The 55839-nt window shown below is 41.1% G+C and carries 43 protein-coding genes and 3 tRNA genes; 27 read left to right on the top strand and 19 right to left on the bottom strand.

The window, feature by feature from the left end; all coding sequences use genetic code 11:
- The first annotated feature begins 615 nt into the window (after positions 1–615).
- The 6 genes from betI to H5123_RS06515 all read left to right on the top strand — a co-directional run bounded on the left by betI (position 616) and on the right by H5123_RS06515 (position 7148).
- Positions 616–1224: a transcriptional regulator BetI gene (betI, locus tag H5123_RS06490; protein ID WP_124014923.1), complete on the top strand. Its 609-nt coding sequence runs from the start codon at positions 616–618 to the stop codon at positions 1222–1224.
- Positions 1212–2678 carry a betaine-aldehyde dehydrogenase gene (gene betB / locus H5123_RS06495; RefSeq protein WP_182697408.1) on the top strand — a complete coding sequence of 489 codons (1467 nt, stop codon included), beginning with the start codon at positions 1212–1214 and terminating at the stop codon, positions 2676–2678. Before betI ends, betB begins: the two co-directional genes overlap by 13 nt.
- Before the next feature lie 13 nt (positions 2679–2691).
- Positions 2692–4386, top strand: coding sequence for a choline dehydrogenase (gene betA / locus H5123_RS06500; protein ID WP_124014925.1), 1695 nt, complete (start codon positions 2692–2694; stop codon positions 4384–4386).
- A gap of 198 nt (positions 4387–4584) precedes the next feature.
- Positions 4585–5802 carry a BCCT family transporter gene (locus tag H5123_RS06505; RefSeq protein WP_124014926.1) on the top strand — a complete coding sequence of 406 codons (1218 nt, stop codon included), beginning with the start codon at positions 4585–4587 and terminating at the stop codon, positions 5800–5802.
- A gap of 27 nt (positions 5803–5829) precedes the next feature.
- On the top strand, positions 5830–6537 hold the full coding sequence (locus tag H5123_RS06510; RefSeq protein WP_182697409.1) for a TorF family putative porin: 708 nt from the start codon (positions 5830–5832) through the stop codon (positions 6535–6537).
- 125 nt (positions 6538–6662) lie between these two features.
- Entirely contained in the window at positions 6663–7148 is a 486-nt protein-coding gene (locus tag H5123_RS06515; protein ID WP_124014928.1) for a MarR family winged helix-turn-helix transcriptional regulator, read from the top strand.
- A 789-nt stretch (positions 7149–7937) separates the two neighbouring features.
- Here the strand turns inward: H5123_RS06515 and H5123_RS06520 are convergent.
- From H5123_RS06520 to H5123_RS06535, 4 genes are all read right to left on the bottom strand, one after another.
- Positions 7938–8023: transfer RNA gene (locus tag H5123_RS06520), tRNA-Leu, on the bottom strand.
- Positions 8024–8072: 49 nt separating this feature from the next.
- Positions 8073–8146, bottom strand: a tRNA-Cys gene (locus H5123_RS06525).
- A 42-nt stretch (positions 8147–8188) separates the two neighbouring features.
- Positions 8189–8264, bottom strand: a tRNA-Gly gene (locus H5123_RS06530).
- A 310-nt stretch (positions 8265–8574) separates the two neighbouring features.
- Positions 8575–10011, bottom strand: a complete 1437-nt coding sequence (locus H5123_RS06535; protein WP_182697410.1) for a glyceraldehyde-3-phosphate dehydrogenase — start codon at positions 10009–10011, stop codon at positions 8575–8577.
- Positions 10012–10212: 201 nt separating this feature from the next.
- On the opposite strand from H5123_RS06535, the gene H5123_RS06540 reads away from it, so the two are divergent.
- The 3 genes from H5123_RS06540 to H5123_RS06550 all read left to right on the top strand — a co-directional run bounded on the left by H5123_RS06540 (position 10213) and on the right by H5123_RS06550 (position 14679).
- The gene (locus H5123_RS06540; protein ID WP_182697411.1) at positions 10213–11043 is read left to right on the top strand and encodes a DUF2989 domain-containing protein; all 831 of its coding nucleotides are present in this window, start codon (positions 10213–10215) and stop codon (positions 11041–11043) included.
- Positions 11044–11272: 229 nt separating this feature from the next.
- On the top strand, positions 11273–12283 hold the full coding sequence (gene gap / locus H5123_RS06545) for a type I glyceraldehyde-3-phosphate dehydrogenase (protein ID WP_124014931.1): 1011 nt from the start codon (positions 11273–11275) through the stop codon (positions 12281–12283).
- 479 nt (positions 12284–12762) lie between these two features.
- Positions 12763–14679 (top strand): methyl-accepting chemotaxis protein, encoded by a 1917-nt coding sequence (locus tag H5123_RS06550; protein WP_182697412.1) that lies wholly within the window; start codon positions 12763–12765, stop codon positions 14677–14679.
- Between the two features lie 101 nt (positions 14680–14780).
- Here H5123_RS06550 and nadA read toward each other — a convergent pair whose 3' ends face one another.
- From nadA to astE, 5 genes are all read right to left on the bottom strand, one after another.
- Entirely contained in the window at positions 14781–15848 is a 1068-nt protein-coding gene (gene nadA / locus H5123_RS06555; RefSeq protein ID WP_182697413.1) for a quinolinate synthase NadA, read from the bottom strand.
- A 103-nt stretch (positions 15849–15951) separates the two neighbouring features.
- On the bottom strand, positions 15952–17589 hold the full coding sequence (locus H5123_RS06560; protein ID WP_182697414.1) for a dihydrolipoyllysine-residue acetyltransferase: 1638 nt from the start codon (positions 17587–17589) through the stop codon (positions 15952–15954).
- Positions 17590–17598: 9 nt separating this feature from the next.
- Positions 17599–18576 carry an alpha-ketoacid dehydrogenase subunit beta gene (locus H5123_RS06565; protein WP_124014935.1) on the bottom strand — a complete coding sequence of 326 codons (978 nt, stop codon included), beginning with the start codon at positions 18574–18576 and terminating at the stop codon, positions 17599–17601.
- Positions 18577–18579: 3 nt separating this feature from the next.
- Positions 18580–19758 (bottom strand): thiamine pyrophosphate-dependent dehydrogenase E1 component subunit alpha, encoded by a 1179-nt coding sequence (locus tag H5123_RS06570; RefSeq protein ID WP_124014936.1) that lies wholly within the window; start codon positions 19756–19758, stop codon positions 18580–18582.
- A 156-nt stretch (positions 19759–19914) separates the two neighbouring features.
- Positions 19915–20943: a succinylglutamate desuccinylase gene (gene astE / locus H5123_RS06575; RefSeq protein WP_182697415.1), complete on the bottom strand. Its 1029-nt coding sequence runs from the start codon at positions 20941–20943 to the stop codon at positions 19915–19917.
- A 220-nt stretch (positions 20944–21163) separates the two neighbouring features.
- Here astE and msrA point away from each other — a divergent pair, with 220 nt between their 5' ends.
- On the top strand, positions 21164–21643 hold the full coding sequence (gene msrA / locus H5123_RS06580) for a peptide-methionine (S)-S-oxide reductase MsrA (RefSeq protein WP_124014938.1): 480 nt from the start codon (positions 21164–21166) through the stop codon (positions 21641–21643).
- Between the two features lie 200 nt (positions 21644–21843).
- On the top strand, positions 21844–22797 hold the full coding sequence (gene trxB, locus H5123_RS06585; RefSeq protein WP_124014941.1) for a thioredoxin-disulfide reductase: 954 nt from the start codon (positions 21844–21846) through the stop codon (positions 22795–22797).
- 76 nt (positions 22798–22873) lie between these two features.
- Here trxB and H5123_RS06590 read toward each other — a convergent pair whose 3' ends face one another.
- A complete protein-coding gene (locus H5123_RS06590; protein ID WP_182697416.1) occupies positions 22874–23434 on the bottom strand; it encodes a GNAT family N-acetyltransferase in 561 nt (186 codons plus the stop codon).
- Positions 23435–23582: 148 nt separating this feature from the next.
- Between H5123_RS06590 and H5123_RS06595 the strand changes: the two genes are divergently transcribed.
- From H5123_RS06595 to H5123_RS06605, 3 genes are all read left to right on the top strand, one after another.
- Entirely contained in the window at positions 23583–24770 is a 1188-nt protein-coding gene (locus H5123_RS06595) for an efflux RND transporter periplasmic adaptor subunit (protein ID WP_182697417.1), read from the top strand.
- A gap of 5 nt (positions 24771–24775) precedes the next feature.
- On the top strand, positions 24776–27961 hold the full coding sequence (locus tag H5123_RS06600; protein WP_182697418.1) for an efflux RND transporter permease subunit: 3186 nt from the start codon (positions 24776–24778) through the stop codon (positions 27959–27961).
- Positions 27962–28268: 307 nt separating this feature from the next.
- Entirely contained in the window at positions 28269–30977 is a 2709-nt protein-coding gene (locus H5123_RS06605; RefSeq protein WP_124014945.1) for an acetate--CoA ligase family protein, read from the top strand.
- 138 nt (positions 30978–31115) lie between these two features.
- On the opposite strand, the gene H5123_RS06610 is transcribed toward H5123_RS06605, so the two are convergent.
- Positions 31116–32138, bottom strand: coding sequence for a GGDEF domain-containing protein (locus tag H5123_RS06610; protein ID WP_182697419.1), 1023 nt, complete (start codon positions 32136–32138; stop codon positions 31116–31118).
- A 222-nt stretch (positions 32139–32360) separates the two neighbouring features.
- Between H5123_RS06610 and eco the strand changes: the two genes are divergently transcribed.
- Positions 32361–32927: a serine protease inhibitor ecotin gene (eco, locus tag H5123_RS06615; protein ID WP_182697420.1), complete on the top strand. Its 567-nt coding sequence runs from the start codon at positions 32361–32363 to the stop codon at positions 32925–32927.
- A 200-nt stretch (positions 32928–33127) separates the two neighbouring features.
- Here the strand turns inward: eco and H5123_RS06620 are convergent, their stop codons facing one another.
- The 5 genes from H5123_RS06620 to pssA all read right to left on the bottom strand — a co-directional run bounded on the left by H5123_RS06620 (position 33128) and on the right by pssA (position 38233).
- Positions 33128–33403 carry a hypothetical protein gene (locus H5123_RS06620; RefSeq protein ID WP_124014948.1) on the bottom strand — a complete coding sequence of 92 codons (276 nt, stop codon included), beginning with the start codon at positions 33401–33403 and terminating at the stop codon, positions 33128–33130.
- Positions 33400–35403 carry an ATP-dependent DNA helicase RecQ gene (locus H5123_RS06625; RefSeq protein WP_182697421.1) on the bottom strand — a complete coding sequence of 668 codons (2004 nt, stop codon included), beginning with the start codon at positions 35401–35403 and terminating at the stop codon, positions 33400–33402. Before H5123_RS06625 ends, H5123_RS06620 begins: the two co-directional genes overlap by 4 nt.
- A 105-nt stretch (positions 35404–35508) precedes the next feature.
- A complete protein-coding gene (locus tag H5123_RS06630; RefSeq protein WP_124014950.1) occupies positions 35509–35862 on the bottom strand; it encodes a hypothetical protein in 354 nt (117 codons plus the stop codon).
- Positions 35863–36011: 149 nt separating this feature from the next.
- Entirely contained in the window at positions 36012–36821 is an 810-nt protein-coding gene (locus H5123_RS06635; protein ID WP_182697422.1) for a tRNA-uridine aminocarboxypropyltransferase, read from the bottom strand.
- 71 nt (positions 36822–36892) lie between these two features.
- On the bottom strand, positions 36893–38233 hold the full coding sequence (gene pssA, locus H5123_RS06640; RefSeq protein ID WP_124014952.1) for a CDP-diacylglycerol--serine O-phosphatidyltransferase: 1341 nt from the start codon (positions 38231–38233) through the stop codon (positions 36893–36895).
- A 722-nt stretch (positions 38234–38955) separates the two neighbouring features.
- Between pssA and dacB the strand changes: the two genes are divergently transcribed.
- From dacB to katG, 3 genes are all read left to right on the top strand, one after another.
- Complete coding sequence (gene dacB, locus H5123_RS06645) at positions 38956–40527, top strand: D-alanyl-D-alanine carboxypeptidase/D-alanyl-D-alanine-endopeptidase (protein WP_182697423.1); 1572 nt, start codon at positions 38956–38958, stop codon at positions 40525–40527.
- Positions 40528–40758: 231 nt separating this feature from the next.
- Complete coding sequence (locus tag H5123_RS06650; protein ID WP_124014954.1) at positions 40759–42171, top strand: TonB-dependent receptor; 1413 nt, start codon at positions 40759–40761, stop codon at positions 42169–42171.
- A 634-nt stretch (positions 42172–42805) separates the two neighbouring features.
- Positions 42806–44992: a catalase/peroxidase HPI gene (gene katG, locus H5123_RS06655; protein ID WP_182697424.1), complete on the top strand. Its 2187-nt coding sequence runs from the start codon at positions 42806–42808 to the stop codon at positions 44990–44992.
- A 145-nt stretch (positions 44993–45137) separates the two neighbouring features.
- On the opposite strand, the gene H5123_RS06660 is transcribed toward katG, so the two are convergent.
- From H5123_RS06660 to seqA, 3 genes are all read right to left on the bottom strand, one after another.
- Entirely contained in the window at positions 45138–45503 is a 366-nt protein-coding gene (locus H5123_RS06660) for a hypothetical protein (RefSeq protein WP_182697425.1), read from the bottom strand.
- 142 nt (positions 45504–45645) lie between these two features.
- The gene (gene pgm, locus H5123_RS06665; protein ID WP_182697426.1) at positions 45646–47301 is read right to left on the bottom strand and encodes a phosphoglucomutase (alpha-D-glucose-1,6-bisphosphate-dependent); all 1656 of its coding nucleotides are present in this window, start codon (positions 47299–47301) and stop codon (positions 45646–45648) included.
- Positions 47302–47354: 53 nt separating this feature from the next.
- A complete protein-coding gene (gene seqA, locus H5123_RS06670; RefSeq protein ID WP_182697427.1) occupies positions 47355–47981 on the bottom strand; it encodes a replication initiation negative regulator SeqA in 627 nt (208 codons plus the stop codon).
- 302 nt (positions 47982–48283) lie between these two features.
- Here seqA and H5123_RS06675 point away from each other — a divergent pair, with 302 nt between their 5' ends.
- From H5123_RS06675 to H5123_RS06715, 9 genes are all read left to right on the top strand, one after another.
- The gene (locus H5123_RS06675) at positions 48284–49057 is read left to right on the top strand and encodes an alpha/beta fold hydrolase (RefSeq protein ID WP_182697428.1); all 774 of its coding nucleotides are present in this window, start codon (positions 48284–48286) and stop codon (positions 49055–49057) included.
- 98 nt (positions 49058–49155) lie between these two features.
- Positions 49156–49377, top strand: coding sequence for a DUF2788 domain-containing protein (locus H5123_RS06680; protein WP_124014960.1), 222 nt, complete (start codon positions 49156–49158; stop codon positions 49375–49377).
- Between the two features lie 8 nt (positions 49378–49385).
- Entirely contained in the window at positions 49386–49658 is a 273-nt protein-coding gene (ybfE, locus tag H5123_RS06685; RefSeq protein ID WP_011637372.1) for a LexA regulated protein, read from the top strand.
- A 51-nt stretch (positions 49659–49709) separates the two neighbouring features.
- Positions 49710–50237: a flavodoxin FldA gene (fldA, locus tag H5123_RS06690; protein ID WP_124014961.1), complete on the top strand. Its 528-nt coding sequence runs from the start codon at positions 49710–49712 to the stop codon at positions 50235–50237.
- A gap of 94 nt (positions 50238–50331) precedes the next feature.
- Complete coding sequence (gene earP / locus H5123_RS06695; protein ID WP_182697429.1) at positions 50332–51519, top strand: elongation factor P maturation arginine rhamnosyltransferase EarP; 1188 nt, start codon at positions 50332–50334, stop codon at positions 51517–51519.
- A 49-nt stretch (positions 51520–51568) separates the two neighbouring features.
- Positions 51569–52129, top strand: a complete 561-nt coding sequence (gene efp, locus H5123_RS06700; protein WP_124014963.1) for an elongation factor P — start codon at positions 51569–51571, stop codon at positions 52127–52129.
- A 277-nt stretch (positions 52130–52406) separates the two neighbouring features.
- Positions 52407–53621, top strand: coding sequence for a pyridoxal phosphate-dependent aminotransferase (locus H5123_RS06705; protein ID WP_182697430.1), 1215 nt, complete (start codon positions 52407–52409; stop codon positions 53619–53621).
- A 105-nt stretch (positions 53622–53726) separates the two neighbouring features.
- Positions 53727–54314 (top strand): 5'-deoxynucleotidase, encoded by a 588-nt coding sequence (gene yfbR, locus H5123_RS06710; RefSeq protein ID WP_124014965.1) that lies wholly within the window; start codon positions 53727–53729, stop codon positions 54312–54314.
- Positions 54315–54323: 9 nt separating this feature from the next.
- The gene (locus tag H5123_RS06715) at positions 54324–55700 is read left to right on the top strand and encodes an anti-phage deoxyguanosine triphosphatase (RefSeq protein ID WP_220487560.1); all 1377 of its coding nucleotides are present in this window, start codon (positions 54324–54326) and stop codon (positions 55698–55700) included.
- Positions 55701–55839 lie beyond the last annotated feature (139 nt).

The raw sequence follows: 55839 nt of genomic DNA on the forward strand, positions 1-55839 counted from the left end.
CATAAGCTTGTATAAGGTTATAGCATGGAACTTGTTTACCTATCTATCGCCAGTTACTCACAAGCCACTCCCTTTCAATGATCAATCACTGACATCGATGCAGAATTATATTGAGCCTTACAGTTAATCTGGCTAATGACTTAAGTGCATCAGATAGGCATTTTCCTGTAAATGTTAACCCCCCATTAGTTCTAAATGTTACGTACTTAAAATGGTGACGATCGATAACTCATGATCACGATAGTGGGTTGCAGATTAACGTTTTCTTAGATGTTAACCATCAATAACGGTTCATCAATAAAGGATTATTGATGACAAATATCGACGTTACGATGATGTCGATTTTTTATAAAAAATCCAAAAATAACTGCAGCTGTAATGATTTCATGTAAAATTTTTTGTTTTTAACAACATAAGATCAACGTTAAGATCGCAACAATCAACCTATGTAAAACATAGATTTACAGAAAATAATCGCATTCCTACCCTATTTTACAACCACTTTGTTGTGACCTATATCAAATTATAGCTTGATAGTTACAGCACTAATCATTAGCATACTTATTAATTGAGCGTTCAATTAATAATTCTTAATACAGATAACGGACCCCTTTTATGTCAAGACCGATAATGAAAAACGTCAGACAACAACAGCTGATAAATGCCACGTTAATGTCAGTCGAACGTCATGGGTTGCAACACACTACGATTAATACCATTAGTGGCTTGGCGGGAATGTCATCGGGAATTATCAGTCACTATTTTGGTGGCAAGCAAGGGTTAATAGAAGCCACGCAGAAATTTCTGTTAGATGAATTAAAGCAGGCATTACTGACGAGAACATCAGGCAAAACATTAACTCCAGTAGCACGGCTTTCGATGATAGTGGAAGCAAACTTTACTGAATTACAACGTTCAAATGCCGCGACAAAAACATGGTTAAGCTTCTGGTCCCAAGCGATGCACGATCCAGGGCTGGCAAGATTACAAAATATTAATAGTCAGCGGTTATACAGCAATCTGCTTTTTTCGTTTAAGCAATTATTACCCAATACCGCAGCGATTAATGCAGCAAAGCAAACCGCTGCAGTGATTGATGGTTTTTGGTTACGCAGCGCGCTGAGCTCCACCCCTATAGAAGATTTTAAGCAAGCCCAAATTTTATCTAAAGCCTTTATTGAGGCTGCGATCGTGCAACACGGAGAAATTGAATGTCAGCGTTAATTACATACCAAAATTATGTTCACGGTAAATACATTTCAAATGGTAGCGGAGAAACCTTCGAGGTTATTAATCCTGCGACTGGTGATGTCAGTTATTTAGTTGAAGTGGCTACCGAAACAGTACAACAGGCGGCTATTGCGAGCGCGAAAGCAGGATTTGCAATTTGGTCGGCAATGACGCCAATCGAACGTAGCCGCATTTTATTAAAAGCCGTTGCCCTACTACGTGAACAAAATGATGAACTTGCTGCAGGTGAAGTATTGGATACCGGTAAGCCATGGCAAGAAGCATCGGTAGTTGATGTGGTTACTGGCGCCGACTCTATAGAGTTCTTTGCCGGACTTGCCCCAAGTATTGAAGGCAATCAACAACCTGTTGGAGCGGACTTTTATTACACTCGCCGCGAGCCATTAGGCATTTGTGCCGGTATTGGTGCTTGGAACTATCCGCTGCAAATAGCTTGTTGGAAAGCGGCCCCTGCTCTCGCTTGCGGTAATGTAATGATTTTTAAGCCATCAGAAGAAACACCACGTGGTGCGATGCGTTTGGCAGAAATATTCACACAAGCTGGCGTACCAGATGGCGTATTTAACGTTGTTCAAGGTGACGGTAAAGTGGGCGCATGGCTAACCAGTAATGAAGATATCGCTAAAGTGTCATTTACTGGCGAAGTCGGTACCGGTAAAAAAGTCATGGCCGCTGCGGCGGGAACACTTAAAGACGTAACCATGGAACTTGGTGGTAAGTCGCCATTGATAATCTTTAACGATGCCGATGTTGAAAATGCCGTTTCTGCAGCAATGTTAGCCAATTTTTATACGCAAGGCGAAGTGTGTACCAATGGTACGAGAGTCTTTGTGCAGCAAGATATTTATCCACGATTTATTCAACGTTTAAAAGAACGTACTGAGCAGAATATTGTTTGCGGCGACCCAATGGACCAAAACACTAATTTCGGCGCGTTGATTTCACGAGATCATCAACAAAAAGTGCTTGATTACATTGAGATTGGTAAACAAGAAGGGGCGACTTTGTTAACGGGCGGCAGTGCATTAAAACCTGCCAATGCGCCAAATGGTTTCTTTGTCGCGCCAACAATTTTTACTGATTGCACTGATGAAATGACGCTATCTAAAGAAGAAGTCTTTGGCCCAGTCATGTCGGTATTGACCTTTACTGATGAAGACGAAGTCGTTAAACGTGCCAATAGTACACATCTCGGCTTAGCGGCTGGGGTGTTTACCCAAGACATTACTCGCGCTCATCGGGTTATTCATCAAATTCAAGCTGGTATTTGTTGGATCAATGCTTATGGTGCCTCACCAGCAGAAATGCCGGTTGGTGGTTACAAAATGTCTGGTATTGGCCGCGAGAATGGCTCTGAAACCTTGAAAGCATACACCCAAATTAAAGCTGTTTACGTTGGTATGCAGTCACTTGAAAGCCCATTTTAGGAGTGACCAATTAATGTCTACGCAAATATCTCATGAATACGATTATATTATTGTCGGTGCCGGAAGCGCAGGTTGTGTATTAGCCAACCGCTTAACGGAAAACCCAGACAATAAAGTCCTCATACTTGAAACCGGAGGTAGCGACAAAAGCATTTTTATTCAGATGCCTACGGCGTTATCTATCCCGATGAATACCAAAAAGTATGCATGGCAGTTTGAAACAGAAGCAGAGCCCCATTTAGATAATCGTCGTATGCATTGCCCTCGAGGCAAGGTACTCGGCGGCTCATCATCCATTAATGGCATGGTTTATGTGCGTGGCCATGCGCGTGATTTTGACGAGTGGCAGCAACAAGGTGCAAAAGACTGGGATTATGCTCACTGTCTGCCTTACTTTAAAAAAGCTGAAACCTGGTCTTTTGGCGGTAATGTTTATCGCGGTGATAAAGGTCCATTAGCAGTTAATAACGGTAATGAGATGAAAAACCCGTTATATCAAGCTTTTGTTGATGCAGGTGTCGATGCCGGTTACCTAGCGACGAGTGATTACAATGCCAGTCAGCAAGAGGGCTTTGGCCCAATGCACATGACAGTTAAAAACGGCGTGCGTTGGTCTACAGCCAATGCGTACCTTCGCCCTGCGATGAAACGCTCGAATTTAACCGTGGTTACTCATGCGCTTGTACATAAAGTAATTATGCAAGGCAAAACGGCTGTTGGCGTTCGTTACGAACGTAAAGGCGAGTTAATTGATGTTAACTGCAATAAAGAAGTGATTTTATCAGCAGGTTCTATTGGTTCGCCGCATATTTTACAACTGTCGGGCATTGGCGATGCCAGTACATTAGCGAGTGCAGGTATTGAGCAAGTTCATCAATTGCCTGGTGTAGGCCAAAACTTGCAAGATCATTTAGAGTTTTACTTCCAATTTAAGTGCTTAAAACCGATTTCGCTTAATGGCAAGATAGATCCATTAAGCAAATTATTTATTGGTGCGCGATGGATTTTAAATAAATCGGGTTTAGGCGCAACTAACCATTTTGAGTCTTGTGGTTTTATCCGCTCAAAAGCCGGTTTAGAGTGGCCAGATCTGCAATATCATTTCCTACCTGCTGCAATGCGTTACGACGGTAAAGAAGCGTTTGCGGGCCATGGTTTCCAAGTGCATATTGGCCACAACAAACCTAAAAGCCGCGGTGCAGTCACGGTCGTATCAAATGATGCCAAGGTTGCCCCACAAATTCAGTTCAATTATTTGTCACATCAAGATGATATCGAAGGTTTTAGAGCGTGCGTTCGTTTGACCCGTGAAATTATTAATCAACCGGGTTTAGATGAATATCGTGGTGAAGAAATTCAGCCAGGCTTAGCGGTCAAAACCGATGAAGAAATTGACCGTTTTGTCAGAAGCTCAGTTGAAAGTGCCTATCACCCTTCTTGCTCGTGCAAAATGGGTGAGGATGATATGGCCGTGGTTGATTCAGAAACGAAAGTTCACGGTATTAACGGTTTAAGAGTCGTTGACTCATCTATTTTTCCAACCATTCCTAATGGGAATTTGAACTCACCGACCATCATGGTTGCCGAGCGTGCTGCCGACATTATTTTAGGTAACAAGCCACTGGCACCCAGTTTGGCAAAAGTGACTATTGCTAAGCATTGGCAAACATCACAACGCTTACAAGCTCCGAAACGACATTCCGATTAGCCCTCATTCATTGATGTGTATTCCTATATACACATCAATAGCAGGTTGTGGCCAACCTTCACAATTGTAAATGGCCAATTTAGCTGAGATCAATCTATCAGGGTTTAACTATCGTCAACACGATACTTAAGGCTTGAGGGCATTTTGCCTTTAAAAATTGTTCTATGGCATTAAAAACATACAACAAGGAGCCAAAAAATGACGACCTGGTTATCAATAGGTATTCTATTTACTTTTGCCGCAATCGCATTTGTGATTTATCGTTGGGGTAACATGCAGTGTATTGGTGTCACCCCAGTACGTAAGTTTACCTTTATTGCTATTTTGTTCACCTCCGGGCTTGATGTAGGTTTAATCATGTTCCCGTTGACCGAGTTTGCCGGTTATGCCGATTTAGCTGCCAGTCCAGAATATGGATTTACTAATCCACTGGCAATTGAGTTTGGCTTTTGGGCCTGCTTAATTTGGGCATTTTACTTTTTAACCTGCTTCTACTTCTGTGTCATTGAACCCAGAGTAAAGTATTTTGAAATTCCACTGATTAAGTTTATCAATAACATCGTCATCATTGGTACGTGTGCCTTCACCGCTTATTTATTATTAAGCAATTTACCTTGGTATTTACCACAGTTAGGTGATGGTGAAAGCATTGTCGGCAGCTTCTACCTCATTGTGTTTATGGTTATTGCTGCAGCAGTGTATTCAAGCACCAGTATTCGCTATGTTCGTTATCTCAGTTTAGGCAGTACTTGGCTATTCTTAGGCTTAATCGCCGTTATGTGGTCTGGTGCATTTTTATCAGATGACTCAAGTGTCGGTGAGTTTTTCACTACATTTGCATTAATTGGCGACTACTTTGCTAATATTCATAACTTTGTACTACCGATAAACGATTATCATGAGTTCTACCTGTTCTGGTGGTTTGCTTGGAGCATTATGATTGGTCAATTTACGGCACGCTTTGTGGGTGGTATGAAAACCTATCAAGTGTTACTGGCTATGATGGTATTCCCTTCAATCCCGATCGCGATTTGGTTTACAGTGTTGTATTACTACAGTGCAAACGCTCTCGATACCTCAGGGTTTTATAATCTTGCTATGGTAGTAGTAGGGATAACATTTGTAATTAACTCATTAGATTCACTCGTTCGTTTATATACTGACAATTTGAACATCACTGTTGAACGTTTTGGTAAAGTTCCTTATATCGTTGGTAATATTGTTGTACTGAGTGGCTTAACCTTATTATTTAAACTAGACTTTTTACAGATTCAATTAGTAGGCGCACTGGCTATAGGCTTGATATTAAGCTGTTTCATATACATTTTGAAATCGCACCATCGTACGGTCGGGGATATTGAACGCTCTCCAAAAGAAAATAAAATCGATTTTACTAAAATCGAATTAGCAGACTAAACAATAAAAACAATCCAAGGAATAATGATGAACACGACAATAAAAAAGTTAGCCTTATTAAGTTTATTTACCCTACCCACTTCTGTCATGGCAGGAGAACTGAGCACAACGGTTAATGCAACGTCTGATTACACTTTTAATGGTGTAAGCCAAACAGATAATAGCCCAGCACTACAAGCTAGCCTAGATTACGCGGCCGATGATGGTTGGTATGTCGGTGCTTGGGCATCAAACGTAGATTTTGGCAGCGGAGATGATACTTGGCTAGAGCTTGATTTTTATGCTGGTAAATATTTTGAGTTAACCGATCGAGTATCGCTCGATGCGGGTATTGCTTACTACACATATCACGGCGATGATGCCTCTGATGAGTATTACTATCCAGAGGTATACACCAAGTTTGGTTATGCTTCATCGCTTGGTCAAAGTGAATTAAACTTCTGGTACTCATGGGATTATTTTGGTGTTGATGCAGGTCATTACATCATGATGGCAGCCCATACCTTCACTGTTGCAGAAGGTCATGACATTCGCGTCAGCTTCGATCGTTCAACGTCGCAAGACGAAAATAAGTGGGCATGGGGTGACAGCGATTCTTACAACCATTATCGTGCAGAATACATGACGAGCTGGGAAGGGTTTGATTTCAACCTTGCAGTAGAAGATACCAGCCTAGATAGCGATATCAGTGATACTCGTGCTGTGGTATCTGTGGCGCGTACTTTTAGCTTATAATTTGCCATAATTGAAAAAATAACCAAGCAGAATAATGTCTATAGCATTATTCTGCTTTTTTTTGATATTGGACATGAGTCATAAGCTGAATTCTGTTATGGTGCGTGGTGAATTATGAGGGGATTATGGAAAAATACGAACAACTACTAATTTCATTACGGCGAGTGATCAGAGCTATTGATATTCACTCGCGTCAATTAAATAAACTATCCGGTCTGACTGGACCACAATTAATGGTTATGCAGAAAGTGGATCAACTTGAAGCACCATTAGCAAAAAAAATCGCGCAAGAGATTAATTTAAGTGCGGCGACAGTGACGACCATAATTGATCGACTCGAAAATCGTGGCATGGTGATTAGAACGCGCAGTGAAACTGACAAGCGCAAAGTACACTTGTCATTGAGTGATGCTGGTAAAACATTATTAAACAGTGCACCTAAACCGCTACAAGAGCATTTTATTATGCGTTATCAAAATCTTGAAGAATGGGAACAAAGCCAATTATTGTCGGCCGTTGAGCGCATCGCCACCATGATGGATGCAAATGATATTGATGCGGCGCCTGTATTGTACGTCGGCCAAATTCAAGTAGACGATCCAGCTCAATAAGTCCCCTTTACAGCCTGTAGCGCAAGAATAATCTTGCGTTATAAGCTGCTAGCCTAGCCTTTAATCTCTTAGCCCTCCAGATGATGCTATTGCTTAGCAATCATTGCGATGCCTTGCAGTGCAACCCGATTAAAATATAAACCTCATACCAAATTCACACCAAGCTCATTACTGGCCTTTAACTCATGCATGGCATATTGTGGCTATATCTAAAATCAGCCCACAATATTAAGATCAATACGCGATATATCATCAAATTAACCTGCGCCTGTACGCCTGATGTTTAAGCTGAGCGCGAGGGATTTTATCTTTTCAGCATTTTATCTATCTACTTATCACTGAATGTGTAGGCTAAATTACAGACGTAAAAAAGCCCCAACTATTGTTGAGGCTTTTTTACACCACTCTCTATTTCTAGAGATTATAATGGTACCCGAGGCCGGACTTGCGCCTGATGTTCAACCAGAGCGCGAGGGATTTTATCTTTTCAGCTTTTTATCTATCTACTTATCACTGAATGTGTAAGCTAAATTACAGACGTAAAAAAGCCCCAACTAATGTTGAGGCTTTTTTACACCACTCTCTATTTCTAGAGATTATAATGGTACCCGAGGCCGGACTTGCGCCTGTACGCCTGATGTTCAACCAGAGCGCGAGGGATTTTATCTTCTCTGCTTATATCTTCTTACCTTTGAATATATAAGCCAAATTGCAGACGTAAAAAAGCCCCAACTATTGTTGAGGCTTTTTTACACCATACTTAAGTATGTAATTTCTTACTATAAATAATGGTACCCGAGGCCGGACTTGAACCGGCACGCTTATTCAGCGAGGGATTTTAAATCCCTTGTGTCTACCGATTCCACCACTCGGGCAAAGTGTTGTTTTAACCGCTACTAAAAGTAACCATTAAACGCAATTTTGTGGAGGCGCGACCCGGAGTCGAACCGAGATAGACGGATTTGCAATCCGTAGCATAGCCATTCTGCCATCGCGCCATGCTTTAACCAAAATCAAATCCATCGGAGGAGATAAGAAATTGGAGCGACATATCGGGTTCGAACCGATGACCTATACCTTGGCAAGGTATCGCTCTACCAACTGAGCTAATGTCGCATTTGTATCTCTTTAACGCTCTATTTAAAACGAGACGTTGCAATAAGAGGATGTTTCCCCTGACTGCGGAATGGCATTCTACCGTTTTAGCTCTGATAGTCAATCAATAAAAACAGATTTATTGCAACAAAATGACTGTTTGATGCATAAATCATCATTCTGATTAAATATATTACAAGGCGGATAAAAAAGCATCTCCAAAGAGATGCTTTCAAGACTACATACTGGGTAAGTACTCAATAAACAGCGATATTAACTTTGCAAACCTTGTTAAACATCCACTGTCAGCAAACTTGGTACTAATTAAATATTAGTTTTTAGGTAGTGATAATGTGGTTAAGCCAAGCATTTTTTGCATAACGCCAACAACCTGGCAGCTATAACCAAATTCGTTGTCATACCATACGTACAAAATGGCACGTTTACCCTCTGCAATCGTTGCTTGTGAATCGACAACACCTGCATAACGTGAACCCACTAAGTCACTTGAAACAATTTCAGTCGATTCAGTAAAATCGATTTGATTTTGTAACCCAGATTGCAATGCGACATCTTTTAAGTATTCATTCAGTTCATCACGATTAGTTTCGTGTTGTAAATTAACACTGATAATAGCCATAGAGACGTTAGGCGTTGGAACACGAATCGCGTTACCGGTTAGTTTACCCGCTAATATAGGCAATGCTTTAGCAACAGCTTTAGCCGCGCCTGTTTCGGTAATGACCATGTTAAGCGGAGCGCTACGTCCACGGCGATCTGCACTGTGATAGTTATCAATTAAATTTTGATCGTTGGTATATGAGTGAATCGTTTCTACGTGACCATTTTCAATCACATATTTGTCATTAACCGCTTTTAACACTGGTGTGATGGCATTAGTTGTACAACTTGCCGCTGACACTATGGTGTCTAAATCAAGGATATCGTTTTCATTAACGCCGTAAACGATATTTTTAATCGCACCTTTGGCTGGAGCTGTTAATAATACTTTTGCTGCTCCAGGGCTCTTAAGGTGTAAACCTAAACCAGCTTCATCTTTCCAAATACCTGTGTTATCAACAATTAACGCGTTGTTAATATCATACTTAGTGTAATCAACTTCATCTGGTGAGTTAGCGTAAATGACTTGAATGTAAGTTCCATTGGCAATAATTGCGTTGTTTTCTTCGTCAACTTCAACCGAACCATTAAATGGTCCGTGTACTGAGTCACGACGTAATAAACTGGCACGCTTTTCTAAATCACCTTTTTTACCACCACGCAATACAATGGCACGAAGGCGCATTTTATTACTTTTACCAGTACGCTCAATGAGTAATCGAGCTAACAAACGCCCTATTCGACCGAAGCCATAAAGTACAACATCACGAGCTGGGGTGTCATCACCATGATTAACCGCTTCTGACAACTCCTGTGCCATATAAGCTTCGATACCACTTGCATCCTTGTTATCACGCCAGTAATTAATCGCTAATTTACCAATATCGACTCGGCAATGCTTGATGGCTAATTTGCTAAGTGCTACAACAAATGGGAAACTTTCACGAAGACGTAATTTTTCACCGACATGACGACGTACTAAACGGTGTGACTTAATGATTTCGATGGTTGATGCATTGAGTAGTGGTTTACCATATACCATAACCTCAATACCTTGGTTACGATACAACTTGCCAAGCAACGGTTGCATTGCTTCTGCCATTTCGAAACGTTCTTGCCAGCTTTGTAAATGTTTATCTGCGCTCATGTAGGGATCCTTTATCTCACTTTTCTCGTTTTTTCAGAAAGGTTTGAGTAACAAAAAGAAAAGACCAATAATTTAGTATATTGTATGGGGGTGGCCCCCTGTTGGTCGCCGACATTGTAAAGAAATACAGCCGATTTCGCTAGTAACAAATTTTCGGTAAATGTGTAATTTTATTAGACAATTTACCGCTCGGAGACGCTTTTGAGCCATAATTTTGTATTAATTACATCATTTACAGTTATCGGGGCCTGTTTTGGCCTTTTTGGCTGTGATAATGACCGAAACAGCGACCTTATTTGTAAAAATAATCCTGAACTTTGTAGTGATTTACACAAAGATAGTTGGTGCCGATTTGAGAAAGGTGACCTGATCCGCCACAGATATGCGTTAAAACAGAGCTCATCGCCTACAGGTAAACAACTTTACCAGCAACTTATTTACTTAGAGAAATACAGTAAATGCATCGAATTGGCTGCTGGTGTACAACATAAAATCAATACTGACCGAACCCGTGATCGAGAACGCGCTTTTGCGGTAAGCACTCAGACACTCAGCGAACTTCAAGAAACAACCCGTGTAAATAACGAAGTGCATTTAGCTTTTTATCGTTGGATGCGTTTTAACGATCAAGCTGGATTAGCGATTGTAGAAAACAGTTATAAGCAAGGATTGCTTGTCGATAACGATATCATTACTCAACTAGCAGCCTATTATGTGAGAGTTTCGCCTAATGATGCCAAAACGCTTTATTTGCATTTGCTTGCTACCACCAAGCCAGCAGATATTGATCCTGACTGGTTTTTAGCTCTCGCTTCTATTTACCGCCAACAACAAGATAGTGAAAAAGAATACCTGTTGACCAGAGCCAACTTATTGATCAGTGAAAACCAAGCAGATGAACAACAGTTATTAGCTATCATTAAGGGGGATCAAGCGCTTGCATCGACATTAGACAGTCAAGCCATTGAACTCGTCTCAGTGGTAATGAGCGAACAATTTGCCAATAGTCACAGTGAAGCATTATTAAAATAAGCTAGGATTGTGAACTTTGAATCCATTTTGTGGCTTATTAAATTTATTATTACTTACAAAACTGTGCTTAAAATATCTTCAAAATGTGCTAAATGTAAAAAAAATACGAATATTATTGGCTTAATTCGGCATATTTGGGTGATTTAACTTGATTATTACGGCCAATTTGGTAATTTTACAACCAGGCGAATGATATGCCACCAAATTATTTTAACTTGAGGGATATGAGATGACTATCCGTGTAGCAATTAACGGCTATGGCCGTATCGGTAGAAACGTTCTACGTGCACTGTACGAAAGCGACAAAGATTACCCAATCGAAATCGTTGCGTTAAACGATTTAGGTGATGCTTCTATTAATGCTCATTTAACTAAGTACGATACTGTACATGGTCGTTTCAACGCAAAAGTTGATCATGACGATGAAGCTATCTATGTTAATGGCGACAAAATTTTAACTTTCCAAGAACGTGACCCATCAAAGTTACCTTGGGCAGAATTAAAAATTGATGTTGTCTTTGAATGTACGGGTATTTTCACATCTAAAGAATCTGTGCAACCACACCTTACTGCTGGTGCTAAGAAAGTTATTATTTCAGCTCCTGGTAAGAATGTTGATGCCACAATCGTATATGGTGTAAATAACGACATATTAACTTCAGACATGACAGTGATTTCTGGTGCATCATGTACCACTAACTGCCTTGCACCTATTGCTAAGCCGTTAAATGATGAAATTGGTATTGAATCTGGTTTAATGACCACGATCCACTCTTACACCAATGATCAACGTCTATCTGATGTATACCACACAGATTTACGCCGTGCTCGCGCTGCGGCAATGTCAATGATCCCAACTAAAACCGGTGCAGCTGCTGCAGTAGGTTTAGTGGTTCCTGAGCTTATGGGTAAATTTGACGGTTTAGCGGTACGAGTGCCAACAATCAACGTGTCTTTAGTTGACTTAACATTCTTAGCCTCTAGAGACACCACTGTTGAAGAAGTGAATGCTATCATTACCCGTGCTTCACTAACGTCACCAATGTCTGAAGTTTTAGCGATTAATGAAGAGCCATTAGTGTCTATCGACTTCAACCATAATCCTTTCTCTTCTAATTTCGACGCTACACAAACTCGTGTTAACGGTCGATTAGTGAAAGTAATGTCATGGTATGACAACGAATGGGGTTTCAGTAACCGCATGTTAGACAACGCTGTTGCGTTAATGAACGCTAAGTAATTAAACTATAAATTAGCTCGTTAAGATCTAATTTAAAGTAAGCTTAATAGCCTCGCATTTGCGGGGCTTTTTTATTTATTAATAAGTTAGTTCATCGCTCGGGGATCCAAATAATACTGCAATTTTCTATTATCATTAAATTCATCGCCTAAAATTTTATCAACACGCTAAAATCATACATACACTGTTAGCTTTTATATCCTATTACACAATATCTATTGCTTATAAGTGACGAAGTCGAATAGCACTAAATAAAGTAAGACAGATTCGACTCCCCTTCTATTTCAATTCGTTCACTAGTCTATTAATCGTACAAAATGGAATGAGAGTAATGAAATGAATTTAATTATGAGTAAAGATAAGTTATTACAACATAGAGCACAAAATTCGACCAATAGAGCCTTGTTTATTTTCTGTTTATAGCTGATATTTTAAATCATTAAATATTATTCATTTACAAAAAGTCACAGGAATTAAAAATGGCGAGCAAATTTAATTTAACTATCGGCAACCGTATTATCTTAGGTATTGCCATTGTATTGTTTTTAGTCATGGGTACCGTTATTCCTTTCGTACTATCTGAATTCTCAGCCACTATCGATAGCGCCGAGCAACGCGAGCTACACAAGCTATATGAAACGGCTACAGCTGATATTGAATCAACAGGGAAATTGGCTCAAGCTTTAGCAACGGTCATTGCTAGCGATAGAGAATTACAAAAGCTATTCAGTGAGGGCAATAGAAATGAATTATCGGCTAGAACTATTCCGCTTTTCGACTCATTAAAAACTAGTTATGGCGTTCGTCAATTCCAGTTCCACTTACCTCCTGCGACGTCCTTTTTAAGGGTTCACAAGCCAGAGGAGTTTGGGGATGATTTATCCTCTTTTAGACAAACCATCGTTGTCGCAAATCGAGACAAAAAAGCGGTTAAAGGACTAGAAAAAGGAGTCGCTGGGATAGGCATTCGCGGAATTATGCCGATAAATTATCAAAACAAACATATTGGCTCTGTTGAGTTTGGTATGTCTTTTGGACAAACATTTTTTGACGAATTTAAAAAAGATTATAACGTCGATATTGCTCTCTACACTGAGAAAAATGGACGATTTGAAGCTTTTGGAACCACAACAAAACCTAATAGTTTTTCAAATAATGCCGATTTAACGCAAGCATTTAATGGTGAAGTGCTTAATAGCCAGTCAACATTAAACGACACCCCCTATGCTATTTACTTACGTCAAATAAAAGATTTTTCTGGTCAACCTATTGGCGTCCTAGAAATCGCAATGGATCGTACTCATAATACGAGTGCACTAAAGACAGTATCTTTAACTATGATTTTTGTAGGTATTATTGCGTTATTATTAGGGATAGCCATTGCTTGGGTGGTAAGCAGAAGTATTACAAAGCCAATTAATACTACCACTAACACGATGAATAATATTGCAGATGGCGATGGCGACTTAACCCTGCGTTTAACCGTTATCGGCAACGATGAAATTACTCAGCTATCCAAAGCATTCAACCAATTTGCTACCAAGGTTCATAGCACAATTACCCAAGTGATGTCAGCTACTCAGCTGCTTAATAACTCTGCTGAACGCTTATCTAATATTACACTTGAAACACGAGCTGATACCGTTCAACAGCAACAGGAAACTGAGCAGGTTGCGACCGCGATGAATGAAATGAGTGCAACCGTTCAAGAGGTTGCACAAAATGCTACTCAAGCAGCTGATGCTGCCCAAAAAGCCAATGAAGCAACAGAAACGGGAAAACTTGTCGTCAGCGCAGTGTCATCAGAAATTAATCAATTAGCATCAGAAATCAACATTGCGACAGAAACTGTTTCACATTTACAAAGCCAAACAACAGCCATTGATAGTGTACTGGAAGTAATCCGCAATATTTCTGATCAAACTAATTTGTTAGCTCTGAATGCCGCAATCGAAGCTGCGCGCGCTGGCGAACAAGGCAGGGGCTTTGCTGTTGTTGCTGATGAAGTTCGAACCTTAGCAAGCCGCACACAGGCCTCAACCCAAGACATTCAAGCCATGATAGAACAATTACAAAGTGGTGCAGCGAAAGCAGTTCAAGTTATGAAAGAAAGTAGTAAGGTCACAGATTCTTGTGTAGCACAGGCAAATAATGCCGACCGAGCACTCGATGACATTTTTGCAGCGGTCAATACTATCACTGAAATGAATATTCAAATCGCCAGTGCAGCAAATGAACAATGTGCGGTATCAAATGAGATTAATAAAAACATCAATAACATCAACTATATCGTTACTAAGACTACGGATGGTGCAATGCAAACAGCCAAGGCAAGCGAGGACCTTGCTGATTTGTCTAAGCAACTTAATACCTTAGTTGGGCAATTTAAAATTTAACAGAATACCGCATCACAACAATCACAATTGAGAATAAAAAACCGACATGAAGTCGGTTTTTTTATCAGGCTAGTCATTGATTCGCAAACTTAGCTATTTACTTATGCGTTGCCCTTCACTTTCATATTCAATTCTTTGGCAAAATCGAGCATGCGAGTTAGTGGGATGAGTGCTTTGATGCGCAGTTCATCATCAACAAATATTTCATGATTAGTTTTATCGCTATCAACTAGTGAAGCTTCGATAGCTTGCAAGCCGTTCATGGCCATCCACGGGCAATGGGCACAACTCTTACAGGTGGCACCGTTGCCGCCGGTTGGGGCTTCGAGCAAGGTTTTACCTGGAGCAGCCTGCTGCATTTTATAAAATATACCGCGATCCGTGGCAACAATAAAGGTGTCGTTGGCCATGGTTTGCGCCGCTTTAATCAACTGACTGGTAGAACCTACAGCATCAGCAAGCTCAACCACACTAGCTGGTGACTCTGGGTGAACCAAAATGGCTGCACCAGGATGCTGCTTTTTAAGCTCGCGCAATGCTTTAGCTTGAAACTCATCATGCACAATACACTCGCCTTGCCATAACAACATGTCGGCGCCAGTTTGTGTATTGATGTAGGAGCCTAAGTGGCGATCGGGTGCCCAGATAATTTTTTTATCTTGGCTATCGAGATGCTCAACAATTTCTAAAGCAATGCTTGAGGTGACCACCCAATCGGCACGAGCTTTTACTGCTGCAGAGGTGTTGGCATACACCACAACAGTATGATCTGGATGGGCATCGCAAAACTCATTAAATTGCTCAATCGGACAACCTAGATCTAACGAACAGGTTGCGTCCAGAGTGGGCATTAAAATGGTTTTTTCAGGGCTTAAGATTTTAGCGGTTTCGCCCATAAACTTAACCCCAGCAACAATTAATGTCTTTGCTGGGTGATCGCGACCAAAGCGAGCCATTTCTAAAGAATCTGACACACAACCACCAGTTTCTTCAGCTAATGCTTGAATTTCAGGATCGGTATAATAATGGGCAACAAGGACTGCATTTTGATCAATCAATAACTGTTTGATACGTGCTTTATATTGTGCTTTTTCAGCGTCAGACAACACGGCAGGTTTTGGCGGAAACGGATATTCAATAGTTTCAATTTTAGGTGCCGACAGACTCATACAAAGTTCCAATCGATTTACATTGTTTGTGTATTATACGAAAAAGCCACTTAAAACAAAAGGACGCGTTAGCGTCCTTTTGCATAAGATAGCTTAATCATTATTAACGCATGGCTAAGAGCATTTCTTGTGGTTGCTCTAGGTAGTGTTTCCATAAATTACAGAAGCGAGCTATGGTGCCACCGTCAATAACGCGGTGATCGCCAGACCAGCTAACTTGCATAATCTTACGTGCTTCAACTTCACCTTTGGCGTTAAATCGAGGCAGTATCTGTAACTTACCTAATGCCACAATCGCCACTTCAGGTTTATTAATGATAGGTGTTGCTATCGTGCCGCCTAATGCACCGATATTAGAAATTGAAATAGTCCCATCTTTTAAATCAGCTGGTGACACACGGCCGCTGCGTGCAGCTGTGGTTAAGCGTGAAATGTCAGCGGCAATATCTAAAATAGACTTATTTTGCACATCTTTAACATTCGGAACCAATAAACCCACTTTTGAATCAACTGCCATACCAATATTATGGCGCGACTTATAAGTGAGTTCAGTGCAATCAGCGTTTACTTGACTGTTCAAGATCGGAAAATCATTGATAGCTAACGACATGGCCTTCATAAAGAATGGCATCATAGTGAGCTTCACTTCGTCGGTTGAGTAGCGCTGCTTCATACTTTCACGCAAAGCAACCAATTCAGTTAAGTCAAATTCTTCGCAATAGGTAAAATGTGGAATTGTCGATACTGACTCAACCATCATTTTAGCCATAATAGCTTTGACGCCTTTGATAGGTTCAACACGATCACTTGCTGAAGCAGGGCTAACTAATTGACCACTTACTGGATTTGTAACTTGATCAGCAGACGATGAAGCAGCATTTGTATTTGCAGCGGGTTGAGAGGCACTTGCACCTTGCTGATGACGTTCAATATCTTCTTTGTAAACACGGCCATTTTTGCCCGTACCGACTACAGTTGCGATATTTATATCGAGTGTCCGCGCCATACGGCGAACAGCTGGGCTGGCTAACGCTTTCCCCTGAGCAACGGGCTCTAGATTAACATGTGGTGCAGCGGCTTGAGCCTGTTGAACCACGTCAACGCTAGCAGATGCACTATCAGCATCGGCTTCGACTTCGATGGAAAATAGAGGCGAATGCACTTTAGCAAGCTGACCCTTACGGTAATGCAGTTTAACGATTTTACCGGCTTTCATCGCCGGAATTTGCACTAACGCTTTATCGGTCATCACATCAGCAATCGGTTGGTCTTCGACCACCAAATCGCCTTCTTCTACCAACCAGTCAACTAGTTCACATTCAACAATTCCTTCACCAATATCGGGTAGTAAGAATTCTTCAATATTTGATGAACTTTTTGTTGTCGCAGCGACAGAATTACCCCGGTCAACAGGAGTGAGATTAGCCGATGTATCGTTAACAGCTTCTTTAACCGGAGTGACAGCAGCTACAGGAGTCTCAGAAACACTAGAGCTGTCATCACCGTCCATCTCAACCGCATATAATGGCTGATGCACTATGGCTATTTCGCCTTTAGCGTAATAAAGCTTAGTGATTTTTCCGGCATGTGGCGCAGGAATTTGTACTAAGGCTTTGTCAGTCATTACATCAGCAATCGGTTGGTCTTCGGTAACCATGTCACCTTCACTAACTAACCAATCGACTAATTCACATTCCACTACACCTTCGCCGATGTCAGGTAAAATAAAATCTTTAATCATATCTTACTCCTAATAAGCAACTGTGGCCTTGATAGCTTCGAAGGTCTTTAACTCATCTGGCATGTATTCTTTTTCATGCACTAATGGATAAGGCGTATCTAAGCCGCACACTCGACAAATTGGTGACTCAAGCGATAAGAAACATTCTTGTTGGATAGTTGCGGCAATTTCGCCAGCAAAACCACCGGTTAAAGGGGCTTCATGGTTAATCAGTAAACGACCGGTTTTGGTGACTGATTTAGCGATGGTTTCAACATCCCATGGTGCTATAGTACGTAAGTCGATAATTTCACATGAAATACCTTCTTTTTCCGCTCGCTCACAGGCTTTTTCAACGATTTCCATCTGTGCGCCCCAAGCCAGGACTGTAATATCACTGCCCTGCTTAACCACTTGTGCTTTACCTAATTCGATAACGTAGTCACCGGCTGGCACTTCGCCAACAGATGCGCGGTATAAACGCTTAGGTTCAAAGAAAATAACCGGGTTTGGATCGCGAATAGAGGCCAGCAGCAACCCTTTAGCTTGTTCTGGATTACGCGGAATCACCACTTTTAGGCCTGGTGTTTGGGTAAAATAGGCTTCAGGAGATTGTGAGTGGTAATGACCACCTGCTATCCCACCGCCATATGGGGTTCGGAAGGTTAATCCACCCACATCAAATTGATTACCACTACGGTATCTAAATTTTGCTGATTCATTAACAATTTGATCGAATGCTGGAAAAATATAATCAGCGAACTGAATTTCAGCAACCGCAGTCATACCATAAGATGCTAAGCCATTAGCAAAACCTGCAATGCCTTGCTCTGTTAGTGGTGTGTTGAAACAACGATCACGACCAAACTGTTCTTGCAGACCAGAAGTCGCACGAAAAACGCCACCGAAGTGACCCACATCTTCACCAAAAATCACCATGCGCTCATCGGCAGTCATGGCTATTGATAACGCCTCATTGATGGCGTGTAACATATTCATTTGAGCCACGATTTAGAGTCTCCCTGCGCTTTTTGGATAGGCTTTTGGATACTTAGCGATATGCTCTTTCAACTCTTTAAGCTGTTTTCTAAGCGCTGGAGTTGGTTTATCAAGCACATCTTCGATAATTTCGTCGAGTTTTGGCACCGGCAACTTTTCAGCCACTTTAACTGCCGCTAACACTTCTTCGCGATAACGTTCAAATAACTTGGCTTCATCGGCTTCAGTAAGCCAATCTTTGTTGATCATCCACAATTTAAAACGTTTTACTGGGTCGTGCTGTTGCCATTTTGCTTCTTCTTCTTTTGAACGATATCCAGATGGATCGTCTGATGAAGAATGCGCACCCAAACGATATGTCATCGCTTCAATCAATACCGGAGCATTGTGCTCTAATGCGTGAGCTCGAGCTTGTTGCGTAGCGGCTAGCACTGCGAGCATGTCGTTACCGTCTACACGTATGGTATGCATACCGTAACCTACGCCGCGACTGGCAATACCGTTACCGGCAAATTGCTCTTCGGTTGGGGTAGAAATAGCATAACCATTGTTGCGACAGAAAAAGATGGTAGGAGACTTGAGTACTGCGGCCATATTCAAACCAGCATGGAAGTCACCTTCTGATGCAGCGCCTTCACCAAAATAACAAATGGCCACATTACGCTTGCCTTGTAACTTCATACCATAAGCAACACCAGTCGCCTGCGGAATTTGCGTTGCCAGTGGTGACGAAATGGTTTGGTAATTGAGTTCACGGCTGCCGTAATGGATCGGCATTTGGCGACCTTTACCTAAATCTTTCTCGTTACTGAACATTTGATTCATAAATTGTTCAGTACTAAATCCACGATAACGCAATGAGGCGTGTTCGCGATATTGAGCCAAAATGACGTCGTCTTTATCCAGCGCTGCTGTGCTGCCGATAATTGAGGCTTCTTCACCGGTACAGGTCATGTAAAAACTAATTCGTCCTTGACGTTGCGCACCCAACATACGCTCGTCTAATACTCGTGTAAAAACACAGGTATCAAATATTTTTTCGGCCAGAGCCTTGTCGATTACTGGTAAAACCGCATTTTCATATGTGGTGCCATCAGCTTGCAAAATACGCAAAATGGGGATGTGCAATGACGCTTTGTCTAGGAAGCTGACACGGTGCACTGTTTCATTGGTCAGTGGTGCGTTGCTCATATTATGCTCTTGTTATTGTTAAGCCATGTTCAACATAAACATGGCTCTATTTATACTATGCGAGTAGACATTACGTTAACGTAAACTACCTATCAATACTTACTCTCACTGTAAACGTATTTTACTCACGATTGACATGTATATATTGCTTTACGACTATAAGATTGACTCGTTCGGTGCAGGTACTAAACATAGCACTGTACGCTGCCCAATGGGTACATTTGCATTCGGAAATACAATGGCCTCTTGTGGCTGTTCGACGGTGATCGCTTTACCACCTTCTGTCGCTAACACTGCCCCGTGACTAAAAGCACTGAAGTTTTCAGCATCACCAGCAAAGCTAAATTCAAAGTCATCGAAATGTTTATTAATCGACCTAGACACCTTATACAAGTTGACCTTACTTGCGTCAAACTCAACAGGCGCTAACTGAGGCTCAGTAATCAGTTTTTCAAGCATAGTGTGAGTTTCCGCAAAATGACTCATGTCGTTTTGACCAAATGGCATCACTTTTCCTAATTCAACGGTAAATGCATCTGCTTGAAATTGCTCTGAGGAGTAGTAGCTAAACGTAGTTGTCGGTTCATGATGGAATAACATGGTATCAACACCACATGCCGCCAAAAACATAATTTGCTCGCCGCTAAAAGCACGACCTGGACGATATGGGTAAATGGCAAACTTTTCATGCTTTGAAGCACGGATTGCAGTATGTAAGTCGTAATGAATGCGTTGATTGTCGCTATTGGCATTGAAAAAGTCAGCCACGTATTGCTCTAACGCTTTAGCTCGATGGCGCTCAGGGTGAGTTAAACCCTCGCCCTTTGAATGCGCACCGCTAAATAGGCGATTCATGTTTTCATCAATAAAACGGGTTTTATTAATGATCGCAGCGGGATTACCGATTAAAAACATTACACGCTGCTTGGCCACTATACGTTGAGTCAGCAAATCTTTAATCAGTTGATTGCATATTTCAATTGGCGCAGTTTCATTACCGTGCACGGCACATGACAACACTATGTCTTTAGTGGCAGTTGTTGGCGTAAATACAATCACCCCAGTATCTAATACATCAACCCGAGTATGTTGGGCTAACATAAAGTCATACGCTGCTGGTAGTCGAGTCGGATTGGCTAAGGTATAGGCTAAAAAATCGTGGTTTATCATCAGGTCAGATAACACTATCAACTCCTTGTCTCATTATTATATGGCGTAGTTAAACTTGACGTAAACGGCTGTTAACTAAGATGCCTATTGCCGCAGATTCTATCATAGCCAAAGACTATTTTATTGCAGGCATATGTTAGTTTTATTTATTAATAAAAGTTTGCTTGCAAAACATCACAATATTCAACACAATTATAGCCATCTAGACTTCTATAATATGTTTTAAGGGTATGTCATGGCGTTAGCAACATTTGGTGCAGGCTGTTTTTGGGGTGTTGAATATTTTTTCCGTGAAATTAACGGCGTCAGTAACGCAACGTGTGGCTACATGGGTGGCAAAGACACTGCAACAACTTATAAAGAAGTGAAGACGGGTTCCACTGGCCATGCTGAAGTTGTCCAAGTTGAATTTGATCCTGAAGTGGTCAGTTTTAACGACTTACTGGATGTGTTTTGGAAAAACCATAACCCGACCATGTTAAACATGCAGGGTGGCGACATTGGCACTCAATATCGCAGTACGATATTTTTTCATGATAAAGAGCAAAAAGCCCAAGCTGAAACCTCAAAGCTGGCATTAGCACGCAGCGGTAAATGGGGACAGCGTCATATTGTGACTGAAATTGTACCGATACAAACATTCCACATAGCCGAGGAATATCACCAGAATTATTTAGAAAAAAATAACCTACCAACTTGTCATTTGGTTTACTAAGTCTAAACGAGCAACACTACCGAGCGATAATTAAGCGATTCAAGTGAGATGATGTTTAGCATTGCCTCACTTGAAACGGAATATTTACATAATAGATAACCCCAATCGATTTCCTACACTCAACTTCACTTTACCCGCCGCAGTAAATTCCATACAATCCCATGCAAATTGCTTAAGGCATGTTATCGGAGATCAAAATCATGAGTGAAGCTCGTCACGTTAACCTACTAATTTTAGGTTCTGGCCCTGCCGGCTATACCGCTGCTGTTTATGCTGCGCGTGCAAATTTAAATCCTGTGATGATCACAGGTATGCAGCAAGGTGGCCAATTAACGACCACTACGGAAGTAGAAAACTGGCCAGGCGATGCGGAAGACTTAACTGGTCCAGCATTAATGGAACGCATGCAAAAGCACGCTGAAAAGTTTGATACTGAAATTATTTTCGATCATATCAATGAAGTGACCCTAACTGAGCGCCCTTTCCGCTTAAAAGGTGACAACGGAGAGTTTACTTGTGATGCACTAATTATTGCGACAGGTGCATCGGCTAAATATTTAGGCCTTCCGTCTGAAGAAGCGTTCATGGGCCGTGGTGTTTCTGCCTGCGCAACATGTGATGGTTTCTTCTACCGTAACCAAAAAGTTGCGGTTATCGGTGGCGGTAACACTGCTGTTGAAGAAGCACTTTATTTAAGCAACATCGCGTCTGAAGTTCACTTAATTCACCGTCGTGATAGTTTCCGTTCAGAAAAGATTTTGATTAACCGCTTAATGGATAAAGTCGCTAACGGTAATATCATTTTACACCTAGACCAAACACTGGAAGAAGTGACGGGTAATGACATGGGTGTGACAGGTCTTAAGAAAAAGAGCACTAAAGATGGTTCAGTTACCGACCTAGAAGTCGCGGGTGTGTTTGTTGCGATCGGCCACAGCCCAAATACTGGCATTTTTGCTGATCAGCTAGAAATGAATCACGGTTACTTAAAAGTTAACAGTGGCTTACAAGGCAATGCAACACAAACTAGCATCGAAGGTGTTTATGCGTGTGGTGACGTAATGGATCAACATTATCGTCAAGCCATCACTTCTGCCGGAACGGGTTGTATGGCTGCACTTGATGCTGAGCGTTACCTAGACGCGAAAAAGTAATTGATTGCATTTAATCAAGAAGAGCAGCTCAGGCTGCTCTTTTTTATAGCTGTTATCAAAATGAATCAAATGAGTATTACACCATTTTTTGGTAGAACACCGCTTCGGTATCACCTAAAGGATCGCGGTGAATACTCTTATGCAAAAAAGTCATACCGAGTTTTTTCATTATTGCAATTGAAGCTAGATTGTCTTCTACTGCAATAGCACTGACATGGGTTACTTCAGCTGAGGCACTCACAGCCTCCATTACCGCTTTCGCTGCTTCGGTAGCATAGCCTTTACCCCAACTGATATGTTTAAACCGCCAACCTAATTCCAAGTTATGCGGCTGTGCTTGGGTAAAAAAGTGCATCGGTCTGACTAATACCCAGCCTAAATACTCGCCGCTTAAGCCGTGTTGCTCATTTTCAGGACAATCAAGCGCTTGGACTTTCCATAACCCCCAACCTTTAGCAGGATGTAAATATTGAGCTAATCTTGGCATCATCACCGTATCAATCTGCTGCTGTGTGGTTTTAATTCCACCATTGAGAAAATGCATGACTCGCTCGTCCTGGTCGAGTTCAAATAATAATGCACTGTCATCAAGGGTTATTAATGATAATTGTAATCTAGATGTATTGGCGACTTGCATTGTTTTCTCCTTGGGTTGACACACAAGTTTACACAATGAAACACCAAAGATTAAACATTTCGATTAACATATAAATGACAAAAAAGACTATTGGCAGTATTGACTTGGCTTACTGCAAAAATAACGCATTATTTTATAAGGAAAGATCGTGGCAACTAAAAAACAAATCATACTACCGATAATAGTATTAGCAATTGGAATAGCTGGTTTAGTTGGGATTTCTGCGTTAAAAAAGCCCCCAGAGGAAAAGCCTGTTGTTGATACTACTCCTCTGGTATCAGTGGAAGCCATCGAGTACAAACCCATGACCTTTTCGGTCAGTTCATATGGTGTCGTCGCAGCCAAGTACGATACCGAATTGGTTGCACAAGTCAGTGGTGAAATCATTTACCTAGCGGATAAATTCGTCAAAGGTGGCTTTGTTAAAAAAGGCGATATTTTAGCTAAGATTGATCCTAGTGATTACGAAGCTGGCTTATTAGATTCTCAGGCTAATGTGGCATCAGCAAAAGCTAACATGGTTCAAGAACGCGCTAATGGTGAAGTTGCCTTACGTGAATGGGCAGAAATTACCAATAGTAAGCCTACCGCTCTCAGTTTGCGTAAACCACAACTGGCTCAAGAATTGGCTAAGCTAAAAAGTGCAGAAGCCGATTTACTCCGATCACATCGAGATCTAGAACGGACTGTGATCCGCGCCCCTTATGATGCACTTATTTCTAGCCGTGAAATTGGTTTAGGTGCTTATGTCACCACAGGAAGTAAAATCGGACACATTTATAATACCGATACGGCTGAAATTCGCTTACCTCTCGCCGATAAAGAAATGCAATATTTGGATCAAAAAGGCACTCATTCTGAAGTGACATTAATGGGTAACTTCGCCGGAAGTAAACAACAGTGGCAAGGGAAAATAGTTCGCAGTGAAGGAGTTGTTGACAGTAAAAGTCGCATGACCTACCTGGTTGCTGAAATCGAAGACCCATATGGACTTAAAACTGATAAAAATGAATTACGTTTCGGCACCTATGTTACTGCAAACATTCAAGGTAGTAATGCTGGCAATGTCGCCGTTATTCCACGTCATTTAATTGTAAATGGCTTAGTCGCAATAATGGATAGCGACAACACCTTACGCTATAAACCCGTAAAGATTATTCGCCAAGAAGGCGCCAATGTGGTTATTTCTGAAGGTCTGGATCCTGGAATGGAAGTCATCACATCAGCGCTTGATTACCCATTAGAAGGCATGAAGCTGGCGTTGCCGGTAGATAAAATCCTTCAGGACGAGCCGATAGAAACCGATAAAACTGAAATCGCTATGGAAGGTAAATAAACATCATGGACGATACGAATAAAGGAATCATCGCTTGGTTTGCCCGTAATAGTGTCGCGGCAAACTTGCTGATGATCATTATTTTACTCGGCGGTCTGTTGACTGCTAATACTATCCGCAAGCAATTCTTCCCTGCTGTTGAAATTAACTGGATCCAATTCAGCGCAGTCTACCCAGGCACTGCACCACAAGAAGTGGAAGAAGGCATTACCATTAAAATTGAACAAGCTTTAGAGAGTGTTCAAGGATTAAAACGGGTCATTACCTATTCAAACCGTAATATGGCTCAAGGGTATTTTCAAGTTGAGGAATCATATGATCCTCAAGTAGTACTTGAAGAAGTTAAAGCCGAAATTGGCTCTATTTCAACCTTTCCAGGCGGTATGGAACCACCTAAAGTTGAACGAATTAAATTCAGACAAGAGGTGATGTATTTAAGTCTGTATGGCGATTTAGACCAAATACAGCTCAAAGATTTAGGCGAGCGAATTAACGATGAGATAATGCAACTGCCTGGTGTCAATATTAGCGAATATTATAGCGGTCTTGGATATGAAATCGGTATTGAAGTCAGCAAAGATCGCTTACGCGAATATGGTTTAACCTTTGACGATGTTGCTAGTGCAGTGCGTGGTTATTCACGAAATATGTCTGCAGGACAAATTAAAGCAGAAAATGGTTACATTAATTTACGAGTCCAGAACCAAGCCTATGTAGGTTATGAGTTTGAACAGCTACCATTATTAACATTAGATGATGGCACTAAGATCTTATTGGGTGATATCGCCACCGTCAACGATGGCTTTCAAGAAGGTATTCAATACTCAAAATTTAATGGCAAGAATTCGGTTACCTTCTTTATTGGTGCGGCTAAAAATCAGAGCATTACCGATGTAGCGAAAACAATTAATAATTTTGTCGAAAAACAGCAAAAAATATTACCCCAAGGAGTTAAGCTTGAGCCTTGGGTTGACATGACTTACTACTTAGATGGGCGTTTACAGCTGATGCTCGACAGTATGAAAAGTGGTGCCGTACTGGTATTTATTATGCTAGCGCTATTCTTAAGGGTTAGATTAGCATTTTGGGTAATGATGGGACTACCAGTATGCTTCTTAGGTACCCTACTGTTTATGCCAATGGCATTTATTGATGTCACCATCAACGTTATTAGCTTGTTTGCCTTTATCTTGGTGCTGGGGATCGTGGTCGACGATGCGATTGTGATGGGCGAAAGTGCCCACAGCGAATCTGAAGAACACGGCCAAAGTATCGACAGTGTTATCCGTGGGGTCAAAAAAGTCGCCATGCCAGCAACCTTTGGGGTACTGACGACTATTGCTGCTTTCCTCCCCATCACTATGGACGATGGCCCGTCATCAGCATTTGGTCAGGCTATTGGTTATATCGTTATTTTATGTTTGTTGTTTTCATTAATAGAATCAAAGCTGATTTTACCCGCGCATTTGGCGCACATGAAAAAACCTAAAATCGTTAAACCCGGTTCAAAAAATCCATTAGATTGGTTGCGTAACGGGGTCAATTTTATTCAAGGCAAAATTGATCGTGGCTTGAATATATTCATTACTTCTATGTATCGCCCTTCGCTTGAATTAGCGGTTCAGTATCGCTATGCCGTGATCATGTTGTTCATCAGCTTGATCCTGATCTGTGTTGGTCTGTATATGGGTGGTTTGGTGCGCTTTATTGGTCAACCAAAAATCCCTCATGACTTCCCTAGAGTCACAGTTGAAATGAACGTAGATGCCTCAGAGAAATCGACACTTGCGGCGGCATTGGCAATTGAGCAAACCTTATACGATGTCGATAAAAAAATAGAGCGACAATACGGCCAAAAAATGATTTCTGATATGCAGGTTGATCTTAAAGATCAAACGACTGCAGAAGTAATGACTAAACTAGTCGATCCGTCACTCAGACCAATGGATACATTTGCTTTAGCTGATTTATGGCGTAAGGCGATGCCGCAAATTCCTGGGGTAAAATCATTTAGCATTCAGGACAGTTTAATGGGTGGCGGTCGTGAAGACGGCGACATTAGCTTTAGACTTGAGGGAAAAGATGAGAGCCAATTAGTTGCAGCATCACTAGAGCTGAAACAAAAGCTTAATTCACTTAAGGGTGTCAGTGACGTTAATGACAGTCGCCAATCAAGTGTTAAAGAAGTGCAATTCCAATTAAAACCGTTAGCCAATGCATTAGGCCTAACACTGGCCAATATTGCCTCGCAAGTGGGTAACAGTTTTTACGGTTTAGAAGCGCAGCGAATTATTCGAAATGGTGAAGAAATTAAAGTAATGCTTCGCTATCCAGAAGAACAGCGCAATTCTATTGCACTGGTACAAGATGTGATGATTAACACTCCACAAGGGACAGAGTTACCTTTATCCGAAGTGGCAGACATTAAAGTGGTTCAAGGGGTCAACAGCATCCGCCGTGAAAATGGAAACCGTACGATTAACGTATGGGCCAGTGTGGATGCCGATCAAACTGAACCCTTTAAATTGGCTAAAGATATCCGTGATAACTTTATGCCAGAGTTGCTAATTAAGTATCCGCGGGTACACAGTGAAGTATCAGGTAGTATTCAAGAGCAATTAGACAGCGCAGATACCCAAATGCGTGACTTTATTTTATCGTTATTGCTGATTTATAGCTTATTGGCAATTCCACTACGCTCATACATTCAACCTATTATGATCATGTCTGTGATCCCGTTTGGTGTCATTGGATCGGTAATGGGACACATTATCCTGGGTATCGATTTAAGTGTGCTATCGATGTTTGGTATTATCGCTGCTGCGGGTGTGGTTGTGAATGATTCGTTAGTGATGGTCGATTATGTCAATACTTCGCGAAAATCAGGGGTACCAATAAAAGAGGCTGTCTTAAATGCAGGTTGCCGCCGCTTTAGAGCCATCATGCTAACCTCGCTGACTACATTCATTGGTTTAGTACCGATTATGGCCGAGACCAGTATGCAAGCTCAAATGGTGATTCCAATGGCGGTATCATTGGCTTTTGGGGTACTGTTCGCAACTGTGGTGACCTTGTGTCTCATCCCTTGCTTATACATTGCAATTGAAGACGGTAAAGACATGATGCGCAAGCTTATCAATATTTATGCACCTAAATCCTCGTCTGCAACAACAGTCACCGAGCAACACTAGTCACGGGCAACTTCGACTTGCAATGATGAGTATCAACCATAAAAAAGGGCCTTAATGGCCCTTTTACTTTGATGCATTACAGAGCCTTGTCTATTATTCATTCAACATTGATTTTTAGTCTAAAGTGTAAGCCAGTATACAATTTTAAGATGTGACAATTAATTGTCAAAAAACTTTCTGAGTAATTGGTTTTATTCATAAAATATCTCATCAAGTAAAATAGATTGTTTATCGTTATTTGATAAAAGTTTATGCTAATCTAAGCATAATCACAGTGTTTATTGCCAGCCAGCTAAGGTCAAATTCTATGAGTCAACGCAGCATTAATGCGCTATTTAAGCCCACGTCAGTGGCGGTTATCGGCGCATCTAACGGCAATAAACGTGCAGGAAAAGCGGTGATGAAGAACCTACTTTCAGGTGGTTTTTCGGGTCCTATTATGCCGGTAACACCTAAATATACCGCAGTCATGGGAGTCTTAGCTTACCCGAACATTGAAGCCTTACCCATCAAACCTGATTTAGCCATTATATGCACCAATGCACTAAAGGTTCCCAGTATTGTCGAACGCTTAGCTCAATTTGGCTGCAAAGTGGCGATTATTATGGCCTCTGGGATGGCATCGCAAACCGACGAGCAAGGTAACAATTTACTCGAAATTACCAAGCAATATGCTAAACGCTACGGCATGCGTTTGTTAGGCCCTAACAGCCTGGGGATGATATTACCGCCAATGGGATTGAATGCCAGCTTAGCGCATGCAGGAGCTAACATAGGTAAAATTGCTTTTGTATCGCAATCTGCTGCAATTTGTACCACGGTTCTTGATTGGGCGAACAACAAGGGAATTGGCTTTTCATCGTTTATTTCACTAGGCGATGCCACCGATATCGATTTTGATGAATTACTCGATTACTTAGGCCGTGACAGTAAAACCAGCGCTATTATGTTGTACATTGATTCCATTAATGAAAAGCGCCATTTTTTGTCTGCCGCCCGAGCAGCCTCAAGAAACAAACCTATCTTTGTGATCAAATCAGGCCGCAGCCGAGAAGGAATTCAAGCGGCAATGCTGCATACTGGCGGAATTGGTGGCAATGATGCTGTTTATGAAGCCGCTTTTAGACGTGCAGGTATGCTTAGGGTAAATGATCTCATTGAATTATTTGCTGCAGTTGAAAGTCTGGCGCATTCCACCCCGCTTAAGGGGGAACGTTTAGTGATAATGAGCAATGGCGGCGGTCCTGCGGTACTGGCTGCGGATGAGTTAATTATCAAAGGCGGCAAACTAGCTCAATTATCCGAAAAAACAGTCACACAACTTAACGCTATTTTACCCAGTACCTGGTCGAAACAAAATCCTATCGACATGATTGGTGATGCCGACAGCCAACGCTACGCTGATACATTAAAAGTACTTATGAGCAGTAACGACACTGACACTATTTTAGTGCTGCATTCACCGTCTATATTGGGTGAAAGTGTCGAAATTGCCAATAGTATTATTGATACGGTTAACCAACATCCCAACCGACATCGAATTAATATGCTCACCAATTGGAGCGGTGAAGATTCAGCCTACCTCGGTCGTAAACGCTTTACCACGGCGGGTCTTCCTACCTATCGAACCCCAGAAGGTGCTGTAAGAGCCTTTATGCACATGGTTGAGTTTCGACGTAACCAAAAGCTACTCCAAGAAGTACCACAATCAATACCTGATAACATCCCCACTGACAGCAAGGCTGCACGGGCATTATTGCAACACAGCTTAGAAAACGGTCAAACGGTACTGGAAACTCATCAAGCGGTTGATATTTTAAGGGCTTACGGGTTAAACACCATTGAAACTTGGTTTGTAAAAGATGTTGATGAAGCGGTTAATGTCGCGAATCAAGCAGGTTATCCGGTTGCGCTGAAAGTGCAATCACCCGACATACTTTACAAATCAGATGTACATGGCGTGGTATTAAATTTAACCTCAGACGAAGAAGTTAGCCATGCGGCCCACTCTATTATTGAACGGGTTCATCAAATTAATCCTACAGCCAAAATAGACGGATTAATCATTCAAAAAATGGCCTTAACGGCAGGCGCACAAGAAATTAGAGTCTCGGTGATTAATGACCCAGTATTTGGCCCTGCGATCTGTTTAGGTGAAGGTGGTTCTGAATGGGATCCCACTCGCGATGCTGCTGTGGCCCTGCCACCATTAAATATGGCGTTGGCACGCTATATGGTCATTCAAGCACTTAAAACGCATAAATTGCGTGACCGTCATTTACCCCTAGGGCTAGACATGAATGCCTTGTGTGTGATGCTGACTCAAATTTCACACTTGATTATAGATTGTCCAGAAATCGCCGAAATCGATATAAACCCCGTGTTGGCTGCGGGCGAAAAAATCACCTTATTAGACGTCAATATCCGTCTGCATGACACCCCACAAGATAATCTTAACAGATTAGCTATTTTGCCCTACCCTAAGGAATTAGAACAAACCACCACCTTAAAAAATGGTCTACACGTCATGTTGCGACCTATTTTGCCAGAAGATGAACCCAGGCATTTAGAGTTTGATAATTCATTAAGTGATGAAGACAGATATAAACGCTATTTTGGGGTGCGATCGCGTATGACCCACGAAGAGATGGCGGTATTAACTCAAATTGATTATTCGCGAGAAATGGCGTTTATTGCAACCACAATGACTGCAGACGGTGAAGAGCTCACCTTAGGCGCCGTCAGAGCCTCTATAGACCCAGATAATACCGAAGCTGAGTTTGCAATGGCTGTACGCAGTAACTATCAAGGGATAGGTTTAGGGAAGTTATTACTCGAAAAACTGATTGCCTATTACAAAACCAATAACACGCCTTTCTTAATGGGCTTTACCATGTTTGAAAACCGTAACATGGCCAACTTGGCTAAATCACTTGGATTTACTGTGTCGTTTGATATGGAAGAACATCTGATAAAAATGCACATGGATTTACGCACTAAGGCTGAAGATAAATAACATTCTAATGATCAAAGGGTAATGATTAACGGCAGCTAAACACAACCTAAAGTAATTCATGATCATTTGAGTACTAGGCTAAAAGCGTATAGCCAAAAATCAGGGAATAAATATATTCGAGAATAAAGCTGTTTGGCTTTAAGAGAACTTAACGCAATTTTTGCCTGCTGCTTTAGCCTTGTAGAGTTGTTCATCTGCTCGCGATAATAAAGTATCAACATCATCGCCAGTGTTAATGGTTGCCACACCAATAGAAACGGTAATATGGCCCAGATTTTGTTTTTTCTCTTTACCGATAGAAAGCTGCTTTAATGAAATTCGCTCGCGGATTTTTTCGGCGACTTTCACAGCATCATTAAGTTTGGCATTAGGTAACATCACGACAAACTCTTCACCGCCATACCGAGCGACTAAATCGTCACCTTTAACCGTATTCTTCATCGCTAAGGCGACATAGGCCAACACTTTATCGCCAATTAAATGACCAAAGGTGTCATTAAATTGCTTAAAATCATCGATATCAATCATTAACAGACTGCATACGGTTTGAGTATCAACAAACTTAGTCACCTGCTCCGCGGCAAACAGTTCATATGAACGGCGATTTTTTAATGAGGTGAGTTCATCCATCATGGCGACTTTACTTAAGTTGTCCATTTCATCTTTAAGATGAAGGATCTCTGTCGACAACGACTCTAGACTCGCCGACATTTGCCGGTTTTTGGCAATGACTTGTTCAACTTCAGCCGCTATACTCATCACAATAAGATTAAGATCATCGACATTAGGGTTGGTTTGCAGTTTTTCACCGTACTGATTGAGATTACTTGAGAATTTTTCTGTACCTTCATTAAGCTGCTCTATCTTACTCAGCAAACTATTGATCAAAATATGCGTTTCAATTTGCACATTTTCAATAATTTCTGGAGAGCGTTCTTCGATAAAGCGATTATATAAGCCTAGATTAACTTCGGGTGTGAATTTAACACCATTAGCAATTAAGCCATCAATAGAGCGCTTTAAATTAAGGTTCGTCTCAGCAAAATATTCAAACCAAATAGCATAATTTTCTGGCGTTACAGGAATAGCTAAAGACGCCATTTTAGGTAACGCTAAATTCAGAATATGCGCGGTTTGCTCAAGATTTTGGGTATTATGCATCGACGACGATACCTTTTTGATAAATACAATGTGTTAAAGGTTATCAGTATGTTATGTCATACTTATGAACTAAACTCAATTATTGTTCGTTATGTTAACCATTAAACATGGGAAAATTAACTTTATTTATTTAACCCTTTTTCAGTTACAGCACGTTTAATGTAAATAGATAAGCCAACCAGCCAGTCATTATTGGCAATATTTACTCCATAAGGAAACAAGATGAACCAGCAAACATTTGCTTATGCAAAGAAAATATCCCTCACACTTACCCTTGTTATTGCGAGTGCATTATCATTTAGCTCTTGTGCGACCAACCCAGTTGACAACAATCACTTAAACAGCATAAACATCAGTAGCACTGTAATGGATACCCGTGACTATCAAGCGCAAGAGTCCACAAAAATGTATCCAGCACCCACTTCTGGAATGGTGCAACATATCCTGACATTGCCTGCTCTGACAAATGAACAAGATTACATGCTTGAAGTGCAAATAGGCCAAAATAAAGTCGTTGACTGTAATAAAACTCAACTGATGGGCGATATTAACACCCTATCATTACCTGGTTGGGGATATGTCTATTATCAAGTCGATCAGGTCATGCAGGGGCCGACGACCAGAATGATGTGTACTGAAGCGAAAAAAGCCAAATTTATTGTTCTCAATCAAGCCCTGACACTCAGCTATGACAGTCGTCAACCAAAGGTGTTTTATTTGCCGCAAGGAACAGAATTACGCTATAGATTATGGAAAACCGCAAACGAGTTTGTGTTTAGTGGGCAGTAAGCTTTAGATATAAAGGACTTAAGTAATTCTTGAGTCTTTAATCATCGACTATTGATTGACTTTGTGGGGAGCATCTCATTCAAGCAGCCAATAACGCTGCAGATAGAGATGATAAACATACTGGGGGGGTCAAGTTCTCAAGCTCTCTGATATTGCGCTCAGCACACCGAAAGCTTGGTGAGCTGAGCTTAATATAGGTTTTAGTAACGGCGCACCCTTACTACTTGCATTATTTCAATTTCAAAGCCGCCAATGACCTCTTTCGATGGGTAATAAATCAAATTGACTTTATGATCTAACAAGCTCTTGAAACGTTGAGGTCGCTTGTATTTAAATGGCACATCACAATCTTTAATCATTAACGTTTGTACCACCCAGTCTCCAACTTGACGTTGAATATGGGACACGACTGTCACACCTTCACTTTGTATTAACTCACCGTGTCGCTCTAACAATATTTTAGGAACCGGTTTCATGAATTTACCTTCTTAACAGTATCCAGGATATCTTGATATCGATAAGCACTAAAACGTCCAAAGCCCTCTAATTGTTTAACTTTCAAACGACTAAACATTGGCATTATCATACCAGCAAGGAATTTAGCTTGCGTAGCAATGGTTGGAGTGGGTAACGATTTTGCTTGAGCCACTGAGATTAACGGTTCAAGCAATGTTGTCACTGTGGCCGAGTCTGGTAACGGAGCCACAGCTTGTTTGGATAAGATGGCAATTTGCCCACGACAAACGCTGCAGTGACCGCAATTTTGTGGCACTGAGTGGTCATCAAAATATTGAGCTAAATTCGCACTTAAACAACGATCAAGTTCAAAAAATTCGACTAGCTTACCAATCCGCACAATCTCTTTATGTTCATTGTCACTAAAATATTGACCGAGTTGCTGAGTCAAATGGTGCAATTGTTGCGGTGTCGCTAATGCCTGCTCTTGTACATCATACACTTGAGTGATTTTTTTTGTCTCAAGAATAATCAAATTTTGCTCTGCTAAATAATCTAGTGCAGCCACAACACGCTGCCGTTCACAGCCATGTTGTTGATATAAAGTATCAAAATCCAACTGTCCCCAAATCTTTTTAAACTGTGTATGAGCAAACACTTGGCGAAGAAACTGCTGACGTTGTTGGTTAAATCGGCTGAGAATGGCTTCCTGCTCTTCAACAAAGCGGTATTTAAATTCTGCAAAATAAGCATAACTTGGACGGATCACGCCCAATAGCTCTAATTGGACAAATAAAGTTTTTAGCGGCAATGAGCGAATATTGCATGCGCTTGATAAAGGATATTCTTGTACTTCCCAGCGACCATTGTCGGTTTCTGAGGCAATGGTCTCTAATAACTGGCCAATGCTTTGTGGTTCAGGAGTGTCACCGTAAACGAAATTTTCAACAGTATTTAAGCCGTCTAAGTTAGCGAGTGTCACACAATGGGATAATTGACCATCACGCCCTGCTCGGCCAATTTCCTGACTGTAGTTTTCAATCGATTTGGGCAAATCAAAATGGATAACGAAACGAATATCGGATTTATCAATGCCCATGCCAAAGGCAATGGTTGCCACAATTACTTGGATTTGATTATCCATAAATTGCTGTTGAATTTGTTGACGTCGTATTTGATCCATTCCCGCATGATAAGCCGCGGCATTGATACCCTCAGCGATTAGGTGCTGGGCTACATCTTCAGCAGTTTGCTGCAAGGTGACATAAACAATACCGCTACCGGAATAGTCTTTTACGGTACGTGTAAGCTGAGTAAGTTTTTGTTGCTGACTCACTGCAACAACTGCCAAATCTAAATTGGCTCGGTAAAACCCGGTTTGTACTATGTGTTGCGCGGACAAACCAAAACGCTTAGCCATATCTAATTTAACTTGTTCAGTGGCTGTCGCGGTTAATAATAAACTTTGCGGTATGGAAAACTCTTGGCAGTACTGAGGGATTTTCAGATAATCGGGGCGAAAATTATGTCCCCATTCCGAAATACAATGCGCCTCATCAACCACCAGCAAAGAAATGGGAACCGACTTGAGAAATTGCCTAAAGCATTCATTTTTAAAACGCTCAACCGATACCATCAAAATCCGCGTACGTTGCTCACGAATATCGCGCATCACTTGCTGAGTTTGATCATAAGTTAAACTTGAATCAATACTCGCTGCAGCTATGCCTTTACTCGCTAAAAAGGCCAATTGATCTTTCATTAACGCTAATAACGGTGAAATAACCAAAGTCAGCTTAGGTAACTGTTGAGCGCAAAATTGATAACACAAGGATTTACCCGAACCGGTAGGAAATATGGCAAGCGCAGAATGGCCCGCTAAAATGGTTTCGATAACCGCCTGTTGGCCTTCTCTAAACTGAGTAAAACCAAATTGCTGTTGTAATTGTTGGTGCAATATCTGAGTTTCGGAAGATGTTGGGCTGGCTTCAGCGGCGGCTGAATCTATAAAGGGAGTCATAATAAATCCTATTATTAACCCCAAATAACATAGGATTAAACTGTTAACGATATGAGATCGAGCATCAGTAGCATGGAGGAAAAGCTAAAGCACGCTATGCTCAATCTAACGTTTACGGGCGATATACTGATTGATCAATTGAGTCAGTTTATCTTCAAAGCGTTCTTCTATGACATCAAGGTCTTGTTCAAAAGAGCTGATAAACTTAATTGCTTTATCACGAGATAAGACTTTTCCTGCAAGGCTGTATTGTATTTCAATCAAACTTTTATCTAAGCGAGGCGCAAGACACCAATGACATATATCGGCATTAAAATTCACTAATGCACGTTCTGCAACTTGGCAAAAAGCGTCAATATGATCGATGCCATCAGGGCCTAAACAACCCGGTTCAAGACGACACAACACAACCAATTTCTTCGCATTTAGCGCTTTAGCACTGTTGATCAACTCTTCCATAACGTATAAAACAGTCCTTAATGAAAACCTGAAATTAGCGTAAAGCCTTAGCTTCGCTCATTTGTTAGCAATATAACTCAAGTAATAAACGTCTGTTAGCATCTCGTAATTAGTCACAATATGCAACCGTTTGGCGTCGATTCAGCCGCCTAAATACTGCGTTTTATGTGCTCATGACTGACTTTTAATGCGAGTTTGAACGCATCAATATACACAGCAATTGGGGTTAAGGTTTCTTTTGCGCGGCGATTACGCCCCAGCAATGAAGATTCTACGAATAAATCAAACCAGGTCGATAGTGCCAAACCATTTTGAGGCTCTTGAGCAGCGCTTAATGCCAGCGCCGCAACTTCAGCTGTGCCTAACTGAAAATCATGACTGCCTTTACGTAGTGCATAAGTCGCTAAGGTTTCTGGCGCAAATGATAATACCGGCATTTGATGTAAATACGGGCTTTTACGATACATTTTGATTGCTTCGCGCCAACTGCCATCAAGCATTACCAGCAAAGGAATTTTAGCTTGCCCCTGCTCCGAAGTTAGCAAGGCTGGGGTTATTTGCTCAACAATAATTTGCTCGCTCTGCACATATTGTTGTGGAAACACTAAAAAGGGTTGGTATTGAGGATTATCGAGTAATGCTAACATTGCGCTGTCGGTATCTGTTCGAGTCCATAAAAATGCATGGGTATCTGGAATTAAATCAGCAATTAACCTGCCGCTATTAGTGGGCTTTAAGACTTCGTCGTTATACATCACCAACATAAAGCTAACGTTAGTGGTTAAATATTGCCGATGTTCACAGGTACAAAATAATTCACCTAAGAGACAAAGATTACACCTAATCAGCTTCTTACCGCGGGCACCAAACGGCTTAGTCGATAATGACTTTCGGTATTCATGTAAGCGATGGACTGCATGAATAGGCGGTTTAATTGATTTTATTGATAACTCTGACATTAAAGAACTCTGAGGTGAAAAAAATTCATCACCAAATTTGGTGATGAACGGATATGACACTGATGAGGTAATTATAAGATACGCCGCAATAAAAAGTCTGCTTTTAAACGGCGAATTCGATTCATAATTTTTTTCACTGGTTTTGGGTACTTCTGCAAGGTATCAATTTGGCTATAATGAAATAATCGTTCAGTGTGGAGTAAAATATAGTGCTGCTCTTTGATGAACGACTCTTTCCAACTCCCCGACTCATCATGCAACAATAAACCATTTTCTAAATCTAACGCCCAAGCTCGCGGGTTTAAGTTAGAGCCAGTGATCAGATGCTTGCGATTATCGGCACTAATGCCTTTCAAATGAAAGCTGTTAATCCCATCTTTCCATAAATGAATATTAAGTTGTCCATTCTCGATCGCCCACTGCTGGTTCTTGGCAAATTTACGCAGTGATTGTTCATACATGTAAGGCAATGCACCAATGGTTGAAAAATCCTGATCCGGTGGAATATAAAAGTCATTGGCGGTTTTATCACCCACAACGATATCTATTTTTTTCCCTTCACGCAGGTGTCTAGCTAATGCGCGAGTCAAAATCGTTGGTGGATTGAAATAAGGGGTACAAATAAACAGCTCTTTTGTAGAGGAATCGACCAGGTTGATCACAGTGTCGTTTAATTGGTTGTTCTTTCTGCCAAGGCCAACTAACGGTGTAATACGGTTACCGACTGTGGTTGACTTGTACTGATAGCGCACCTGAGATAAACGATGTTTAAAGCTTTTGATGTCGTTCTTTTCAGGGTTTTCTTCAATATCGCCAGATTGACTTAATATGCTTACAGCAGGATCACTGACGATATCTTGTTTGATCATGTCACGCATGCTGCGAGCAAGCTCTGGACAGTCAATAACATGATATCTATCGAACCGATATTTTTCTTGTTGTTGTAAATAAATATTGTTAATGCTCGCGCCACTGTAAATCACGGCGTCGTCAATAATAAAACCTTTAAGATGCAACACGCCCATAAATTCTCGCGACTTTACTGGCACGCCCACTATATCAAATGGGTGTGACGCTTCAGCCATTAATTTACGGTATAAAATATAGTTGCCACTGTCGCCCTTTTGACCAATTAAGCCGCGGCGTGCACGGTGGTAATCAACTAATACCTTAATATCTATTTGTGGATTTTGGGCTTTGACGTCTAATAACGCCTGCAATACTTCACGACCTGCTTCATCATCTTCAACATATAATGCCGCGATGTAAATTGAAGATGTTGCCGCTGCGATTTTAGTTAGCAAGGCTTGCTTAAAATCTTTCGGGTTAAGCAACCAAGACACAGCATCTGCATTTAGGGCAATACCACCTAGCTTATCCAGCAAGGCATCCTCCTTAAAATGGGTGACCATTACGCTTATCAGTAATGGGATCAAATTCAAAAACATCACAGCGATATATTGTAATTGTGAGTACGCTGTTCAAGTGTTTAACAAGCATGAGGTTGCATGTTTAAGCACACGCTATGTTTGCCTCGACATAAAGGCCGTTTTTATAACCAACCTCAACTGATGATGTTTCTTACAACGCGATTGCGATAATACTGACAAAATAACATCTCAGTAAAAACAATACTGTTTAACGATAAATTATCGCCAGTCTATCAAACTCAAATCTGCTTTTGCTAAGACACAATATGCAATCAAATACTGCTGTTGCAGCACTGTAGCATTGATATTTGGCAGATAGTTGAGATTGGCGTCCTCTTAAGCTGATAGAAATTACCGATTAACAAGGTGATGAGCAAGATTTTTCTTACTTAGCAGCCGTTTTAGTGTGTTTTTTTGCCGATAATTAATACTTTAATGCCATATTGCTTGCGAACTAGCCAGCCTATGGTCAGCTATAGAAACATGATAATCACACTAAAGGGATAAGCATGTCATCAAAAAGGACGAAACATTATCAAATTCGTATCAGCCAAGGTTAGCATCAGCTACCATAACCTATCGTTAGTGATACCTAGATGTAGACTTATATGACTTCAATACTATTCCATCTCCCACGGCCACATTCATCTCATAGGCAACAATCTTTATGGCTGAGGCGTGCTTTATCTCTATTAGGGTCTTTGATGATCATCTGCCTACCAAATACCGTCAGCGCTGCCGAGCCGCTTACTCAACCAGCGGTGGTGCAACCACAGATACCTTCTTCACCCCTAGAGAATATTAATCAACAACCCACAGCCCTGTATCTTGATAATATGTTGCAACTATTAAAACCGATACATTCACAGCTGGGCATTACCGTGTGGGATATGACCAGTCAAAAAACAGTATTTCAATATAATAATCAATCATTAATGCAACCTGCTAGTGTTCAAAAACTGTTAACCGCATTGGCAGCAACCAAGCAACTCGGTAAACAATTTAGCTATCAAACCCAACTCACAACCTTAGCCGATCAACCGCTGGATAAAACTCAGATTAACAATGGGATTTATTCTGGTGACATTTATATCGAATTCAGTGGTGATCCAACCTTAACATTCCAAGATTTACATCAACTTCTTGGATCCTTAAGCACGTTGGGGATCACAAAACTTACCGGGAATATTATGTTGGCGAGCGAACAAGACAGCCAATTACAGGCTCCTGGCTGGGTATGGGACGATTTAGGGATTTGCTACGCTGCGCCAATCTCGCCTTTTATCATTAATAAAAATTGCGTCTATGGTCGATTATCCACCAATGGTTACAATAAAGTGGCGAAAATCACCATAATGGGAAACCGCCCAATTGACATAACTAATGACGCATATTTTGTTTCACCTACCATCGACAACCCAGTGGTAAAGCCCGCTATTACATTACCAGTGGCCAATGCTCTGCCTGCATACCTCACTGAGTCAGTACCCCAGTGTCAGTTAACCTTAAGTCGTTTCGATAATAATCGCTATCACCTAAGCGGCTGTCATGTCGGGGCTAAGTCATTACCTTTAGCAATAGCCATTAGCGATCCGCAAATTTACGCTCAGCACATCATAGCTAAACAACTCGAATCTTTAGGAATTCGCTATAACCACCCCATTACGACAATTAAGATGAACACGCAGCCCAAGTTTATGGCTCAACGACAAGTTATTGCCAGCCACCAATCTGATGCTTTACCGCAATTGCTAGAAACCATGTTACTCGAATCAGATAATTTAATTGCCGACAGTTTATTAAAAAAACTCGGTGAGGTGTATTATCAAACCCCAAGCGACTTTGCTCGCAGTGGCCAGGCGTTGAAAACCATTCTGTACTCGATAGGTATCGACTTATCGACGGCAAACATTGCCGATGGTTCAGGTTTATCACGCTATAACTTGCTCACACCAGAACACGTATTAAGTGTACTCACTGTCATATATCAACAACCAGAATACCGATTCTTGCTCGATTTACTTCCAGAGTCAGGTGTCAGTGGCACCTTACGCTACAAACGTTATTTTAATAAATCACCACTCAAACATCATGTATTTGCAAAAACCGGCAGTATGCTAGGAATAGCAAACTTGGCAGGTAGAGTGAATGTGAGTAATGGTCATAACTATTTATTTGTGTTGTTTGAAAATGGTTTAAGTCCTCAAATTAAAAAACAGCAAAAAGCCCCCTTTTCTGCGGTATTTTTACAAACCATGATGGATGTACCTAGATAATAAAGTTATAAAGCCGCAACGTGTATGGTTGCGGCAATCATGCTATTAACGCGCTAGTCACGGTTGACGCTGATCAAAAGTGTCGCAATAAACATCTATAAGCTATTCAAAAAGGTTAAATTATTAATTTATCGCCACAAATATCCTTTCAGCACTAGCGGATATTTTAACTTGCTATAACATTGTTAGCAGTAATCTTTAGATACCAATGTTTTATCGTGTGGAGATATTATGGATAAGCAAGTCAGTTCCCGTGGCACAAAAGAAAAAGCTCTTCGTTTAAACCTAGACGAAAAAAAGTACGGCACTATAGTTGAAATTGGTGCAGGACAAGAAGTTGCACGTAACTTTTTTGTCGCTGGTGCTGCTGCGGGTACGATAGCGAAAACCATGTCGGCCTATGATATGAAATTTTCTGACGCTATTTATGGTGTTCAAGAAGATGGTCGTTATGTCAGTAAAGCACGCGTATTGGCAATGATGGAGCAAGAGTTTGATCTCGTTGTTGACCGTGTTGGTGCCATTCGTTCTAAGTCTTCGCGTTATTTTACCTACGCAGCAACTGTCTCAGCCAAGAGCTTTAATCGTAAAAATGAATGTCATGCATGGTGTGGTGTGCGAATTCAAATGTACCCGGGGGCAGAGCCGTCTAATATTGTTGTTCATGTGCGTATGTTTGACGATACCGCTGAAGCACAACAACAAGCATTAGGAATTTTAGGGGTCAACCTCATTTACGCCAGTTATTACTATTTTGAAGATCCTAAAATGATTATCGATTCATTAACCGATAACATGAAAGCTAATCGAATTGAGATTGATTGTATCGACTTTCAAGGGCCCTACTTTGAAGATGTCGACAATCAAGCCAAGAATATTCATCTTATTCGCAGTTGGAAAACGCGCGCCATTATGTTTAAAGCGGATGGCAGTGTCGCAGTTCCTGCTGACATGCTTTACAAAAAGAACGTATTAACCATTCGAGGTTCATTTAAGCCAGTAACAAAACTTAATGTCGATATGATCGAACAAGGCTATAAAGCCTTTTCCTTACTCGATGGTGTAACAGATAAAAGTACCGTATTGATTGCTGAAATATCCTTAAATGACTTGAGCGGTAAAGATGCCAACATGTCTGAAAAAGACATAATGGAACGGGTCAAATTGCTTAATTTACTCGGCTACAATGTCATGGTGTCCGACTATACCCGATATTTCTCGTTACGAGCCTATTTCCGCCAATACACCCAATTACAAATCGGCATTGTGGTCGGTATGGTTAATATTAAACAAATTTTTGATGAAGAATATTATCGTGGAATGGAAGGCGGAATACTCGAAGCATTCGGAAAATTATTCCCCGATAACACGCGCTTGTTCGTTTACCCTGAACGAGATGAAAAAGGTGATCTGAATAACTTAACGACCATTAGTGTCCCCAATAACCTGCGCTATTTATTCCGTCATGTCCTCGATAATGGCTTTATCACCAGTATTGAGTCGAGCAACCCTGATTTATTTAATATTTTCTCGCGAGAAATTTTACAACAAATTTGCCGCGGTCAAGGTGATTGGATTAACGCCGTTCCAGAAGCCGTAAGCAAAGCAATCATGGAACAAAAATTATTTGGTTATCGTGGATAAAACCCTACCAACAATTCCCCTTAAGCATCTGATTTAAAGATTATTGATCACTGCAAAGCAACAACCTTTTGGCACAACTGCTATAGTGTATTATCGCTTCAATGGCTAACCGGTATTGGGTTAGCCATTTTTATGTGTAGCACCTAGACAATACGTTAGCCGTTAATAAATCTCATCTATTTTTACTTCCTCAATGCAATAAGAACGCGTTCTACATCCAGATAATTGCCTCAACAATGCTTATCGTTAAGGCTAATGATGTATTTAAACCTAACCTGCTAATGGCATTGGCATAAAACATGTCAGTCACAGCGGCTTTTTAAAAGGTTAATGGTGTTGAATCTTGGCTCTCATTAGGGCTTGTTGATAAACAGTGTAAACATTATGACTTGGCAAAACCGACGGTATATTTCCATCATGATGTTATTTACTGGCGCATTTATGGTATTGATAACTAGACTGAGTTTATTACGTTAGCGCAAACTTGAATCAACGGCTTACTTTTATGTATCAATAAAAGCGATTAACTGAACCGGAAAAAGTCGCTTTAATTAGTAACCACAGTCAGTTAGCCTGAGCTTGTCATCCAATGATATATCAAAATTAAGCTACTCTAGTGATAAAGGGAAATCTCATGGACAAAGTACAACATAGTCAAGGTAAGTGCCCTGTTATGCATGGCAGCAATACTTCAAACGATAGCCATAACATGGATTGGTGGCCTAAAGCGATCAATCTCGATATTCTCCATCAGCATGACAAAAAGACGGATCCAATGGATCCGACGTTTAATTACAGCGAAGCATTCAAAAGCCTCGATCTCGCTGCTGTAAAACACGATTTAACCACTTTAATGACAGACAGTAAGGATTGGTGGCCAGCAGATTGGGGCCATTATGGTGGATTAATGATCCGCATGGCTTGGCATTCTGCAGGTACATATCGAATTGCTGATGGTCGCGGTGGCGCAGGGACTGGCAATCAACGCTTTGCACCAATCAATAGCTGGCCTGATAACGTTAACCTCGATAAAGCGCGCAGACTGCTTTGGCCGATCAAAAAGAAATATGGCAATAAACTCTCTTGGGCTGATTTGATCATTTTAGCCGGTAACGTAGCTTATGAGTCTATGGGGCTAAAAACATTTGGTTTTGCTGGTGGCCGCGCCGATATATGGCATCCAGAAACAGATATTTATTGGGGATCTGAAAAACAATGGCTTGCACCAAGCGGTTCAGAGCACAGCCGCTATTCTGGTGAAAGAGATCTTGAAAATCCATTAGCAGCCGTAATGATGGGATTAATTTACGTCAACCCTGAAGGTGTTGATGGTAATCCTGATCCATTAAAAACCGCCCATGATATTCGCACTACCTTTGAACGTATGGCAATGAATGACGAAGAAACCGTCGCATTAACCGCGGGTGGACATACTGTTGGTAAATGTCACGGTAATGGCAATGTCGACAATTTACAAGCCGAACCTGAAGGTGCTGAATTAGAAGACCAAGGCTTTGGTTGGTTAAATAAAACCAGTCGAGGCATAGGCCGAGATACCGTTTCCAGTGGAATCGAAGGTGCCTGGACAACCCATCCTACTCAATGGGATAACGGCTACTTTGAATTACTGCTTAACTACGAGTGGGAACTGAAAAAGAGTCCGGCTGGTGCATGGCAATGGCAACCTATCGACATCAAGGAAGAGCATAAACCGGTTGATGTTGAAGACCCATCTATTCGCTTAAGTCCAATTATGACAGATGCTGATATGGCGATGAAAATGGATCCTGAATATCGCAAAATTTCAGACCGTTTTTATCAAGATCCTGCCTATTTCTCAGAGGTGTTTGCCCGCGCGTGGTTTAAACTGACTCACCGTGATTTAGGTCCTAAAAGTCGTTACCTTGGAACTGATGTGCCTGCTGAAGATCTTATTTGGCAAGACCCTATTCCACAAGTCGATTACAGCTTAAGTGAACAAGAAATCACTGAGCTTAAAGCTAAAATTTTATCCAGTGAATTAAGCATTGCTGAACTCGTGGCGACAGCTTGGGACAGTGCCCGAACTTTCCGAGGTTCAGATTATCGCGGTGGAGCCAATGGGGCGCGTATTCGTTTAGCGCCGCAAAAAGACTGGCAAGGCAATGAACCCACAAGATTAAATAAAGTGTTAGATACCCTAACTGATATTCAAGCTGGGCTAACAAAACCTGTGAGTATGGCCGACTTAATCGTCCTAGGCGGAACCGCTGCGGTTGAAAAAGCAGCTCACGCAGCAGGGGTTAAGATTACTGTGCCATTTGCTCCTGGTCGTGGTGACGCCACTGCAGAGCAAACCGATATTGAGTCGTTTGAAGTGTTAGAGCCATTACACGATGCTTATCGTAATTGGCAAAAGAAGGACTACATTGTTCAGCCAGAAGAAATGATGCTCGACCGTACTCAATTAATGGGCCTAACCGCTCATGAAATGACGGTCTTGGTCGGCGGTATGCGAGTGCTAGGTACTAACTATGACAATACTAAACACGGCGTATTTACCGATAATGTAGGCGTATTATCGAATGACTTTTTTGTTAATTTAACCGATATGTCATACACATGGAAACCTGCCGGCGATAACCTGTATTACATCATCGATCGCAAAACAGGCAAGATGAAGTGGTCTGCGACGCGTGTTGATTTGGTCTTCGGCTCAAACTCTATTTTACGCTCTTATGCAGAAGTCTATGCTCAAGATGACGCAAAAGAAAAGTTTGTTAAAGACTTTGTTAAAGCATGGACTAAAGTCATGAATGCTGATCGATTTGATTTAGCGTAGTGACTATCGTCAGTAATAATGTTTAGTTTGTAAAATAACAACAGGGCAGAATGTATTATTCTACCCTGTTGTTATATTGGGTTATATTGGGTTAAATCGCTCAATAGAGGTTAAGTAACCTCAAGATCAATTCATACGCTTTACTTCAAAATCGCTTAATATTCGATGCCGCAGGCTCATACTGCTGTTTTGGCATCTTATTGACTAATGCTTGCGTCATCCAGCCCTCTGGCTGCGAGCCAATAAGCTCTTTACTGACTTCGTTACCGTTTGAGTCAATCGTAATATAATATTCGCCCTTACCTGCACCTCTTGGTAACCAATCAGGACGTTTGTTTAACATTACAGGTTTAATCTGCTCCAATAACCAATATTGATTGAGTTGAGAATTTTCAATAGTGATTACCTTTGTATTAAACACGGCTTGAGGTACTTGAACAGTTTCAAGTTGAGTTTGGCAAGACGTTAACATCATTGCCGGTAAAAAAAGTAGTGACATATATTTATTCATTAATATCTTCCTTGAAATGACTTAACATTAATTATTAACAACCAACAGTTAAGCCATACTGACAAAAAAATCTCATCAATAGAAACAAAAAAAGCACTGAAAATCAGTGCTTTTTATATTGATTAAACAACTAACAATAAACTTAGCCTTTTAAGGCTTGGTCAATCATAGTCTGTGCTTGAGTAATAATGTCATCCAAATGCTGCTGACTAATAAAGCTTTCGGCGTAGATTTTAAACAAGGCTTCAGTACCTGATGGACGCGCAGCAAACCAGCCATTTTCGGTAGTGACTTTAATGCCACCAATGGCGGCATTATTGCCAGGTGCGTGGCTTAAAATAGCCGTAATGGGTTCACCCGCTAATTGAGTGTCAGTGAAACTATCACGATTTAATTGCTCAAACTTGGCCTTTTTCTTAAGGCTAATAGGGCTATCAATACGAGTATAAAAACTCTCGCCAAACTTGGTCGTTAACTCTTGATAACGCTGAGCGGGTGTTTTACCGGTTACGGCTAAAATCTCCGCCGCAAGCAAGGCTAAAATAAAACCATCTTTATCGGTACACCAAGTACTGCCATCACGCTTTAAAAAAGCGGCACCGGCACTTTCTTCACCGCCAAAGGCTATGGTGCTTTGGGCTAAGCCATCAACAAACCATTTAAAACCAACTGGTACTTCTAAACAATGACGGCCTAAGGCATTACAAACCCTGTCGATCATCGCGCTTGATACTAAGGTTTTACCAACAGCTAACGACTCTGACCATTGCGGACGATGAGTCATTAAATAATCTATCGCAACAGCTAGGTAATGATTCGGGTTCATCAAACCAAATCCCGGGCACACAATACCGTGGCGGTCATAATCTGGGTCATTACCAACACATAAATCATAATCTTCGCTGAAGGCTAATAAGCCTGCCATCGCATAAGGAGAGGAGCAATCCATGCGGATTTTGCCGTCTTTATCTAATGGCATAAAGCCAAAAGTAGGATCAACTTTGTCATTAACTAAGGTGATATCAAGACCATATTGTGTCGCAATGTGTTGCCAATAATAAATACCTGACCCACCTAAAGGATCAACACCTATTCGAATGTTGGCTTTTTTAATCGCCTCCATATCAATCACTTCAGCAAGAGATTCAACATAAGGTGCAATAAAATCGACTTCATCAATCCAGCCGGATTTAACCGCGACACCGTAATTGACTTTTTTAACGCCTGACAGCTGATTGGCTAGATATTCATTAGCTTTTGTTTCGATGATTTTAGTAATTTCACCTTCAGCAGGTCCACCATGAGGAGGATTGTACTTAATGCCACCATCTTGTGGAGGATTGTGCGAAGGTGTAATGATTAAGCCATCGATTAAGCCATCGATTAAGGCAGCAGGTGCAGACGAATTGGCACGAACAATTGCTTGAGATACGACAGGTGTCGGGGTAAAACCGTCATCTTGTTGAATTAATACTTTGACTTGGTTAGCCGTTAATACTTCAATGACGGACATAAACGCCGCATAAGACAGTGCATGAGTGTCAAAACCAACAATCATTGGCCCGGTAATATTGGCTGAAATACGATAATCAACCACAGCTTGGGTGATAGCCCATATGTGGTTTTGATTAAAACTAGCGGTATAGGCACAACCACGATGGCCTGAAGTGCCAAACGTCACTTTTTGCTGCACGTCTTCCACGTTTGGAATAATGCGATAATAATGACTCATTAATTTAGGAATATTCACTAAATCCGTTTGTAAAGCTTGCTGCCCTGCGCGTGTGTGAATGGCCACGAATGGTCTCCTGTTAGTAAATGAAAAATATAATTCTCAACAAAATTCAAACATTAAATGTGTTCAGCGATACTCTTGGCTCGTTCACTATCGCAACCTAAATGCTCTAATACTTCAGTTAATATCGTTTGTTTTTTGGCAGTATTGTTATTGGTTGTCACCCAAAACCCGCTAGAAGCGATTTCTTTTGGATTAGAAGATTGACTAGAATTGAGTAGCGCTTGTTTAGAACGAGCAAAATACAAGCGCCCTTTCCCTTGTACATTCAGTACTTTATCAAAGTCACTGCGAGCTGTGGTTTCAAGACTGGCTAATAAGTGCATAAAACGCCCTACTGCACCTTTTTGCTGGCTCAACAAATGCTGACTAACAATAGCATCAAAATCAATCGTTGCTGGTGACGATGTTTGTTCATCTGCAGGATTGTATTGGCCGGTGCTATTTTGTTCAGCAATGATTTTTTCAACAGCAGCTTTTGCTTGGTTAAAAACCGGATGATGACTAGCTGCTGATTCAGATTCTAAACTGGGCTGACTGATGGAAGCGGGTAAACTTATATCGACATTTTCAACTGACAAGTTCAGTAAACGACGTAAAATATCCGAAGCGCTTTCGCCAATGCGTTCAGTCTTACTGGCAATAAAGCGATAAAGTTCTTCGTCAATCTCAATGTATTTCATCAGAGTCATCCTTTTTCTATCAGTCTTTGTTACTACTGTCGCCATTATTTGACTGGCGCTTGGTAATTCGGGAGCGCAGATCGCCTATTACTAATGCGATCAAAAATTATGGCTTCAGTGTAAGCCAAGCTTAACCAACTAATAAAGTCACAAAATCATTAAATGGCCTATATTCTTAAAAATTTATCAAAAGGCGGGTAAAATATCATCAACAATGGTCACTATCGTTATGATGACTTGATTTGATTGGCTCATTACAGCAAAATCTGCCGTACAAATTGTCCCAATGAGCTTATTGCGTTATGCATTTCGTATCTTCTGGTCAAGGTGAAGCCGTCCTACTTATTCACGGGCTATTTGGCAATCTTGATAATCTAAAAAATCTCGGTAGTGTGCTTGAGCAACAACATCAAGTTATTCGGGTTGACGTCCCCAATCATGGCTTAAGTGAGCATTGGGATCAGATGGACTACCCACAGTTGGCTGATGCCATGATAGATGTTCTCGATGAATTACATCTTACACAAGCCCATGTGGTTGGCCACTCAATGGGTGGTAAAATTGCCATGGCAATGGCACTGCTACATCCTGAGCGAGTTATAAGCTTGGTTGTTGCCGATATCGCACCTGTTGCCTACAGCCCAAGACATCAAATCGTGTTTGCAGGCCTAACCAGTTTAGAATTAAACGCCAATACCACGCGCAAATCTGCCTTAGTACATTTAACGTCTGCCGGTATTGATGAGCCAACATCGCAGTTTCTACTTAAGAATCTGCAACGCACTGATAGCGGTTTTGAATGGAAAATGAATTTAACTGGGCTAATTGAATCTTATGATCGTATTATTGGCTGGACATTACCGTTAACAGACGACAATCGTTTCGATAAGCCTGCATTATTTATCCGTGGCGGTGAGTCAAATTATGTCACGGCTGAACATCGCGATGAGATCATGCGTCAATTTCCACATGCCAGCGCGAAAACATTAAATGGCACTGGTCATTGGTTACATGCCCAAAAGCCAGAGATATTTAACCGTATCGTGTCTGAGTTTATTGAACAAAACCAAGGGTAAATTTTTAATATTTCCCCTTTTGTACATAGCCGATCGTATCCTGATGTGATATATTCGCGCCCTCTTTTCGCCAGACACTTAATCGCGAAGGTAGAAGTATGTTAAACCAATACATGGATCAAATTGAAGCGGTTGGCTTAAACCTGTTTTTTGCATCGATATTCTTTTTTATCGGCATGGCTATCCATGATGTGCTTAAACAGGGTGACGTCCCCAAATTTGGTCGATATATTGTTTGGGCAGTGTTATTCCTCGGCTGCGCCGGGTTTATTGCAAAAGGTATTATTCAGATGACCTGGGAAGGCTCTGGGATCGGTTAAAGAGTACAATGGCAAAAGAAACAACAGATAGAACGACTATTGACCTTTTTGCCGCAGAAACTCGCCGTGGGCGTCCGAGAAGTAACCCACTGTCTCGTGAGCAGCAATTAAAGATCAATAAGCGTAACCAAATTCAGCGTGATCGCGCTAACGGTTTAAAACGAATAGAGTTAAAGGTGTCACAAGATTTATATGATGCCTTGAACCAACAAGCTTTGAACAGTAACATCAGCCGTAGCCAGTTAATCGAATTTATTCTGCAACAGCAACTCGACAACTGAGACGTTTTTAGAACATCGCACAACGCGAACTAGATATTTAAAGGATAGACAATGGCAACTGTAGGTCTTTTTTTCGGTAGCGACACTGGCAACACCGAAGCTGTAGCCAAAATGATCCAGAAAAAACTGGGTAAAAGCATGTTAGATGTCAAAGACATCGCCAAGAGTACTAAAGAGCAAATTGCTGAATACGATTTGCTTATGTTCGGTATTCCAACTTGGTATTACGGCGAAGCACAGTGTGATTGGGATGATTTTTTCCCAGAACTTGAGCAAATCGACTTCACCGATAAACTGGTCGCTATTTTTGGTTGTGGTGACCAAGAAGATTATGCTGAATACTTCCTTGATGCTATGGGCATGATACGAGACATCGTTGAAGCTCGTGGTGGCATTATTATTGGTAATTGGCCATCAGAAAGTTATAACTTTGAAGCATCTAAAGGCATGGCTGATGACAAGCACTTTGTTGGTTTAGGAATTGACGAGGATCGTCAGCCAGAACTTACCGAAGAACGTGTTGACGGTTGGGTTAAGCAGATATATGAAGAAATGTGTTTAGCTGAGTTAGAAGACTAACCCACATCATCAGATTAGTTTTGTGATTGAAAGCGGCTTTATTGCCGCTTTTTTATGCCTATAGTTTAGGTTTAACGATTAAGTAACTATTAATATGTCAGTCCATCATTCAAACCCATTACCCCCTCATTGGGATATCTTTTGTACCGTGGTTGATAACTACGGCGACATAGGTGTAACTTGGCGTTTAGCTAAACAATTGGCAAGCGAATATGGCATACCCATTAATTTATGGGTCGACGATCTATTGAGTTTTTCTCATATTTTACCCTTGCTCAATCCTGCAAAAAGCCAGCAGGAATTTAATGGTGTGAATATTTTTCATTGGGAAAACCCAATTAAAATAGAGTATAAAGCTGGTACTGTGACAATAGAAGCCTTTGCCTGTGAATTACCATCACAGGTTAAATCTATTATTGGCCAGTTACATATTCAGCCAGATACTCAGACGCCTATTTGGTTAAACCTTGAATATTTAAGCGCTGAAAAATGGGTTGATGGCTGTCATGGACTACCATCAACACAGCCCAATGGTGTTAAGAAGTGGTTTTACTTTCCAGGATTTAGCCCTAAAACTGGCGGACTGATTTGTGAAACACAATTGTTCAAGCAACGAGATCAATGGCAAGCCGATCCGAAACATAAATTAGCATTATTCCAGCAACTAGGTTTGCAGGGTATTAATGCTCAAGATAGGGTAATCTGTGTTTTCAGTTATGAAACTCCCGCGTTAACTGCGCTGTGTGAATTATGGCAATCATCGTCAACGCCCATCCATGCGCTTATCCCTAAAGGCCGTAGTTTACATAGTTTATCCAGTTTATTGCCTTGCGCCATTGCAGATTTGATGCCCGGTCAACAATTTACTCTTGGCAACCTAACCATACATATATTGCCTATGACAGATCAAAATGACTTTGATCGCTTGCTATGGAGCTGTGATTTTAATATTGTGCGGGGTGAAGATTCGTTTTTACGTGCTCAATGGGCCGCAAAACCCTTTATATGGCACATTTATCCTCAAGAAGATGATTATCACCTGGTAAAATTACAAGCTTTTATGCAAATTTACTGCGATAATCTTGCTCCAGAAATTGCTACCACTTGGTCTGAGGTGAATTCGGCCTTCAACTGTGGTGATACAAACTCGGTAGTAATGCACTGGCAACAGTTAAATTCTGTTAGTTTGCCTTTAACGCACCATGCGATTAAATGGCCAATTAACGCGTTAAATGATGCAGATCTTGCGAGTCGACTCGTTCAATTCGTTAACAATTGCTAAGATACTGCTCTATAAATAAAAAAAGTCCAAATATATAGGAAATAGTGAAATGAAAACTGCTCATGAAATCCGTCCTGGTAACGTGATCATGTTAGATGGCAGCCCATGGGTTGTTCAGAAGACTGAAACAACTCGTTCTGGCCGTAACGCTGCAATCGTTAAGTTAAAATTAAAGAACGTATTGCTAGATTCTGGTACTGAACAAACCTTTAAAGGTGAAGACAAGTTAGACGATATCATTTTAGAACGTCTTGATTGTACTTACTCTTACTTTGCTGACCCTATGTATGTATTCATGGATGAAGAATACAACCAGTATGATGTAGAAGCTGACAACTTAGGTGATGCTGCTGACTATATCATTGATGGTATGGAAGACGTTTGCCAAGTGACTTTCTACAACGAGAAAGCGATTTCTGTTGAATTACCAGTTCACATTGTACGTGAAGTTATCTACACCGAGCCTTCTGCTCGTGGCGACACTTCAGGCAAAGTAATGAAGCCAGCTACCATCACTGGTGGTGGTACTATTACGGTAGCTGACTTTGTTAAAGTGGGTGACAAGATCGAAATTGATACTCGTACAGGCGAGTTCAAAAAGCGCGTTTAATCGCCAGTTAACTTGGGTTATTAGTAAAATAGTAATAACACAAGTCAACTCATTAAAAGCCAGCACTACGTGCTGGCTTTTTTGTTATTAAACCCTATATCACCGCTAAAAACAGCGTCATAAATAGCACAAAACACTGAAGCAAAGCCTAATTTAGCCCAAAAAACAGTATTTTTGACTGATATTATTATCATTTTTACCCATTTGCCCCTTTCACAATAACGATAAATTCGTTATGGTTCGCTAACTTAAGCCGTATTTAGTTATTGAGAGTAGTATGCGACCCATTATCAAATCCAATAAACTTGACTCTGTTTGCTACGATATCCGTGGACCAGTGCACAAAGAAGCCCGCCGTTTAGAAGACGAAGGTCATCGTATCTTAAAGCTTAATATCGGTAACCCGGCCCCGTTTGGATTTGAAGCGCCAGAAGAAATTGTGCGTGACGTTATTTTAAATCTACCAAGCGCTCAAGGATATTGTGAGTCAAAAGGCTTATTTTCTGCCCGCAAAGCAATTGTGCAACATTATCAAGCACAAGGTATTTTTGGGGTTGATATTGAAGATATCTATATTGGTAATGGTGTGTCAGAACTTATCGTCATGGCTATGCAAGGATTGCTCAATACTGATGATGAAGTCCTTATCCCCTCGCCTGATTACCCGTTATGGACAGCAGCAGCAAACCTCGCTGGCGGCAAAGCAGTGCATTATCGGTGTGATGAAGAAGCTGATTGGTTTCCTGACTTAGACGACATTAACAGTAAAATTAGCAGTCGCACCCGCGCGATAGTATTAATCAACCCAAACAACCCTACTGGCGCGGTTTACAGTAAAGAGTTGTTGTTGCAAGTTATTGAGCTATGTCGCCAGCACGATTTGATTTTATTTGCTGATGAAATTTACGATAAAATTCTCTATGACGAAGCTAAACATATTCCTGCAGCAGGCTTGTCTGATGATATTTTAACTATCACCTTTAATGGCTTATCAAAAGCGTATCGCGCCGCAGGCTTTCGTGTGGGTTGGATGATGTTATCGGGTAATTTAAAAGCCGCTAAAAGCTACATTGAAGGTTTAGAAATGCTTGCTTCAATGCGCTTGTGCGCCAACGTACCCAATCAACATGCGATTCAAACCGCATTGGGCGGCTATCAGTCCATTAATGAGCTGATATTACCTAATGGCCGTTTAACGATTCAGCGTGATGCTGTGTATGAATTGCTTAACCAAATTCCTGGTGTCAGTTGCAAAAAGCCACAAGGTGCCTTGTACGCATTCCCGAAATTAGACATGAAAAAGTTTAATTTACGCGATGACGAACGCTTGGTATTAGATTTACTCAGAAATAAAAAGATTTTGCTAGTTCAAGGCACAGCCTTTAATTGGCCAGAACCGGATCATTTACGCGTGGTTTTTTTACCGTATAAAGAAGATCTAACTAAAGCAATGACTGAATTTGGCAATTTCTTAGAAGATTATCGTCAATAGACACAATATCTCTGCCATAAAATACTAAGCGACTGAACAGTCGCTTTTTTTTATCGATAAGCTGCTGTAAGCTGAGACAAACTATTGAGCGCAGTAAGGAGTCTCATGAGTCATTTATTTGCCCATTTATCACGGATGAAACTGATCCAACGTTGGCCGTTAATGCATAACGTACGCCGTGAAAACGTTCAAGAGCATTCGCTACAAGTGGCGATGGTCGCTCACGCTTTAGTGATCATCAGTAATAAAAAATTCGCTACTGACTTAGATGCTAATAAAGCGGCTGCGATTGCCATTTATCATGATGCCAGTGAAATTTTGACCGGCGACTTACCGACACCAGTAAAGTACTTTAATAAAGAAATCGAAGCTGAATATAAAAAAATAGAAGCTATAGCAGAACAGCGTATGCTGGAAATGGTCCCAGTTGAGTTTAGAGAAGATTATCGTAGTCTGTTTATCAGTGAAGAAGCCGACCCACAATATAAGGCCATTGTAAAAGCGGCTGATACACTTTGCGCATATTTAAAGTGCCTAGAAGAACAAAAAGCCGGTAATAGTGAATTTAATAGTGCCCGTAAACGTTTAGAACAAATGTTAGACGACAACCCTAACCCTGCTGTAGGTTATTTCCGTGAGTGTTTTATTCCAAGTTTCACATTGAATTTAGACGAAATTAATCAAATGCTGTAAAGGAATTTTATGCCTGATAACACCATCGAGTCCAGTGATACACAACAGAGCAGTCGTTGGCTACAGCGTTTACTCGGTGAAGATAAACAACGCCGAAATGATCATCGTAGTCCATTTCAGCGTGATCGCGCCCGTATTCTGCATTCAGCTGCATTTCGTCGGCTTCAAGCCAAAACACAAGTGCTTGGCGTTGGTATGAATGACTTTTATCGCACTCGGCTGACACATTCATTAGAAGTGTCACAAATTGGTACCGGCATTACTGCTCAACTACGGCGGAAATATCCAGAACTGCGGTATTTACTCAATTCAATGAGCCTAATTGAATCAATTTGTTTAGCCCACGATATAGGTCATCCTCCTTTCGGACACGGCGGTGAAGTGGCATTAAATTACATGATGCGCCATCATGGTGGCTTTGAAGGCAATGGGCAAACCTTTCGGATTTTAACTCGTTTAGAACCCTACACGCCTTCATGGGGAATGAACCTGACCCGCCGAACGTTACTCGGGGTAATGAAATATCCCGCAACTCATGGGCAGTTATTTGTGGATCAACAACGACCAGATATCGTTAATCACCGTCAATTAAAACCCTCAGAATGGCCGCCGGTAAAAGGATTGTTTAATGATGACAAGCCCATTATTGATTGGGTATTAGCGCCATTATCCGAGTCTGACAGGCAATTATTTATCAGCAGTGAACAAAGCCATACGCACCTTGATTATCCCCATTTAAAAACACGCTATAAATCATTTGATTGCTCGATTATGGAGTTGGCTGATGACATAGCTTACGCAGTACACGATCTCGAAGATGCCATTGTCATGGGGATTGTCAACCAACATCAGTGGCAACGCGATGTGGTCGATCAATTAACTGAAATCAAAGATCAATGGCTGATATCGGAAATGGCTAGCATTGGTGGCAAACTGTTTTCCCATGAGCATCATTTACGTAAAGATGCTATCGGTACCTTAGTCAACGGTTTCGTCACCGCGATTGGTATTAGTGCCAATCCGCAGTTTGACGAAGACTTATTAAAATATAATGCCGAACTGGAGCCAGACTTTGCTGCAACATTGCATGTACTGAAACAATTAGTATTCAAGTACGTTATTCGTAAACCGGAAATCCAAATGCTGGAATACAAAGGCCAACAAATTGTGATGGAATTATTTGAAGCATTTGCCTCAGATCCTGAACGTCTTTTACCCGTCAATACTCGTGAGCGATGGTTAGCGGAGCGTAATGAAGGGAATAATTCAATGCGAGTGATTGCCGATTATATTTCTGGCATGACAGATGGATTTGCAAGTCGCTTACATCAGCAACTATTTGGTTCAAAAGCAGCGGGTATTATGGAGTTAAGCAGCGAGCAATAAAATTAATTGCCGCCGTTAAGTTTCCATAAAAAAGCGCTTGGTCATTACGACCAAGCGCTAACGGGTTAGATAAGAGGAAATAACCCACACTTCTCACACTTCTCACACTTCTCACACTTCTCACACTTCTCACACTTCA

This window comes from Shewanella sp. SR43-4 (assembly GCF_014163845.1).
In the GTDB taxonomy this organism is placed as follows: domain Bacteria; phylum Pseudomonadota; class Gammaproteobacteria; order Enterobacterales; family Shewanellaceae; genus Shewanella; species Shewanella vesiculosa.

Bases quoted from the DNA above. Each gene is read 5' to 3' on its own strand.
- betI (WP_124014923.1), top strand. From the start codon at position 616: ATGTCAAGACCGATAATGAAAAACGTCAGACAACAACAGCTGATAAAT.
- betB (WP_182697408.1), top strand. From the start codon at position 1,212: ATGTCAGCGTTAATTACATACCAAAATTATGTTCACGGTAAATACATT.
- betA (WP_124014925.1), top strand. From the start codon at position 2,692: ATGTCTACGCAAATATCTCATGAATACGATTATATTATTGTCGGTGCC.
- H5123_RS06505 (WP_124014926.1), top strand. From the start codon at position 4,585: ATGACGACCTGGTTATCAATAGGTATTCTATTTACTTTTGCCGCAATC.
- H5123_RS06510 (WP_182697409.1), top strand. From the start codon at position 5,830: ATGAACACGACAATAAAAAAGTTAGCCTTATTAAGTTTATTTACCCTA.
- H5123_RS06515 (WP_124014928.1), top strand. From the start codon at position 6,663: ATGGAAAAATACGAACAACTACTAATTTCATTACGGCGAGTGATCAGA.
- H5123_RS06535 (WP_182697410.1), bottom strand. From the start codon at position 10,011: ATGAGCGCAGATAAACATTTACAAAGCTGGCAAGAACGTTTCGAAATG.
- gap (WP_124014931.1), top strand. From the start codon at position 11,273: ATGACTATCCGTGTAGCAATTAACGGCTATGGCCGTATCGGTAGAAAC.
- H5123_RS06550 (WP_182697412.1), top strand. From the start codon at position 12,763: ATGGCGAGCAAATTTAATTTAACTATCGGCAACCGTATTATCTTAGGT.
- nadA (WP_182697413.1), bottom strand. From the start codon at position 15,848: ATGAGTCTGTCGGCACCTAAAATTGAAACTATTGAATATCCGTTTCCG.
- H5123_RS06560 (WP_182697414.1), bottom strand. From the start codon at position 17,589: ATGATTAAAGATTTTATTTTACCTGACATCGGCGAAGGTGTAGTGGAA.
- H5123_RS06570 (WP_124014936.1), bottom strand. From the start codon at position 19,758: ATGAGCAACGCACCACTGACCAATGAAACAGTGCACCGTGTCAGCTTC.
- msrA (WP_124014938.1), top strand. From the start codon at position 21,164: ATGGCGTTAGCAACATTTGGTGCAGGCTGTTTTTGGGGTGTTGAATAT.
- trxB (WP_124014941.1), top strand. From the start codon at position 21,844: ATGAGTGAAGCTCGTCACGTTAACCTACTAATTTTAGGTTCTGGCCCT.
- H5123_RS06590 (WP_182697416.1), bottom strand. From the start codon at position 23,434: ATGCAAGTCGCCAATACATCTAGATTACAATTATCATTAATAACCCTT.
- H5123_RS06600 (WP_182697418.1), top strand. From the start codon at position 24,776: ATGGACGATACGAATAAAGGAATCATCGCTTGGTTTGCCCGTAATAGT.
- H5123_RS06605 (WP_124014945.1), top strand. From the start codon at position 28,269: ATGAGTCAACGCAGCATTAATGCGCTATTTAAGCCCACGTCAGTGGCG.
- H5123_RS06610 (WP_182697419.1), bottom strand. From the start codon at position 32,138: ATGCATAATACCCAAAATCTTGAGCAAACCGCGCATATTCTGAATTTA.
- eco (WP_182697420.1), top strand. From the start codon at position 32,361: ATGAACCAGCAAACATTTGCTTATGCAAAGAAAATATCCCTCACACTT.
- H5123_RS06620 (WP_124014948.1), bottom strand. From the start codon at position 33,403: ATGAAACCGGTTCCTAAAATATTGTTAGAGCGACACGGTGAGTTAATA.
- H5123_RS06625 (WP_182697421.1), bottom strand. From the start codon at position 35,403: ATGACTCCCTTTATAGATTCAGCCGCCGCTGAAGCCAGCCCAACATCT.
- H5123_RS06630 (WP_124014950.1), bottom strand. From the start codon at position 35,862: ATGGAAGAGTTGATCAACAGTGCTAAAGCGCTAAATGCGAAGAAATTG.
- H5123_RS06635 (WP_182697422.1), bottom strand. From the start codon at position 36,821: ATGTCAGAGTTATCAATAAAATCAATTAAACCGCCTATTCATGCAGTC.
- pssA (WP_124014952.1), bottom strand. From the start codon at position 38,233: ATGGTCACCCATTTTAAGGAGGATGCCTTGCTGGATAAGCTAGGTGGT.
- dacB (WP_182697423.1), top strand. From the start codon at position 38,956: ATGATCATCTGCCTACCAAATACCGTCAGCGCTGCCGAGCCGCTTACT.
- H5123_RS06650 (WP_124014954.1), top strand. From the start codon at position 40,759: ATGGATAAGCAAGTCAGTTCCCGTGGCACAAAAGAAAAAGCTCTTCGT.
- katG (WP_182697424.1), top strand. From the start codon at position 42,806: ATGGACAAAGTACAACATAGTCAAGGTAAGTGCCCTGTTATGCATGGC.
- H5123_RS06660 (WP_182697425.1), bottom strand. From the start codon at position 45,503: ATGAATAAATATATGTCACTACTTTTTTTACCGGCAATGATGTTAACG.
- seqA (WP_182697427.1), bottom strand. From the start codon at position 47,981: ATGAAATACATTGAGATTGACGAAGAACTTTATCGCTTTATTGCCAGT.
- H5123_RS06675 (WP_182697428.1), top strand. From the start codon at position 48,284: ATGCATTTCGTATCTTCTGGTCAAGGTGAAGCCGTCCTACTTATTCAC.
- H5123_RS06680 (WP_124014960.1), top strand. From the start codon at position 49,156: ATGTTAAACCAATACATGGATCAAATTGAAGCGGTTGGCTTAAACCTG.
- ybfE (WP_011637372.1), top strand. From the start codon at position 49,386: ATGGCAAAAGAAACAACAGATAGAACGACTATTGACCTTTTTGCCGCA.
- fldA (WP_124014961.1), top strand. From the start codon at position 49,710: ATGGCAACTGTAGGTCTTTTTTTCGGTAGCGACACTGGCAACACCGAA.
- earP (WP_182697429.1), top strand. From the start codon at position 50,332: ATGTCAGTCCATCATTCAAACCCATTACCCCCTCATTGGGATATCTTT.
- efp (WP_124014963.1), top strand. From the start codon at position 51,569: ATGAAAACTGCTCATGAAATCCGTCCTGGTAACGTGATCATGTTAGAT.
- H5123_RS06705 (WP_182697430.1), top strand. From the start codon at position 52,407: ATGCGACCCATTATCAAATCCAATAAACTTGACTCTGTTTGCTACGAT.
- yfbR (WP_124014965.1), top strand. From the start codon at position 53,727: ATGAGTCATTTATTTGCCCATTTATCACGGATGAAACTGATCCAACGT.
- H5123_RS06715 (WP_220487560.1), top strand. From the start codon at position 54,324: ATGCCTGATAACACCATCGAGTCCAGTGATACACAACAGAGCAGTCGT.